Annotated in this window: 62 protein-coding genes and 1 pseudogene (2 of these 63 only partly in view); 28 read left to right on the plus strand and 35 right to left on the minus strand. The window is 64.5% G+C overall.

The window, feature by feature from the left end; all coding sequences use genetic code 11:
- Nucleotides 1-977 carry the 5' portion of a DUF6504 family protein gene (locus JG746_RS04760; RefSeq protein ID WP_244730669.1) on the minus strand. 499 nt of this gene lie to the left of the window's left edge, so only the first 977 of its 1,476 coding nucleotides appear in the window; its start codon is at nucleotides 975-977; its stop codon lies beyond the left edge, outside the window.
- Nucleotides 919-1,956, minus strand: coding sequence for an ImuA family protein (locus tag JG746_RS37085; RefSeq protein ID WP_244730670.1), 1,038 nt, complete (start codon nucleotides 1,954-1,956; stop codon nucleotides 919-921). The genes JG746_RS04760 and JG746_RS37085 overlap by 59 nt, the downstream gene beginning before the upstream one ends.
- Before the next feature lie 182 nt (nucleotides 1,957-2,138).
- Here JG746_RS37085 and JG746_RS04765 point away from each other — a divergent pair, with 182 nt between their 5' ends.
- Entirely contained in the window at nucleotides 2,139-2,561 is a 423-nt protein-coding gene (locus JG746_RS04765; RefSeq protein ID WP_032932314.1) for a metallopeptidase family protein, read from the plus strand.
- Nucleotides 2,562-2,585: 24 nt separating this feature from the next.
- Here JG746_RS04765 and JG746_RS04770 read toward each other — a convergent pair whose 3' ends face one another.
- Together JG746_RS04770 and JG746_RS04775 are read right to left on the minus strand one after the other, a co-directional pair.
- Complete coding sequence (locus JG746_RS04770) at nucleotides 2,586-2,792, minus strand: DUF1737 domain-containing protein (RefSeq protein WP_027145959.1); 207 nt, start codon at nucleotides 2,790-2,792, stop codon at nucleotides 2,586-2,588.
- A gap of 48 nt (nucleotides 2,793-2,840) precedes the next feature.
- Nucleotides 2,841-3,737: an HpcH/HpaI aldolase/citrate lyase family protein gene (locus tag JG746_RS04775; RefSeq protein WP_202357124.1), complete on the minus strand. Its 897-nt coding sequence runs from the start codon at nucleotides 3,735-3,737 to the stop codon at nucleotides 2,841-2,843.
- A gap of 554 nt (nucleotides 3,738-4,291) precedes the next feature.
- Between JG746_RS04775 and JG746_RS04780 the strand changes: the two genes are divergently transcribed.
- From JG746_RS04780 to JG746_RS04795, 4 genes are all read left to right on the plus strand, one after another.
- Entirely contained in the window at nucleotides 4,292-5,836 is a 1,545-nt protein-coding gene (locus JG746_RS04780; protein ID WP_202357125.1) for a DUF4153 domain-containing protein, read from the plus strand.
- A gap of 3 nt (nucleotides 5,837-5,839) precedes the next feature.
- A complete protein-coding gene (locus JG746_RS04785; RefSeq protein ID WP_202357126.1) occupies nucleotides 5,840-6,532 on the plus strand; it encodes a response regulator transcription factor in 693 nt (230 codons plus the stop codon).
- Nucleotides 6,523-8,130: an ATP-binding protein gene (locus tag JG746_RS04790; RefSeq protein WP_202357127.1), complete on the plus strand. Its 1,608-nt coding sequence runs from the start codon at nucleotides 6,523-6,525 to the stop codon at nucleotides 8,128-8,130. Before JG746_RS04785 ends, JG746_RS04790 begins: the two co-directional genes overlap by 10 nt.
- 67 nt (nucleotides 8,131-8,197) lie before the next feature.
- Nucleotides 8,198-9,364: an NAD(P)/FAD-dependent oxidoreductase gene (locus tag JG746_RS04795; protein WP_202357128.1), complete on the plus strand. Its 1,167-nt coding sequence runs from the start codon at nucleotides 8,198-8,200 to the stop codon at nucleotides 9,362-9,364.
- Between the two features lie 160 nt (nucleotides 9,365-9,524).
- On the opposite strand, the gene JG746_RS04800 is transcribed toward JG746_RS04795, so the two are convergent.
- The 5 genes from JG746_RS04800 to JG746_RS04820 all read right to left on the minus strand — a co-directional run bounded on the left by JG746_RS04800 (nucleotide 9,525) and on the right by JG746_RS04820 (nucleotide 12,185).
- Entirely contained in the window at nucleotides 9,525-10,325 is an 801-nt protein-coding gene (locus JG746_RS04800) for a DUF72 domain-containing protein (RefSeq protein WP_202357129.1), read from the minus strand.
- A gap of 49 nt (nucleotides 10,326-10,374) precedes the next feature.
- A complete protein-coding gene (locus JG746_RS04805; RefSeq protein ID WP_202357130.1) occupies nucleotides 10,375-10,866 on the minus strand; it encodes an SRPBCC family protein in 492 nt (163 codons plus the stop codon).
- Between the two features lie 44 nt (nucleotides 10,867-10,910).
- On the minus strand, nucleotides 10,911-11,357 hold the full coding sequence (locus tag JG746_RS04810) for an SRPBCC family protein (RefSeq protein ID WP_202357131.1): 447 nt from the start codon (nucleotides 11,355-11,357) through the stop codon (nucleotides 10,911-10,913).
- Nucleotides 11,357-11,668: an ArsR/SmtB family transcription factor gene (locus JG746_RS04815; protein ID WP_202359260.1), complete on the minus strand. Its 312-nt coding sequence runs from the start codon at nucleotides 11,666-11,668 to the stop codon at nucleotides 11,357-11,359. The genes JG746_RS04810 and JG746_RS04815 overlap by 1 nt, the downstream gene beginning before the upstream one ends.
- A 91-nt stretch (nucleotides 11,669-11,759) precedes the next feature.
- Nucleotides 11,760-12,185: a GNAT family N-acetyltransferase gene (locus JG746_RS04820; RefSeq protein ID WP_202357132.1), complete on the minus strand. Its 426-nt coding sequence runs from the start codon at nucleotides 12,183-12,185 to the stop codon at nucleotides 11,760-11,762.
- A gap of 154 nt (nucleotides 12,186-12,339) precedes the next feature.
- On the opposite strand from JG746_RS04820, the gene leuD reads away from it, so the two are divergent.
- From leuD to JG746_RS04850, 6 genes are all read left to right on the plus strand, one after another.
- Entirely contained in the window at nucleotides 12,340-12,945 is a 606-nt protein-coding gene (gene leuD / locus JG746_RS04825; RefSeq protein WP_096451815.1) for a 3-isopropylmalate dehydratase small subunit, read from the plus strand.
- 70 nt (nucleotides 12,946-13,015) lie between these two features.
- On the plus strand, nucleotides 13,016-13,951 hold the full coding sequence (locus tag JG746_RS04830; protein WP_202357133.1) for a hypothetical protein: 936 nt from the start codon (nucleotides 13,016-13,018) through the stop codon (nucleotides 13,949-13,951).
- A 112-nt stretch (nucleotides 13,952-14,063) separates the two neighbouring features.
- Nucleotides 14,064-14,456: a RidA family protein gene (locus tag JG746_RS04835; protein ID WP_202357134.1), complete on the plus strand. Its 393-nt coding sequence runs from the start codon at nucleotides 14,064-14,066 to the stop codon at nucleotides 14,454-14,456.
- Nucleotides 14,457-14,460: 4 nt separating this feature from the next.
- Nucleotides 14,461-14,811, plus strand: a complete 351-nt coding sequence (locus JG746_RS04840) for a VOC family protein (RefSeq protein ID WP_202357135.1) — start codon at nucleotides 14,461-14,463, stop codon at nucleotides 14,809-14,811.
- An 87-nt stretch (nucleotides 14,812-14,898) separates the two neighbouring features.
- Nucleotides 14,899-16,002: a 3-isopropylmalate dehydrogenase gene (gene leuB / locus JG746_RS04845; RefSeq protein ID WP_202357136.1), complete on the plus strand. Its 1,104-nt coding sequence runs from the start codon at nucleotides 14,899-14,901 to the stop codon at nucleotides 16,000-16,002.
- A gap of 3 nt (nucleotides 16,003-16,005) precedes the next feature.
- Nucleotides 16,006-16,494 (plus strand): GNAT family N-acetyltransferase, encoded by a 489-nt coding sequence (locus JG746_RS04850; protein ID WP_202357137.1) that lies wholly within the window; start codon nucleotides 16,006-16,008, stop codon nucleotides 16,492-16,494.
- Nucleotides 16,495-16,555: 61 nt separating this feature from the next.
- Here JG746_RS04850 and JG746_RS04855 read toward each other — a convergent pair whose 3' ends face one another.
- A complete protein-coding gene (locus JG746_RS04855; protein ID WP_202357138.1) occupies nucleotides 16,556-17,266 on the minus strand; it encodes a DUF805 domain-containing protein in 711 nt (236 codons plus the stop codon).
- A 140-nt stretch (nucleotides 17,267-17,406) separates the two neighbouring features.
- Between JG746_RS04855 and JG746_RS04860 the strand changes: the two genes are divergently transcribed.
- On the plus strand, nucleotides 17,407-18,831 hold the full coding sequence (locus JG746_RS04860; protein WP_202357139.1) for a glycosyltransferase: 1,425 nt from the start codon (nucleotides 17,407-17,409) through the stop codon (nucleotides 18,829-18,831).
- Between the two features lie 3 nt (nucleotides 18,832-18,834).
- Here JG746_RS04860 and JG746_RS04865 read toward each other — a convergent pair whose 3' ends face one another.
- Complete coding sequence (locus JG746_RS04865) at nucleotides 18,835-20,706, minus strand: DEAD/DEAH box helicase (RefSeq protein ID WP_202357140.1); 1,872 nt, start codon at nucleotides 20,704-20,706, stop codon at nucleotides 18,835-18,837.
- Nucleotides 20,707-20,741: 35 nt separating this feature from the next.
- Here JG746_RS04865 and JG746_RS04870 point away from each other — a divergent pair, with 35 nt between their 5' ends.
- The 3 genes from JG746_RS04870 (at nucleotide 20,742) to JG746_RS04880 (ending at nucleotide 22,904) form a co-directional block, all read left to right on the plus strand.
- Nucleotides 20,742-21,044, plus strand: coding sequence for a hypothetical protein (locus JG746_RS04870; RefSeq protein ID WP_202357141.1), 303 nt, complete (start codon nucleotides 20,742-20,744; stop codon nucleotides 21,042-21,044).
- Nucleotides 21,045-21,151: 107 nt separating this feature from the next.
- A complete protein-coding gene (locus tag JG746_RS04875; protein ID WP_056574440.1) occupies nucleotides 21,152-22,186 on the plus strand; it encodes an aspartate-semialdehyde dehydrogenase in 1,035 nt (344 codons plus the stop codon).
- 265 nt (nucleotides 22,187-22,451) lie between these two features.
- A complete protein-coding gene (locus JG746_RS04880) occupies nucleotides 22,452-22,904 on the plus strand; it encodes a GNAT family N-acetyltransferase (protein WP_202357142.1) in 453 nt (150 codons plus the stop codon).
- A 29-nt stretch (nucleotides 22,905-22,933) separates the two neighbouring features.
- Here the strand turns inward: JG746_RS04880 and JG746_RS37090 are convergent, their stop codons facing one another.
- The 4 genes from JG746_RS37090 to JG746_RS04895 form a co-directional block, all read right to left on the minus strand.
- A complete protein-coding gene (locus JG746_RS37090; RefSeq protein ID WP_244730671.1) occupies nucleotides 22,934-23,104 on the minus strand; it encodes a hypothetical protein in 171 nt (56 codons plus the stop codon).
- Nucleotides 23,097-23,363: a type II toxin-antitoxin system PemK/MazF family toxin gene (locus JG746_RS37095; RefSeq protein WP_244730672.1), complete on the minus strand. Its 267-nt coding sequence runs from the start codon at nucleotides 23,361-23,363 to the stop codon at nucleotides 23,097-23,099. Before JG746_RS37095 ends, JG746_RS37090 begins: the two co-directional genes overlap by 8 nt.
- A gap of 3 nt (nucleotides 23,364-23,366) precedes the next feature.
- A complete protein-coding gene (locus JG746_RS04890) occupies nucleotides 23,367-23,636 on the minus strand; it encodes a type II toxin-antitoxin system Phd/YefM family antitoxin (protein ID WP_202357143.1) in 270 nt (89 codons plus the stop codon).
- Nucleotides 23,637-23,708: 72 nt separating this feature from the next.
- Nucleotides 23,709-24,116 carry an ACT domain-containing protein gene (locus JG746_RS04895; RefSeq protein ID WP_202357144.1) on the minus strand — a complete coding sequence of 136 codons (408 nt, stop codon included), beginning with the start codon at nucleotides 24,114-24,116 and terminating at the stop codon, nucleotides 23,709-23,711.
- A gap of 175 nt (nucleotides 24,117-24,291) precedes the next feature.
- On the opposite strand from JG746_RS04895, the gene JG746_RS04900 reads away from it, so the two are divergent.
- From JG746_RS04900 to JG746_RS04915, 4 genes are all read left to right on the plus strand, one after another.
- Nucleotides 24,292-25,197 (plus strand): bestrophin family protein, encoded by a 906-nt coding sequence (locus tag JG746_RS04900; protein WP_202359261.1) that lies wholly within the window; start codon nucleotides 24,292-24,294, stop codon nucleotides 25,195-25,197.
- Between the two features lie 234 nt (nucleotides 25,198-25,431).
- Complete coding sequence (locus JG746_RS04905; protein ID WP_202357145.1) at nucleotides 25,432-25,842, plus strand: DoxX family protein; 411 nt, start codon at nucleotides 25,432-25,434, stop codon at nucleotides 25,840-25,842.
- A gap of 18 nt (nucleotides 25,843-25,860) precedes the next feature.
- Nucleotides 25,861-26,388 (plus strand): SRPBCC family protein, encoded by a 528-nt coding sequence (locus JG746_RS04910; RefSeq protein ID WP_202357146.1) that lies wholly within the window; start codon nucleotides 25,861-25,863, stop codon nucleotides 26,386-26,388.
- A 137-nt stretch (nucleotides 26,389-26,525) separates the two neighbouring features.
- Complete coding sequence (locus tag JG746_RS04915; RefSeq protein WP_019862099.1) at nucleotides 26,526-26,789, plus strand: YMGG-like glycine zipper-containing protein; 264 nt, start codon at nucleotides 26,526-26,528, stop codon at nucleotides 26,787-26,789.
- A 67-nt stretch (nucleotides 26,790-26,856) separates the two neighbouring features.
- On the opposite strand, the pseudogene JG746_RS04920 reads toward JG746_RS04915, so the two are convergent.
- The 7 genes and pseudogenes from JG746_RS04920 to JG746_RS37635 form a co-directional block, all read right to left on the minus strand.
- Nucleotides 26,857-27,652 (minus strand): annotated as a pseudogene (locus tag JG746_RS04920) (acyl-CoA thioester hydrolase/BAAT C-terminal domain-containing protein).
- Nucleotides 27,653-27,745: 93 nt separating this feature from the next.
- Nucleotides 27,746-28,147: a 30S ribosomal protein S16 gene (gene rpsP, locus JG746_RS04925; RefSeq protein WP_202357147.1), complete on the minus strand. Its 402-nt coding sequence runs from the start codon at nucleotides 28,145-28,147 to the stop codon at nucleotides 27,746-27,748.
- A 52-nt stretch (nucleotides 28,148-28,199) separates the two neighbouring features.
- Nucleotides 28,200-28,526: a chorismate mutase gene (locus tag JG746_RS04930; RefSeq protein ID WP_019862096.1), complete on the minus strand. Its 327-nt coding sequence runs from the start codon at nucleotides 28,524-28,526 to the stop codon at nucleotides 28,200-28,202.
- A gap of 8 nt (nucleotides 28,527-28,534) precedes the next feature.
- Nucleotides 28,535-30,136 carry a signal recognition particle protein gene (gene ffh, locus JG746_RS04935; protein WP_202357148.1) on the minus strand — a complete coding sequence of 534 codons (1,602 nt, stop codon included), beginning with the start codon at nucleotides 30,134-30,136 and terminating at the stop codon, nucleotides 28,535-28,537.
- Nucleotides 30,137-30,807: 671 nt separating this feature from the next.
- Nucleotides 30,808-31,413: a DUF1236 domain-containing protein gene (locus tag JG746_RS04940; protein WP_202357149.1), complete on the minus strand. Its 606-nt coding sequence runs from the start codon at nucleotides 31,411-31,413 to the stop codon at nucleotides 30,808-30,810.
- 62 nt (nucleotides 31,414-31,475) lie between these two features.
- A complete protein-coding gene (locus tag JG746_RS04945; protein ID WP_202357150.1) occupies nucleotides 31,476-32,573 on the minus strand; it encodes a zinc-binding metallopeptidase family protein in 1,098 nt (365 codons plus the stop codon).
- Between the two features lie 85 nt (nucleotides 32,574-32,658).
- Nucleotides 32,659-32,787 (minus strand): hypothetical protein, encoded by a 129-nt coding sequence (locus JG746_RS37635; protein WP_274609323.1) that lies wholly within the window; start codon nucleotides 32,785-32,787, stop codon nucleotides 32,659-32,661.
- A 145-nt stretch (nucleotides 32,788-32,932) separates the two neighbouring features.
- On the opposite strand from JG746_RS37635, the gene JG746_RS04950 reads away from it, so the two are divergent.
- Nucleotides 32,933-33,730, plus strand: coding sequence for a lytic murein transglycosylase (locus JG746_RS04950; RefSeq protein WP_202357151.1), 798 nt, complete (start codon nucleotides 32,933-32,935; stop codon nucleotides 33,728-33,730).
- Between the two features lie 86 nt (nucleotides 33,731-33,816).
- On the opposite strand, the gene JG746_RS04955 is transcribed toward JG746_RS04950, so the two are convergent.
- The 4 genes from JG746_RS04955 to JG746_RS04970 all read right to left on the minus strand — a co-directional run bounded on the left by JG746_RS04955 (nucleotide 33,817) and on the right by JG746_RS04970 (nucleotide 36,870).
- The gene (locus tag JG746_RS04955) at nucleotides 33,817-34,359 is read right to left on the minus strand and encodes a hypothetical protein (RefSeq protein ID WP_202357152.1); all 543 of its coding nucleotides are present in this window, start codon (nucleotides 34,357-34,359) and stop codon (nucleotides 33,817-33,819) included.
- A gap of 7 nt (nucleotides 34,360-34,366) precedes the next feature.
- Nucleotides 34,367-34,828: a hypothetical protein gene (locus tag JG746_RS04960; RefSeq protein WP_202357153.1), complete on the minus strand. Its 462-nt coding sequence runs from the start codon at nucleotides 34,826-34,828 to the stop codon at nucleotides 34,367-34,369.
- A gap of 59 nt (nucleotides 34,829-34,887) precedes the next feature.
- Complete coding sequence (locus JG746_RS04965; RefSeq protein ID WP_244730673.1) at nucleotides 34,888-35,472, minus strand: hypothetical protein; 585 nt, start codon at nucleotides 35,470-35,472, stop codon at nucleotides 34,888-34,890.
- A gap of 174 nt (nucleotides 35,473-35,646) precedes the next feature.
- Nucleotides 35,647-36,870, minus strand: a complete 1,224-nt coding sequence (locus JG746_RS04970; RefSeq protein ID WP_202357155.1) for an argininosuccinate synthase — start codon at nucleotides 36,868-36,870, stop codon at nucleotides 35,647-35,649.
- Between the two features lie 385 nt (nucleotides 36,871-37,255).
- On the opposite strand from JG746_RS04970, the gene JG746_RS04975 reads away from it, so the two are divergent.
- Complete coding sequence (locus JG746_RS04975) at nucleotides 37,256-39,334, plus strand: putative bifunctional diguanylate cyclase/phosphodiesterase (protein WP_244730674.1); 2,079 nt, start codon at nucleotides 37,256-37,258, stop codon at nucleotides 39,332-39,334.
- A 140-nt stretch (nucleotides 39,335-39,474) separates the two neighbouring features.
- Nucleotides 39,475-40,116, plus strand: a complete 642-nt coding sequence (locus tag JG746_RS04980) for a LysE family translocator (RefSeq protein WP_010912379.1) — start codon at nucleotides 39,475-39,477, stop codon at nucleotides 40,114-40,116.
- Here JG746_RS04980 and JG746_RS04985 read toward each other — a convergent pair.
- The 4 genes from JG746_RS04985 to rlmN form a co-directional block, all read right to left on the minus strand.
- On the minus strand, nucleotides 40,088-40,570 hold the full coding sequence (locus JG746_RS04985; protein ID WP_202357157.1) for a hypothetical protein: 483 nt from the start codon (nucleotides 40,568-40,570) through the stop codon (nucleotides 40,088-40,090). The genes JG746_RS04980 and JG746_RS04985 overlap by 29 nt on opposite strands.
- 82 nt (nucleotides 40,571-40,652) lie before the next feature.
- Nucleotides 40,653-41,396 carry a sulfotransferase family 2 domain-containing protein gene (locus tag JG746_RS04990; protein ID WP_202357158.1) on the minus strand — a complete coding sequence of 248 codons (744 nt, stop codon included), beginning with the start codon at nucleotides 41,394-41,396 and terminating at the stop codon, nucleotides 40,653-40,655.
- Between the two features lie 85 nt (nucleotides 41,397-41,481).
- Nucleotides 41,482-41,931, minus strand: coding sequence for a hypothetical protein (locus JG746_RS04995; protein WP_202357159.1), 450 nt, complete (start codon nucleotides 41,929-41,931; stop codon nucleotides 41,482-41,484).
- Entirely contained in the window at nucleotides 41,928-43,160 is a 1,233-nt protein-coding gene (gene rlmN / locus JG746_RS05000) for a 23S rRNA (adenine(2503)-C(2))-methyltransferase RlmN (RefSeq protein ID WP_202357160.1), read from the minus strand. The genes JG746_RS04995 and rlmN overlap by 4 nt, the downstream gene beginning before the upstream one ends.
- A gap of 216 nt (nucleotides 43,161-43,376) precedes the next feature.
- On the opposite strand from rlmN, the gene JG746_RS05005 reads away from it, so the two are divergent.
- Nucleotides 43,377-44,732 carry a chloride channel protein gene (locus JG746_RS05005; protein WP_202357161.1) on the plus strand — a complete coding sequence of 452 codons (1,356 nt, stop codon included), beginning with the start codon at nucleotides 43,377-43,379 and terminating at the stop codon, nucleotides 44,730-44,732.
- A gap of 54 nt (nucleotides 44,733-44,786) precedes the next feature.
- Here the strand turns inward: JG746_RS05005 and JG746_RS05010 are convergent, their stop codons facing one another.
- The 3 genes from JG746_RS05010 to JG746_RS05020 all read right to left on the minus strand — a co-directional run bounded on the left by JG746_RS05010 (nucleotide 44,787) and on the right by JG746_RS05020 (nucleotide 46,351).
- Nucleotides 44,787-45,290: an invasion associated locus B family protein gene (locus JG746_RS05010; RefSeq protein ID WP_095774831.1), complete on the minus strand. Its 504-nt coding sequence runs from the start codon at nucleotides 45,288-45,290 to the stop codon at nucleotides 44,787-44,789.
- A gap of 274 nt (nucleotides 45,291-45,564) precedes the next feature.
- Nucleotides 45,565-45,927 (minus strand): YkvA family protein, encoded by a 363-nt coding sequence (locus JG746_RS05015; RefSeq protein ID WP_202357162.1) that lies wholly within the window; start codon nucleotides 45,925-45,927, stop codon nucleotides 45,565-45,567.
- Between the two features lie 127 nt (nucleotides 45,928-46,054).
- A complete protein-coding gene (locus tag JG746_RS05020; protein ID WP_202357163.1) occupies nucleotides 46,055-46,351 on the minus strand; it encodes a 4a-hydroxytetrahydrobiopterin dehydratase in 297 nt (98 codons plus the stop codon).
- A gap of 103 nt (nucleotides 46,352-46,454) precedes the next feature.
- On the opposite strand from JG746_RS05020, the gene JG746_RS05025 reads away from it, so the two are divergent.
- Entirely contained in the window at nucleotides 46,455-46,961 is a 507-nt protein-coding gene (locus JG746_RS05025; protein ID WP_202357164.1) for a low molecular weight protein-tyrosine-phosphatase, read from the plus strand.
- Here JG746_RS05025 and thpR read toward each other — a convergent pair.
- Together thpR and JG746_RS05035 are read right to left on the minus strand one after the other, a co-directional pair.
- Nucleotides 46,865-47,461, minus strand: coding sequence for an RNA 2',3'-cyclic phosphodiesterase (gene thpR, locus JG746_RS05030; protein WP_202357165.1), 597 nt, complete (start codon nucleotides 47,459-47,461; stop codon nucleotides 46,865-46,867). The two genes, JG746_RS05025 and thpR, sit on opposite strands and share 97 nt — an antisense overlap.
- A gap of 128 nt (nucleotides 47,462-47,589) precedes the next feature.
- Complete coding sequence (locus JG746_RS05035; protein WP_202357166.1) at nucleotides 47,590-48,234, minus strand: arylesterase; 645 nt, start codon at nucleotides 48,232-48,234, stop codon at nucleotides 47,590-47,592.
- 88 nt (nucleotides 48,235-48,322) lie between these two features.
- Here JG746_RS05035 and JG746_RS05040 point away from each other — a divergent pair, with 88 nt between their 5' ends.
- From JG746_RS05040 to JG746_RS05055, 4 genes are all read left to right on the plus strand, one after another.
- Nucleotides 48,323-49,021, plus strand: a complete 699-nt coding sequence (locus JG746_RS05040; RefSeq protein ID WP_202357167.1) for an ABC transporter ATP-binding protein — start codon at nucleotides 48,323-48,325, stop codon at nucleotides 49,019-49,021.
- Complete coding sequence (locus tag JG746_RS05045; RefSeq protein WP_202357168.1) at nucleotides 49,021-51,570, plus strand: ABC transporter permease; 2,550 nt, start codon at nucleotides 49,021-49,023, stop codon at nucleotides 51,568-51,570. The genes JG746_RS05040 and JG746_RS05045 overlap by 1 nt, the downstream gene beginning before the upstream one ends.
- A 228-nt stretch (nucleotides 51,571-51,798) precedes the next feature.
- Nucleotides 51,799-52,572, plus strand: a complete 774-nt coding sequence (locus tag JG746_RS05050; protein ID WP_202357169.1) for a Bax inhibitor-1/YccA family protein — start codon at nucleotides 51,799-51,801, stop codon at nucleotides 52,570-52,572.
- Between the two features lie 108 nt (nucleotides 52,573-52,680).
- On the plus strand, nucleotides 52,681-53,013 hold the 5' portion of the coding sequence (locus JG746_RS05055; protein ID WP_202357170.1) for a GNAT family N-acetyltransferase. Its footprint extends 252 nt past the window's final position; 333 of the gene's 585 nt are visible here — the first part of the coding sequence; the start codon lies at nucleotides 52,681-52,683; the stop codon falls past the right edge of the window.

Genomic DNA, 53,013 nt, shown 5'->3' on the forward strand with positions numbered 1-53,013 from the left:
TCATCGGTCACCTCGCCGGTCAGATCGGCCTGCGCCATGTCGAAGGCGGCGGCCGCCAGCACCGAAAGCCGCACCAGGTCGAAGCCGTAGCCGGCGTCGATGTCCTGCTCGAGTGCCGCCAGCCTTTCATGGAACAGCTTCTGGATCAGCCGGGGATCGCGCATCGGCCGCGAAGTGCCCAAGGCGATGCGGCTGACGGCGCCGTCGACGCGGAAGAGCAGCAGCGCCAGCGTCCGGGCGCCCTCGCCGCGGCGCTCGAGATCGCTCTTCAAGGTCGTCGCCAGCAGGCCGACCAGCCGCTCGATGTCCTCGGTGAGCGTAACGGGCTCGGCGAGATGCCGCTCGACCGAAAGCGGCGCGACGGGAAGGCGCGGCGAGACCGCCTCGTCGAGGCGGCCAAGCGCCTGGTCGAGGCGTAGCAGCAAGGTGGCGCCGAAGCGGCGGGCAAGCGGCGCGCGCGGGGCGGCCATGACGGCGCCCGCCGTGCGCAGGCCGACACTTTCCAGGCTGGCGCGGGTCTCCGGCGCGATGCGCAATGCCGCGAGCGGCAAAGGCGCCATCAGCGCTTCCTCCTCACCTGAAACAACGATGCGGTCGCCGCAAAAGCGGGCCGCCGCCCAGGCCGCCCCCGGCGTCGGGGCAAGGCCGGCGCGGACATCGAACCCCTGGTGCAAGAAGCGCCACAGGATATCGTCTAGCATGGCGCGTTCGCCGCCGAACAGATGGGTGCAGCCGGTGACGTCGAGGAACAGGCCGTCCGCCCCGTCCAGCGCCACCAGCGGGGTGTAGCGGTCGCACCAGTCGGCAAGGCCTTCGAGCAGGCGCCGGTCGGCCTCCGGATCGGCCTCGACGATGTCGATCGAGGGATGCATGGCGCGCGCATCGGCAATGCCCATGTCGCGCTTCAGGTGCAGCGCCTCAGCCCGCTCGTCGAGGGCTGAGATGCGCTGGGCGTTGCCCTGGCGGTGGCTGATCACCAGTGGCGGGTGCGATGGCGCCGGGTGATCCGACGGCCGGGAACGCCAGGATCGCCCCAGACGCTGCCGCAGGATCCTTTCGGCCGCCAGATAGGGAAACCACAGGGACAGGATTCTCTGTCCGTTGGCCCCTTCTTTCGTAGAATACGCGTTCATCGGGGTTCCACTCCAGTGTGAATTGTCCAGGCAGGGCCGTGCGGCTCTTGCCGATGGTGATGGTGAAGGCCGGGCGGCCGATCGATTCGGCGAGCGGCCCGGCAACCGTGGCGCGCGGCACGGCCGGCGCCGAGGAGACGATGAGGCGGACGGGCGCCGCCGTCGGTTCGGGTTCGGCCGCCTGTCGCAGCAGGAATACCGGGCGGCCGGCACTTTGCGCCCTCGCATGCAGCCGGCGCGTCGCGGTCAGGTCCAGCCGCTGCGGGTTGCCGCGAATTTCCAGGATGACGGCGGCGAGCGCCGTGATCCGTGCCGCTTCCTCAGTGACCCACAACGCGTCGACGAGCTTTGGCGCCTCGGAAAACAACAATTGCTCCGGCTCGATGCCGAAGGAGGCTTGCAGTCCCCTTGCATAGGGAAAGCCCGCCTCGCGGAAGATTTCCGTGGTGCCGATCCATAGGATGGGCAGCCCTTGCGCCTGTTTGAGGATCAGGCTGGTGAGCGAAAGGGCGAAGCCGGCGACGGCTCCGGCATCTCGGGTTTCCAGGCCATGGATTTCGCTGAGCGCGGCTTTCGGCAGGCCGCCGCTCAGGGCGTCATCGAGCCGTTCGATGCCGATCGGCAGGAAGGCATCCGGCAAGGCCGCGGCAAGGCCGCGCCGCACGATCGTGAGATCGGCGCCGGGTGTGGCATCGGCGCTGGCGTCGGCTTCAAGCGGCGCGCCAGCCGGCGCCTGCAGGCGCTCTGGCAGCGTTCCCTCGATCTTCGCGATCTGGCGGCGCAGGGCAAAAACAGTCTCCCGCGCCACGGCTGATATCGCCATGACGGTCAGTGTCCACTCACAATTGTTCCTGTTATGTTCCTATAGATTCCAGAGGCAACCTGAAGAGTCAAGCAGAGTCACAAGGAATTTATTCCTGCAGGCCCTGTGCGGCATGGGCGTATGGGCCGCTTCATTTGCCTCGACCGGTGCGAAAGCCTATATGCCGGGTCAAAGGACAAAGCATGGCCCGCATCTACAAAACCCGCACCTGGCATGGCGAACTCGCGCCCTCGATGGAGGAGATGGAGTTCCTGGCGCTGGAGGCCTACGCCCATCTGCCGGAGGACTTTCGCAAGCTGACCGGCGAGATCGTCATCCAGATCGCCGAGTTCCCGACCGACGAGATCATGGACGACCTGTCGCTGGAGACGCCGTTCGACCTGCTCGGCCTGTTCGAGGGGCGCGGCATCGCCGAGCGCTGGAACCCGCAGACCGGCGAAGGCCCGAACCGCATCACGCTCTACCGCCGCGCCATGCTCGACTACTGGGCCGAGAACGAGGAGACGCTGGGCGACATCGTCACCCATGTGCTGATCCACGAGATCGGCCACCATTTCGGCCTGTCGGACGATGATATGGAGAAGATCGAAGAGGCGGCGGAATGACGAAGAGAGGAAGGCAGCTAGCCTCTACCAGTCGCTGAGCTTCGTATCCGGCCCGTATTCCTGGCCATCGACATCCTTCACCACGGCCTGGCCACAGCGCATGGTCTTGGCTTTCTTGTCATAGGCGTAGGTCGGCGAGCCGAACAGGTGCCAGCCCTTGTTCAGCGCCGCCGTCACCTTGTGGCAGAAGCTGGCGTCGTCGGGGGCGGTCAGAAAGCGGTAGAGTTTCATGTCTCAAGTCCTGTCGTAAGTGCCATAGCCCGCGAGCATGGGCCGATATCATGCGCCGATGGCGGCCGCCTTCGCCAGCAATTTTTCAGCCTGCGCCAGATGCAGCCGCTCGACCATCTTGCCGTTCAGCGAAATCACGCCTTTTTCGACATTCTCGGCACGTGAAAAAGCGTCCTTTATCAGCCGCGCCTCGGTCAGCGCCTCCGGCGACGGCGCGAAGGTGCGGTTCGCCGCGTCGATCTGGGCCGGATGGATGAGGGTCTTGCCGTCGAAGCCCATGGCGGCCGCCTCCGTGCATTCGCGGGCAAAGGCGTCGAGGTCGCGGAAATCGTTGGCGACGCCATCGAGCATGTCGAGGCCGCCGGCGCGCGCGGCCAGCACCATCTGCATCAGCCACGGCACGAGATAGCGCCGGTCGGGGGTCGCCAGCACACCGGTGTCCTTGGCCAGGTCATTCGTTCCGGCCACGAAACAATTGAGGCGCGAGGCCGGATCGCGGCCCAGTTCGGCAATGGCGCCGATGTTGAGCAGAGCCTTGGGCGTCTCGATCATCGCCCAGAGTTTCACGCTGTCGGGGGCAAAATTGTCGTCGAGCACGTCGCCGACTTCAAGGATATCGCGCGGCGTGGCGACCTTGGACAACAGGATGCCGTCGGGCTCGACCTTCGCCACGGCGATGAGGTCGTCGGCGCCCCATTCGCTGGCCAGCGCGTTGACGCGCACGACCATCTCGCAGCGGCGGCCAGGAGTGCCGGCAGCCGGGCGGCTGGCAAAGATCGCGGGCAGCTTTTCGCGAGCGGCGATCTTGTCGGCCGGTGCGACGGCGTCCTCTAGATCGATGATGATTGCATCGCAGGACAGCTGCGCGATCTTGGCCAGCGCCTTGTCGTTGGAGGCCGGGACGTAGAGCACCGAGCGGCGCGGGCGATAGGGTTCGTTTGTCATGCTGGATCTATGCCGCCTGTGGGGGGTCGAGGCAAGCGTTGGGGTAATGGCTTTAGAAGTTTGCGTGACGTCGGCTAATCATCAAGATCAGCGCCGCCCCTCATCTGCCTGCCGGCATCTTCTCCCCGTATAGTGACGGGGAGAAGGACGCCCTCATCGCCGATTTCGCCAATCGCCAACGTTGCGGAAAGGGCGCCAGCGTTGCGGCCAGCTCCCTTCTCCCCGTTCACGGGGAGAAGATTGCCGGCAGGCAGATGAGGGGCGGCGGCAGCGTTCGCAGGATGGCGCGCTGCCTGCACGAAAACTGCACGCACCTGCCGAAAAGCTCCTCGGATCCGCCCTGCCATCTCCCTGCCGGTCTGCCAAACAGGCGGCATGCACAAGCGAGCAAAACCCCGTTGGTCCCTGCCCCGGCGCCTGCGCAGCGAAGGCTGGTGGCTGGTCGATCCGCCGCGCGCCAACCCCGCGGCGATCCTCATTCCCTTTGTCCGCAAGAGCCCGCCGCCATGGCGGCCGGGCACGATCAGGCCAGATGCCATCAGGAAGGTCAGTTCATGACATCGTTTTTCACCGCCGCACCAGGCTACTGCAGCCGCTTCGGCGTTGCCGTGCTGCTGGTCGTGCTGGCGGATTTCCTGTTCTACGGTCAGCCCGCCGACATCACGGTTTTCCTGTTCGCCATCCTGATCGCCGCCGCGGTCGTGGCCGTGCACCCCGCGGCCTTCAGCGACATCAGGGTCTGGCTCAAGCCCGCCGCCTTGCTTGTCGCGCTGCTGCCGCTGGCCGAAAATGTCAGCCCTCTGTCCGTCTCGATCGCGCTTGCGGCGCTGATCATCTTCGCGCTTTCGCTGAGCGGCCGGCTGCGGCACAGCCTGGCCCGCATTGCCGGCCAGATCGTGTTGTTCGGGCTGGCGGCGCCGTTCCGCTTCGTCAGTGATTTCATCCGCTGGCGCAAGACGGCGCGCCGGTTCGGCGGGCGGCGCGTGCGGCTGGCGGCGGTCGCCGTCTGGCTGATGCCGCTGACGCTGGGCGCCGTCTTCCTGGCGCTGTTCGGCGCCGCCAATCCGGTCATTGAATACTGGCTGTCGCTGATCGATCTTCTGAAACTGCTCGATCTGATCCAGCTGGCGCGGATCGCCTTCTGGCTGTTCGTGCTCGCCGGCGTCTGGGCTTTCCTGCGGCCGCGCCTGCCGCGTTTTTCGTGGGGCATCCGCCGGCCAAACCATGCCCTTGCCGCTGCTCAACCGGCGACCAATCCCCAACGACACGTGATCGAGGACATCGTCGGCAAGGCCGCCATCCTGCGCGCATTGATCGTCTTCAACGTGCTGTTTGCGCTGCAGACCGGGCTCGACGCCACCTATCTCTGGGGCGGGGTCGCCCTTCCCGATGGCTTGAGCTACGCCGCCTATGCGCATCGCGGCGCCTATCCCTTGATCGTCACCGCGCTGCTTGCCGCCGGTTTCGTGCTGGCGGCGCTCAGGCCGGGAAGCGAGACCTCGGGCGATCCGCTCATCCGCCGGCTGGTCTATGCCTGGGTGGCGCAGAACATCGTGCTGGTCATCTCGTCGATCCTGCGGCTCGACCTCTATATCGGCATCTACGCGCTGACCTATTGGCGCATCGCGGCTTTCGTCTGGATGGGGCTGGTGGCATCAGAGCTTGCGCTGATCATCGCCCGCATCGCGCTCGAAAAATCCAATGAATGGCTCTCCTCCGCCAATCTTCTGACGTTATCCCTGACGCTCTATGCCTGCTGCTTCATCAACTTTGCCGCGCTGATCGCCAACTATAATGTCGACCACTCCCTTGAAATGACCGGCCAGGGCATCCCCCTCGACGCCTGGTATGTGCGCTCGCTCGGGCCGGGCGCGTTTCCGGCGCTCGATCGTTTCTTCGATCATCAGGACCGGACGGCTGCCGCCGGCGCCGTCCGCGAGCTCGAAGGATTGCGAGCCAGCGACGAAGACTGGTACCGCACCGTTCAGCGGAACTGGCGGGCCTGGAGCTTTCGCGACTGGCGCCTGCTTGCCTATCTCGACAGCAAGGGGTCGCTCGTGCTTCCTCAGCCTACGCAACCTTCCTTGCCGGGCCGCTGACCGATGCCGCATCACATCCTCGTCGCCGACGATGACCCGCATATCCGCGAGGTGATCTGCTTCGCGCTGGAAAAGGCCGGCATGAAAACGCTTGGTGTGGCGGATGGTGCGGCCGCCTTGCAGGAGATCGGACGCCAGGCGCCGGATCTGGTCGTTCTCGACATCGGCATGCCGGAAATGGACGGGCTGGAGGTCTGTCGGCGGCTGCGCCACACCTCTGATGTGCCGGTGCTGTTCCTGTCCGCGCGCGACGAGGAGATCGACCGCATCCTCGGGCTCGAAATGGGCGGCGACGACTATGTGACGAAGCCGTTCAGCCCGCGCGAGCTGGTCGCCCGCGTCAACGTCATCCTGCGCCGTGCCCGCCCGGCGGCGTCCGAACCGGCCGACGACCGGCAGTTTTCGCATGGCAAGCTCACTTTGGCGCCGGCCAGCCACGGGGCATCCTTCGACGGCCAGCCGCTTGCCCTGACGGGGATCGAATTTTCTATCCTGAAAGGTTTCCTGGCGCGGCCGGCGCATGTGCTCGACCGCGACGCGGTGATGGCCAGCGCCTATGCCGGCAAGATCCATGTCGCCGACCGCACCGTCGACAGCCACATAAGAAACATCCGCGCCAAGCTGGCGGCGGTGGGTTGCCTGGACGCCATCGAGACCGTGCATGGCGTCGGCTTCCGGCTCGGCCGATGCGGCTGACGACGTCAAGCAAATGGATCGGCCGCAAATGGCGGCCACGGCTCGCCACGGTCGTCGTCGCCATCCTGATCATGGTGATGGCGCTGCCTTTGGTCGGGCTGTTCTTCTTCCGCCTCTACGAGAACCAGCTGATCCGCCAGACCGAGGCGGAACTGATCGCGCAAGGGGCGGCCATCGCCGCCATCTATGCGCAGCAGGTGCGCGACGCCGGCATTTCCCCGGAAAAACTCGGCGCGCCGATGCCGCAGGCCAATGGCAGCGCCAGCCGGGCCGACAATCCTGACGGACCATACCGGCCGATCGAGCCGCGCCTCGATCTGGCTTCGGACTATGTACTACCGACCCGGCCGGCGGCCATGCCCGTTACCGCCGCCGATCCGGCCTTCGCCGCGATCGGCACGCGCCTATCCGGCATTCTCGACGCGACGCAGAAAACCACGCTCGCCGGCTTCCGGCTGCTCGATCCCCAAGGCGTCGTCATTGCCGGGCGCAACGAGGTCGGGCAGTCGCTCGCCGGGGTCGATGAGGTGCGCACGGCACTTGGCGGCCACTATGCCAGCGCGCTTCGGCTGCGCATCCCCGACCAGCCGACGCCGCCGCTCTATTCGGTCAGCCGCGGCACCAAGGTGCGGGTCTTCGTCGCTCTGCCGGTGGCCGTCGACGGCCATGTCGCCGGCGTGGTCTATGTCTCGCGGACACCCAACAACATCATCAAGCATCTCTATGGCGAACGCGGCAAGGTGACACTGGCGGCGATCGCCATCCTTGGCGGCACGCTGCTCATCGGCCTCGTCTTCCTGCGTACCGTCAGCCGGCCGATCTATGCGCTGATCGACCGCACCCAGCGTATCGCCGCCGGCGAGCGCGACGCGATCCGGCCGCTCGACCATCACGGCACCTACGAAATGGCCGAGCTGTCCGCCGCCTTCCTCGACATGGCGGAAAAGCTGCAGGCGCGATCGGATTCGATCCAGACCTTCGCCACCCATGTCTCGCACGAGCTCAAATCACCGCTGACGGCGATCCAGGGCGCGGCCGAATTGCTGCGCGATTCCGGTAGTGCGATGGACGATGAGGAGCGTCGGCGCTTCTCAGACAATATCGTCACCGATGCCGGGCGGCTCAATCTGCTGGTGCGCAGGCTGCTCGATCTGGCGAAGGCCGAAAATCTTGCACCCAGCGGCGAAACCACCTCGATCGCTGCCTCGCTGGCGCTGCTGCCCGTCGACACCAGGCTGGCGGTCCGCGTCGAGGCGGGCGGTGATCTCGCTTTGCGCATCTCGGCTGAGAACGCCGCGATCGTGCTTGCCAATCTCATCGACAATTCCGCCAGGCACGGCGCGACGCTGGTTTCGATCACCGCGACCAGCGCCGGCGGCAAGGCGACGGTGCTGGTCAGCGACGACGGCGCCGGTATTTCGCCGAGCAACCGGGCGCGCATCTTCGAGCCGTTCTTCACCACGCGCCGCGCCACCGGCGGCACCGGCATGGGCCTCGGCATCGTGCTGGCCCTCCTGAAAGCGCATGATGGTATGATCCGGCTGGTTGACTCCGAGCGCGGCACGCGCTTCGAGATCACTTTGCCTTTATCAAGCTGAGCATGATCTTATCCGAAAAACCGGTACCCACTTTTCGGGATCATGCTCTGGAAGCCGGAGCTGAAAAATGCGCTACGACATCGTCATCATCGGCGGGGCCATCGTTGGGTCCTCCATTGCCTACTATCTGCGCGAGGAAGGCTTTTCCGGCTCCATCGCGCTGATCGAGCGCGATCCGCAATTCGCCCATGCGGCAACGACGCTGTCCATGGCCTCGATCCGCCAGCAATTCTCCATTCCGGAAAACATCCGCCTGTCGCAGTTCACGCTGAAGCTGTTCCGGCGGCTGAAGGAGACGTTCGGCACCGATGCCGATATCGGTTTTCGCGAGGGCGGCTATCTCATCCTGGCCGGCGAGAATGGCTTGCCCGTTCTCAAGGCCAACCATGAAGCGCAGGTCGCCGAGGGCGCCGACATCGTGCTCGAGGATCCAGAGCAGCTGACCCGGCGCTTCGCCTGGCTGTCGACCGAGGGCATTTCCGCCGGCGCCTATGGCCGGAGCGGCGAGGGCTGGTTCGACGCGCATGCGATGCTGACGCTTTTCCGCAAGGCGCTGCGCGACAAGAAGATCGATTTCATCGCCGCCTCCGTCACCGGCATCGCGCGGGACGGCAATCGCGTCACCGGCGTCTCCCTCGACAATGGCCAGACGCTGGAAGCCGGCATCGTCGTCAACGCCGCCGGACCGAATGCCGGCAAGGTCGCCGCCCTTGCCGGGCTGGCGCTGCCGGTCGAGCCGCGCAAGCGCAACGTCTTCGTCTTCGAGGCGCGCGAGAAATATGCCGACATGCCGCTGCTGGTCGACCCCTCCGGCATTTATGTGCGCCCGGAAGGCTCGGTCTACCTCACCGGCGGCGCCGAGCCGGAAGAGGGCGACGGTCCGGCCGATCCCGCCGATTTCGACGTCGACTGGCCGCTGTTCGAAGAGGTGATCTGGCCGGTGCTGGCGACCCGGATCCCCGCCTTCGAAGCCATCAAGCCGACCCGTGCCTGGGCCGGGCATTATGACTACAACACGCTGGACCAGAACGCGGTGATCGGCCCGCATCCAGAGGTCGGCAATTTCCTGTTCGCCAACGGCTTTTCGGGCCACGGCCTGCAGCAGGCGCCGGCGGTCGGCAAGGCGCTGGCGGAGCTTCTGGTGCATGGCGGGTACCGGACGATCGATTGCTCGGCGTTTGGGTACGAACGCGTGGCCGAGGGACGGGCGTTCCGGGAATTGAACGTGATTTGAGCGGTTTGGGACGGCCCTCAGAATTCGCAAAGCGCTATCAGTTTCTTCGTCATTCCAGGGCGGAGCAGGAGCGAAGGTCCGTCGCGGAGACCCTGGAATCCATGCCGTTACCGCTGCCGAAGGGCGTCAGCGCTGCAGAATGAAACGCCCGTGCGTTGTCCTAACAGTTCTGATCCGTCGCGACACATCGCCGCCGCCGCATGGATTCTAGGGTCCGCGCCGCGTCGCTTCGGGGTATCACCGCATCGACCTTGAGCGCATTGCCAAGCGCATGCCCGGCAGCCGTGTTGTCGAAAATCCCCCAGACTTCCGCCCCTGACGCGGCCGCAGCTTGCACGTGCCGGCTGATGCGGTCGAGCGCTTCGGCGTCGTAGTCCGAGTAATAGACACGCGGCATGCCATGCCAGCGAAAATAGGCGAGGCCGGCCCAGCCGCCCGGCACGGCTGCCGCAGGCACCGGAGCCGGGTCGGCGGCAACGCGTGTGATCTGCCGATCTGCCAGAAGCGCCTCCGCCTCCGCTCGGAACCAACTCGGATGGCGCGGTTCGCATACGAGCCTGGCCTTTGTCCGCTTGCTCAGCATGTCGAAGAAACCGCCGGCGACGTCCGGCTCGAAGGCCAAGCTCGGCGGCAGCTGCACCAGAAGCACGCTCAGTTTTTCGCCAAGACCATCGACCTGCTGCAGAAATATTTCGGCCAGCGCATCGCAATCCGCGAGACGATGCTCATGGGTTATTGCCTTGGGCGTCTTGACGGCAAAGCGGAAGGGCTCCGGCACGGAGCTTGCCCAGCGTTCATAGGTCTCACGGCGATGCGGCTTGTAGAAAGACGTGTCGATCTCGACGATCGGGAAGCGCTGGGCATAGCGTTCGAGATGTGAGCCGGGCTGCGGGAAATCTTGCTGGTATCGGGTTGGAATTCCCCAACCGGCCGTGCCTATGAAACATCCCTGTTTTTCCATGCATGGGATGTGGACCAGATGAGGTGCGGGTCAAGGCGGCACCCGCCGCCTAAGCCGCCACCCGCTTCCCAGCCTCGACATAGGCCTGCAGCCAGGCCAGCACCCGGCCCCAACCCTCGGCATGTTCAGCCGCCGCATCGCTGAGCCCAGCAAAACCGCCATGGCAGATGGTGAGACGCGTACCCCCGGTGATCGGCTGCAGCAGCCAGGCAAGTGTGGTTTGCCGCCGGCCAAGCGTCGCGTGATCCCAGCCATAGGCCCGCGTCTGCACGATCCGGCGCGGTGCCTCGATCTCGAGGAATTCGCCGCCGGCCGGCAGGTCGTTGCCGTCAGCTGTGCGGACAGTGACGGTCCAACGGCCGCCGACACGAAAGTCGGCGGACCAGTCGGCCATGCGGTAGGTGTCGGCCGACCCCCACCATTGCTCTATCTCGCTCGTGACCAGTGCGCGAAAAATGCGCTCAGCGGGCGCTTCGATCTCGGCGGATGCCATGATCGTGTCGCCGTTGGTCATGCTTTGCACCCTGGGAAAGTGCATCATGGACGCCTCCGGACAGAGTTTGTTTCGATATCGAAACGAGCCTTTTACCCTTTTGATGGCGGGCGCTCGAAACCCTTGCCGGTCTCAAGCAGGCTCTTGAGGCTGGCCAGCACCAGCGGCCAGCCCTTGCTGACATTGGGGATCAGCCGGTGCGGACCGTCGGCCTCGTGGGTGACGGCAAGCTTCATCAGCTCGCCGTCCTGTTCCATGGCGAAGGTGCAGCGCGTGTAGCCGTCTTCCCTGATCTCCGGCATCCATTCATTGCGCCATTTGATGACCAGGCGTCGCGGCGGGTCGATCTCGAGGATCTCGCCCGAGTCGGCGACGCGGCCGTCGGGGAAGACCAGTTTCCAGCTGGAGCCGACCTTCCACTCGCTCTCCTGGTAGGAGCAGAGGAAGAACTGCCGGTTGAACTCCGGGTCGGTCAGCGCCTCCCAGAGCTTTTCGGGCGTGGTGCGGATGTAGGTCACGTAGACGAAGCTGTTGCTCATCAGTCTTCCCTTTCGAGGCGTTTCTTCAGATCACTCAAGGCATTCAGCCGATGGCGCTCGAACTTGCCGATCCAGCGCTCGGCGATCTCGTTGATCGGAACCGGGTTGAGGTAGTGCTCCTTTTCGCGCCCCTTGCGGAGCGTGGTGACGAGGTTGGCTTCCTCCAGGATCGCCAGGTGCTTGGTCACCGCCTGGCGCGTCATGTCCATCTCCGCGCACAGCGCGTTCAGCGTCTGCCCGTTCCGGGCATGGAGACTGTCCAGCAATTGCCGGCGTGTCGGGTCCGCCAAGGCGCGAAAGACTGCATCCATGCTCATGGCTTTAATATGCAACCATTTGGTTGCATGTCAAGCGGCAAGATCGCACGCCATCGGCAAACGGATGCCGTCACAGGAGAAAGAATCAGCCCTTGCGGGAGAACCAGAAGGCGTCGGCCATGCGTTTCATGCCGATGCGTTCGTAAAAGCCGACGGCGTCCGGCATGGAGATCAGGCTGATGGCGACCGAGGGTCCGAGCTGCCGCCGGGCCTCGTCCATCAGGCCCTTGCCGATGCCGAGCCCTTGCGCCGATCGGGACACGGCGAGCTCGGAGACGTAGCAGACCCAGGCAAAGTCGGTGACCGCACGGGCCACGCCGACCAGCGGCTTGCCTTCGATGTCGAGGCGCGCGGTCAGCACCAGATTGGCACCGGACAGCATGGCCTGCAGCCTGGCGGGATCATCGACGGGCCGTGTCTCGCCGAGGCCGGATTCCAACAGCACCTTGCGGAATTCTGCGACATCGAGCGCGGGTTCGCTTGCGTAGAGGACATGGGAATTTTCAGCCATGCCGGCAGACTGCACCATCGGCCAGCGAATTCGAAGCCGCTTTGTGGGGTGGCTGTTGTGCCAATGCGCACGAACAGTTGCCTTTTATTTGCCCTCGGCTTTGTGTAAACGGAGCTTCAGCAAATCCCCCGCAACGAAAACACGGGCCAAAGCCATGGAAAAATTCACCAAGCTCACCGGCGTCGCCGCTCCGATGCCGATCGTCAATGTCGACACCGACATGATCATCCCGAAGGATTATCTCAAGACGATCAAGCGCACCGGCCTCGGCACCGGCCTGTTCGCCGAAATGCGCTACAATGACGACGGTTCGGAAAACCCGGATTTCGTGCTCAACAAGCCGGCCTACCGCAAGGCGCAGATCCTGGTCGCCGGCGACAATTTCGGCTGCGGCTCGAGCCGCGAGCACGCGCCGTGGGCGCTGCTCGATTTCGGCATACGCTGCGTCATCTCGACCTCGTTCGCCGACATTTTCTACAACAACTGCTTCAAGAACGGCGTGCTGCCGATCACCGTCAGCCCCGAGGACCTCGAGAAGCTGATGGATGACGCCTCGCGCGGCTCCAACGCCACTTTGTCGATCGACCTCGAAGCCAAGGAAATCCGTGGCCCCGATGGCGGCGTGGTCAAGTTCGACCTCGACGATTTCAAGCGGCACTGCATGCTCAACGGCCTCGACGATATCGGCCTGACCATGGAAAAGGCCGGCGCCATCGCCTCGTTCGAGAAGCGCAACGCCGAACAGCGCCCCTGGGCCTGAACGGCACCATCCGAATATAGGCCCGGCCCTTTCAGGCCGGGTTTGGCGGCGACTGAAGGGAGGGACAGTCATGGCACGTTCGCTTCTTGCCGGCGTTTGCGGGCTGGCCTTGTTGCTGGTGCCCATAGCCAGTGCCTTTGCGCAGACACAGACACCCGCAGCAGCCCAGAAGCCGGCCGACCAGCCAGCGACCGAACAGGGAGAGTCGAGCACCAGCGACGCGGCGCCCGCCGACGATGACAAGCAGGCGCCGATAGCGTTCGAGGGCGGCCAATTGACCATCACCCAGCCGGAGCAGGATGGCGAGAAGGTGCTTGCCTATGACGGCAAGCAGCTGGCCAGCAACTACGATGTGTTCTTCGACAAGGTGGTCAAGATCGGCGACGTCAATGTCGCGCTGGTCGATGTCGGCGACGGCGGCAATCAATGCGGCCCGGCCAAGGTCATCGTCTGGAAGCCGAAGGACGGCGAGATCAAGACCACGACGGTCGAGCAGGACGAATGCGGCGCGCCGCCGGCGGCGATCTCCGACAGCGCCATTTATTTCGTGCCCTATCTGCTGCCTGGCGAGATAAAGGCGGCGCTGCAATGGTCGCCGACCGAAGGCCTGACGACTTCAGGCAACCTCGCCTATACGCCGGAGCCCGGCACCGACTGGAAGGACATCGATCCGTCGAAATACGACAACATCATCGACGCCTTCCACAACGAGGCTGTCTACAAGGCGGCCAAGGCGCTGCTCGGCGACACCATGCCCGACATGGCGACCAGCCTGCTGGTCGGCGGCGGCACGGAGAAGACGGCGTCCGGCGCCTTCTACGCCACCGGCTGCGTGCCGCATGACTGCGGCGGCAATGACGGCTTCATGGCGGTCGACCCGGCCAAGCACACGGTCTATTTTTCGCGGCGCGGCGACGATGGCCAGCCAGCGGCCTGGCCGCCGCTGAAGGACTGGCCGGACGATATCAAAAAGGCGCTCGACGCCGCGCAGGGGTCGGGGAATTAGGGTTCTCCGCGCCCGCGCGCTTCGCTTCCGTGACAATGGTCCGCTCGGCTTGGCCCACGACCGGCGCCGCCTCGCCTGCTAAACGCAGGCCGACAACCCAACGAGGCCTGCCATGCGCAAACTGATCTCCACCGGCTCGCCCTTCGAAAAGACTGCCGGCTATTCGCGCGCGGTGGTGCAGGGCGACTGGTGTTTCGTCTCCGGGACAACCGGCTATGACTACGCGACGATGACGATGCCGGAGACGGTCGAGGCGCAGACGCGCAATTGCCTGGCGACGATCGGCAAGGCGCTGACCGACGGCGGCTTCGAGATGGCCGATGTGGTGCGGGCGCATTACTACATCACCGACCAGGCCTTCGTGGACGTGGTCTTCCCGATCCTCGGCGAGACATTCGGCGACATCAGGCCGGCGGCGACGATGATCGTCTGCCAGCTCAACAAGCCGGAAATGAAGATCGAGATCGAAGTCACGGCGCTGCGGCGCTCGGCTCCGGGGCGTTGAGAGCATGAAGGTCCGGCGCATCGTGGCCAATATCGAGACGCAGGATGCGGCGGCGGCGAAACGCTTCTACCAGGACGTGCTTGGCCTCGACGTGCTGATGGATCAGGGGTGGATCGCCACCTACGGTTCCGACGAACAGATGCAGGTGCAGGTCTCCTTCATGGCGCAAGGCGGCTCCGGCACGCCGGTGCCGGATCTGTCGATCGAGGTCGACGATGTCGAGGCGGCGCTGGAAGGCATGAAGGCCGCCGGCTTCGCCATAGAATACGGACCGGCCGACGAACCCTGGGGCGTGCGGCGCTTCTATGTGCGCGATCCCCTGGGCCGGCTGGTCAACATTCTCTCACATCGGTGATCGTGGTCCTGAACCGCAGGCTTGCGCTGCAAGCGCTTGGCGTTTAGCAAAGCGCCGGTTCAAATTCTTTTCTGGGACGGTTTTTCCATGGCAACGAAGCATCTTTTCCTGCTCCCCGGCGACGGCATCGGCCCCGAGGCCATGGCCGAGGTCAAGAAGCTGATATCGGCCATGAACGAGAAGCTCTCCAGCGGTTTCGTCACCGACGAGGGCCTGGTTGGCGGTTGCGCCTACGACGCGCATGGCGCGGCGATCTCCGATGCCGACATGGCAAAGGCGATGGCGGCGGACGCGGTGCTGTTCGGCGCGGTCGGCGGGCCGAGATGGGATGCCGTGCCTTACGAGGTGCGCCCCGAGGCCGGCCTGCTGCGGCTGCGCAAGGACATGGAGCTGTTCGCCAATCTGCGCCCGGCCATCTGCTACCCGGCGCTGGCGGCATCGTCCTCATTGAAACAGGAGGTGGTCGAAGGCCTCGACATCCTGATCGTGCGCGAATTGACCGGCGGCGTCTATTTCGGCGAGCCCAAGCAGATCATCGATCTCGGCAACGGCCAGAAGCGCGGCATCGACACGCAGGTCTACGACACGTTCGAGATCGAACGCATTTCGGGCGTCGCCTTCGAGCTGGCGCGGACCCGCAAGAACCACGTCACCTCCATGGAAAAGCGCAACGTCATGAAGTCGGGCGTCCTGTGGAACGAGGTCGTCACCCAGACCCACAAGGCGCGCTATTCCGACGTCAAGCTCGACCATATGCTGGCCGATGCCGGCGGCATGCAACTGGTGCGCTGGCCCAAGCAGTTCGACGTCATCGTCACCGACAATCTGTTCGGCGACATGCTGTCCGACATCGCCGCCATGCTGACCGGCTCGATCGGCATGCTGCCGTCGGCCTCGCTCGGCGCGCCCGATGTCAAGACCAAGAAGCGCAAGGCGCTCTACGAGCCGGTGCACGGCTCGGCGCCCGATATTGCCGGCAAGGGCATCGCCAACCCGATCGCCATGATCGCCTCCTTCGCCATGTGCCTGCGCTATTCCTTCGGCATGGTCGATGAAGCCGACAGGCTCGAAGGCGCGATCGCCGCCGTGCTCGACCAGGGCCTGCGCACCAAGGACATCTTCTCGCCTGGGATGACCGAGGTCGGCACGGTCGAGATGGGCGACGCGATCATCGCCAGGTTCCTGGCCTGATCCATGCCGGTCGACGTCCGCTGGGCAACGGACGCGGATGCTCCCGCACTCGCGGTCATGCTGTGCGCCATGGCGGCACATTACCGGCAGCCACCGCTCGACCATGATCGGGCCTTGTCCGCCGCTCGGAAATGGCTTGGCGAGGAAAGCCCGGCCTATCCACATTTCGCGCTCGCCTTCGTTGAGGAAGAGGTCAGCGGATTGGCGTCGGTGGCGATCGCGCATCCGGGCATCGACCTCGAGCGGCTGCTGTTCCTCAAGGATCTGTTCGTGCGTGACAAGGTCCGCGGCGCCGGCGTCGGCCGGGCGCTGATCGATTTTCTCGCCGATCATTGCCGCAGCCACGGCATCGGCCGCATCGATCTGACCACCGAGGACTGGAACGAGGGTGCGCTGCGCTTCTACGCGCGGCTCGGCGCCGAACGCCATGCCCAGAAGATTTTTCTCAGGCTTTCGGGCGATGCGCTGAAGGTGTTGAAACCCGACGCCTGACGGCATGGATAGCCAGCCAGTAGACAACTCATTGTTTTCTTAGGGTCTTTAGCGGGTATCCTTAAATTCGGACTCCCGCCGGCACCGGCCCCCACTGGTTTTCGCGGCCCTGAGTCGGGATGAGCGCGAAGACCAGGATGATCAGGCTGCCGAAGGTCGGGATCAGGATCAGCAGGCAGAGCCAGCCGGTCAGGCCGAGGTCGTGCAGGCGGCGCACGATCATGCCGAGGCTGGGCAGGAAGGTGGCCAGCAGGAACATGCCGAAAAGCCCGACCGTCATCGCCGGCAGCTCGGCGCTGTCGAAATTGCCTGTCTCGACATCGGCGAAAACGCCGATGCCCATGACGACCAGCAACGCGATCGTCCAGAACAGACAATAGCCCCAATATTCCTTGCGCCGGGCGCGGCCGGCGAAATTGAAATAGTTCTGGGTCACCCCACGCCAGAAATAGGACCAGAGATCGGTGGGCTCGGTCGGCTCGGCGGCCCGGCCGAAATGCTGCGCCTGCGGTGCGACGGCCGCCGGTGCGGGGGCGGCTTGCGCCGGTGCGGCGCTGGTGCCGGCGTCGGCAGCCGGGCCTGCCGCCTGTGCGGCGATCGCGAAAACATCACGCGCCTGGCCGCCGCCCGGCTGGAACTCGACCGCCGTGCCCTTTGTCATCGCGGTTTGCCGGCGAAGGTTCTCGCGGGTGAATGTGTAGCGGTTGCCGTCGGCCCCGGTGATGAAGCCGAAACCCTGGTCCTCGTCATAGTGAAGCACTTCGCCACGCATCGCCAACCCCCCTTGTCGCCGCGTCCCTGCCAAGGTGACACAGGGCCGAGCCCGCCGGCAAGGCCGTGCGACATGGCTACCATCTTAGCGGCAAATCGAGCATAACGCTTCACGTGCAGCCGTCTTCGCCAAAGCAGACCATGACAGTCGAGCAATCCGATGCAAGCGCCGCGACCGCGGATGGGCAGGTCGCATGGCCGCCGAGGCTGGCCCCTGCAGTGGCCGTCGATGCCACAGGGCTGATGTTCTGGCCGCCCGGCAAGGGCCTGGCGGGTATTCCGCGGGTGGAGAGCTTTCTCGTCAACGCGGCCTTGGCGGATCCCGACCCCGACGTGGAGGTGGTGGCGTTCAGGCCCGGGGAAGGCCGGTTCCGGCCGCTTGCGCCTTTCGAACAGGACCATGTCGCGGCGGGCGGGATTTCACCGCATCGTGCCAAGCGGTGGCCGGGGAGACGCGCGGCGCTGTCGCGGGCTTTCGAGGCGGTGCGGCAACAGCCCTGGGACAAGCGTGACGCGGACCGCCATCTGGCCAGGACGGTGACCAATGGCGGCAAGGGGATCGCCTGGCAGGCGACGCGGCTGTTGATCCGCGCCTATCGCCTTTACCAGCGGGCGCGGATCCGCGTTGGCTTGCGAGAAGATGCCCCAGCCCGGCCGGTCGAGACGGAGCCAGGCCTTGTGCTGATCAGCCATCACATCCTGACCCAGGAAGACCGGTCCGCCGTTTCGGGCAGCGCCGGCAAGCTTGCCTTCCTGTGCCACGATATCATCCCGGCATTGCGCCCTGACCTGCTCGGCTCGAGCGCCGGCGAGCGCCGTTTCGGCTCCGATCTCGAGCAGCTTGTGCGCGCCGGTGCGCCGGCATTCTGCGCCTCCGACGAGGTCGGCGCGACGCTGAGCGAATATATGCGCAAGGCCGGCATCGGCGCGCCGGTGGTGTACCGCTTTCCGATGCCGTCGATCCTGCATGAGACGGCATCGCGCATGGGCGCTACCGCGCGCATCGAGGCCGGCGAGCCGTTCGTGCTCTACTGCTCGACCATCGAAGTGCGCAAGAACCACATATTGCTGGCGCGGATCTGGCAGCAGGCGCGGGAAGAGGGCGTCAAGCTGCCAAGGCTGGTCTGCGCCGGGCGCTGGGGCTGGATGATCGAGCCGCTGCGCGCCTATCTCAAGGCGCATCCCGAGCTGCTCCAGTCGGTCACTTTCACCGGGCTGGTCAGCGACGAGCAGCTCATCCAATATTATCGCAGCGCCACCTTCGGCGTCTTTCCCTCGCATATAGAGGGCTGGGGCTACGGCGCCTCGGAATGCCTCGATTTCGGCGTTCCGGTCATCGTGTCGACGGCGCCGTCGCTGATCGAGGCGAGCGGCGGGCTGATGCCGGCAATCGATTCCGAAGACCAGGCCGGCTGGTACGCGGCGATCCGCAGGATGGCGGAGGATCACGCCTGGCGCTCCTCATTGGCGGAGCGCATCGCCCAAAACCATCGGCCGACGCCGGCGGCCACAAGCTGGGCGGTCATCAAGGCCGGACTGCGGGACAGCGCTGCCCGGCGTCTATAAGGGTTACGAAGGCCGCTTCTTCGGCTTCTTGTGCTTCGGCGGGCCGGCATTGTCGAATTTCGGCTTGCCCGGCTTTTTTGCCCACGGCTTTGCCTCATGCGCGGCTGCCGGCCGCTGGTCGGCGGCCGCAGCCGGCGGCCGCTTCTCGAACTTCCGCTTCGGCGCGTTCGGGTCGAATGGCGCCTTGCCGCGATGCGGCTTCTTGTCGGGGCTCGGCGGCTGATAGCCGGCGCGCGACAGGTCCGGCGTGCCGTCGAGCCGCTTCACGACGATGTTGCCCTGCAATTTGCGGTCTGGCCCGATGGCGGCGAGAAAGCGGTCGGCCCAGTCCTCGGCGATCTGCACGAAGGTCTCCTCCGGCTGCATCTTGATGGCGCCGATCTCGCGCTTCGAGATGCTGCCGGTGCGGCACAGCATCGGGATCAGCCAGCGCGGCTCGGCATTCTGCCTCCGTCCGACCGACAGCGAGAACCAGACGCTGGCGCCGAAATCGTCGCGGCGGCTCGGCGCTTCGTCGCGCTGCGCGAACTTTTCGTCCGCCGGTCTTTCACGGGAAGGCGTGAACGGCGCGACGTCCATGAGATCCTCGGGCGCCGAGCGGCTGGCGCGGCACTGGCGCACGAAGGCGGCCGCCACCTGTTCGGCGCCATGTCGGCTGAGAAGCGCGTCGATGAAGGCGCGTTCGTCATCCTTCACCGGCTCGTCGAAAGCCGGATCGGCCAGGATGCGCTCGTCGTCACGGCGGATCACGTCGTCGGCCGAGGGCGGGCTTGCCCATGTCGCCTTGAGGCCGGCGTTCTGCAGCAGCCGCTCGGTGCGCCGGCGGGCGCTGCCCGGCACGATCAGCGCGCTGACGCCCTTGCGCCCGGCGCGGCCGGTGCGGCCGCTGCGGTGCAGCAACGTTTCGGGATTGGTCGGCAGGTCGGCGTGGATCACCAGTTCGAGGTTGGGCAGGTCGATGCCGCGCGCCGCGACATCGGTGGCGATGCAGACCTTGGCGCGGCCGTCGCGCATTGCCTGCAGCGCATGGCTGCGCTCGTTCTGGCTGAGCTCGCCCGAAAGGGCGACGACCGAGAAATTGCGGTTGTTGAAGCGCGCGGTCAGATGATTGACGGCGGCGCGCGTGTTGCAGAACACCAGCGCATTCTTCGCCTCATAGAAACGCAGCACGTTGATGATGGCGTTCTCGCGGTCGGCCTGGGCGACGTTGAGCGCCCGGTATTCGATGTCGAGATGCTGCTTTTCCTCGCCGGCGGCGGAAATGCGCACGGCATCGCGCTGGTAGCCCTGGGCGAGCGTGGCGATGGAGCGCGGCACGGTGGCCGAGAACATCAGCGTGCGGCGCTCGGCCGGGGCGGCGTCGAGGATGAATTCGAGGTCTTCGCGAAAACCGAGATCGAGCATCTCGTCGGCCTCGTCGAGCACCACGGCCTTCAGCGCCGACATGTCGAGCGAGTTCCGGGTGATGTGGTCGCGCAGGCGGCCGGGCGTGCCGACGACGATATGGGCGCCGCGTTCCAGCGCGCGCCGCTCGGTGCGCATGTCCATGCCGCCGACGCAGGACGCCACCGTGGCGCCGGTCGGCTCGTAGAGCCATTCCAGTTCGCGCGTCACCTGCAGCGCCAGTTCGCGTGTCGGTGCCACCGCCAGCGCCAGCGGCGCTGTCGCTTGGCCGAAACGCTCCGCGCCGTCGAGCAGCGTCGGCGCCATGGCAAGCCCGAAGGCCACGGTCTTGCCGGAGCCGGTCTGCGCCGAGACCAATGCATCGGCCTGGCCGAGTTCCAGCACCGCCTTCTGCACCGGCGTCAGTTCGGAATAGCCGCGTTTTTCCAGCGCCTGTGCCAGCGCCGGGACGATACCTTCAAAGTTGGACATCTCGCTCTTTCGGAATTCAGGGGTCTGCGCTCATCATGGAGCACGAGCCGGGGCCGGCGCCGTGCCAGCCAAACAATCTTGGCCGTTCGTACTTCCTGCCGCTGCTCTTGTACAGGGCGCGCCATGAAGGCCATGCGATGCGCCGCCAATTGACTCCTGCCGCAAACCGCGTAAAAGCCCGCTTCGAACGGGATCGTTTTTCGATGCGCGGCCTTTTGATGGCTCTTCTTGCATTCGATGCCCCCAGCCTCAATGCGAACCATTGGGCCGGGCGTGTCGGCGCGTCCCCTCGTTCCAGCAAAACCATGGCCAAAAAAACCACCACCAAAACGGTGTGATTCCCTTGGCCTAACCACCCTCTCCCGGGTCCGGCCCGGGGGACGGAACCCGCATTGGCCGGCGGGTTTTCTCCAACAAACCAAGCGGAGAGGGACAGGAGATCTTTATGAGTTTCAAGGTTGCAGTCGTCGGCGCCACGGGCAATGTGGGCCGGGAAATGCTGAACATACTGGAAGAGCGCGGCTTTCCGGTAAGCGAAGTGGTGGCGCTGGCGTCGCGGCGCAGCCAGGGCACGGAAGTGTCGTTCGGCGACCGCACGCTGAAGGTCCGTACGCTGGACCAGTACGATTTTTCCGACACCGACATCTGCATCATGTCGGCCGGCGGCAATGTCTCCAAGGAATGGTCGCCGAAGATCGGCAAGCAAGGCTGCGTCGTCATCGATAATTCGTCGGCCTTCCGCTACGACCAGGATGTGCCGCTGATCGTGCCGGAAGTGAACCCGGACGCGATCTCGCTGTTCACGCGCAAGAACATCATCGCCAACCCGAACTGCTCGACGGCGCAGCTGGTCGTGGCGCTGAAGCCGCTGCACGATTTCGCCACCATCAAGCGCGTCGTCGTCGCCACCTACCAGTCGGTATCGGGCGCCGGCAAGGAAGGCATGGACGAGCTGTTCACGCAGACCCGCGCGGTGTTCGTCGCCGACCAGGTCGACGTCAAGAAGTTCACCAAGCGCATCGCCTTCAACGTCATTCCGCATATCGACGTCTTCCTCGACGACGGCTTCACCAAGGAAGAGTGGAAGATGGTCGCCGAGACCAAGAAGATGCTCGATCCCAAGATCAAGCTGACGGCGACCTGCGTGCGCGTGCCGGTGTTCATCGGCCATTCGGAAGCGGTCAACATCGAGTTCGAGAAGCCGATCACCGCCGACGAGGCACGCGACATCCTGCGTGACGCTCCCGGTTGCCAGGTCCTGGACAAGCGCGAGGACGGTGGCTACATCACGCCGCTGGAATCGGCCGGCGAGGACGCCACCTTCATCTCGCGCATCCGCGAGGATTCGACCGTCGACAACGGCCTGTCGATGTGGGTCGTCTCCGACAATCTGCGCAAGGGCGCGGCGCTGAACGCCGTGCAGATCGCCGAGCTCTTGGTCGAGCGCGGCCTGATCCAGCCGAAGAAGAAGGCGGCCTGACGGCTGTTATTTTTACGCTCACGGGCCGTATCGCCGCTGCCGCGGCGGGCCCTCCGCGAGGGCGCCGGGGCAGCCCGCCGTCGCGGGCTCGGCCTTCGGCCGTTAGCTCACTTCTCCCCGTTCACGGGGGTGAGAAGTGGTCCGCGAAGCGGACGGAAAGCCAATTGCTTGGCTTTCCGAACGACGAGCGCCCGGAGCGATAGCGAAGGGCCGGCATGCCGGCGGGGGGATGAGGGGCAGCGCCGGCCTGCGTTGAGAAACGTCTATGAGCGATCCCGCCAAAGTCACGCTGCGCCCAGCCATCGATTCTGACGCCGCTGCCATCGCAAAGCTCATGCGGGCAGCACTTGGCACGTTCGCCTGGATGCCGGTCATCCACACGCCGGCCGAGGATCTCGCCTTCATCCGCGACATCGTGCTGCCTCGGCAGCAGGTGACGGTCGCCGAAACCGGCAAGGAGATAGTCGGCTTCATTGCCGTCAGCGGCGATTGGGTGGACCAGCTCTATCTCGACCCGGCCTGGACAGGACAAGGCATCGGCGGCTGCTTGTTGAGCGACGCGATCGCTGCGCTGCCGGTCGTAAAACTCCATTGCTTCCAATCCAACACCGGTGCGCGGCGCTTCTATGAGCGCCACGGCTTCCGCGCAGAGTCGTTTGGCGACGGCACCACCAACGAGGAAGGCCTGCCGGATATTCTGTATGTCCGGCGGCGTTAGTCTGGCGCTGGCCTGGCTGTCGAAACTGCTCAGTCACGCGGTATCCGACGGCTTTGCCCGGCTTCCCAAATGATCTTGAAGCGCTCCACCATCGATGAGAACAGCCGTGGAGGTAGCATGCCGTAGTCGTAGCGATCGGTATGCGGCACCGGGCGGAGATCGTAGCCCGGCCATGCAAAGCGAATGCCATCGTCAAGCATCACCCCACGAGCGCTCGCCGTCCAGACCGAGATGGCGTTTGACGGCTGGAGGCAACTCGATCGCCAGAGACGGGTCCGCCGGCGGCAGATGTGTGATCGGCACGACTGTCACGATCACACCGTCGGCGTCTCGTTCGGAGGCGAGCACGATCACGCAAGGACGGTCCTTGCGCCCCTCTTCCCGTCCGGCTTGATGCTCATGATGCCACAGATAGGCATAGGAGATCACAAGGCCGAGCTGTGGATCGGGAAGAGGCATGCCTTATTTGGCGTCCATCAAGGCATTGAGATGGTCGTGTTCCGAGGACATGCGGCCACTGGCGATAGCCTCGATTTCCTCGCGTTGGAGATCCTTGGTCGCAAATGATTTCTGGGCCAGATTCTTGTAGCGCTGCAGATCTTCATACTCGACGGCCGAAACGAAATAACCGGTCGGCCGCCCGTGACTCATGACAGCGACAGGCTCGCGTTGCACGATTTCACGGTAGCGGCCGAAGTTGCGAGTGAATTCTGTGGTGGGAACTTCACGCATGGTGTTTCATCCTAAATTGCGCGATTTACGCGTTAAACGTAATTTACGCAATTTGAAGCGCGCTGTCAAAGGTCAGTCAACACTCTCCTTGGCCAACTCCATCAGCAATTCCATCGCCTCCTCCGCCCGCTCCGCGGGCACGAACAGATGGTCGTGATAAAACGCCGAGACCGGATTGACGCCCATGCCGGCGCCAGCCAGCCGTGTGGTGATGGCGGCGAGGAAGCCGACGGCTTCCAGCGATGAGTGGATGTTCAGCGTGATCATCCGGCAGCGGAACGAGGCGGCCAGCCCCGCTGCCTTTGCCGCGTCCTCCGTCACGATCAGCGTCGTGCCCTCGCGCTCGCGAAACAGCATCACGGGGTCGAGGCCATCGGGTTGGGGAACCCCAGGCGCCAGCGTGGCGAAGACATATGTGTCATCGAGCAATTCCGGCCTCATCGACGCCAGCAATGTCTTCAGATCGGTTTCGCCGGTCATTTCTCTCGCCTGAACTGGGATGGGCAACAGGGCTTCTTGATATCCGCAACCCGCACATGCCGATAGTCCGCGCCGCGCACGACATGGCGATGTCGCTGGCGGCCAGGCTTGCGGATCTGTCGCATCGCACAATAGAGGAGCTGAGGGCCGATGCCGGTCCATGAAAGGTCCGACCATGATCGTTCGCCCGCGCCCCAACTTCCTGCAGCTGTTCTTCATCATGCGCGGTTCGGTGGTGCCGCGCATCCTGCCGCAGATTTTTGGGTTCGCCATCTATTCGGCGGTCATCCTGGTCCTGGCGCGATGGTTCGCGCTCGATCTCGGCGTCTTCAACATCACGCCCTTCGGCCTGGTCGGCGTGACACTGTCGATCTATCTGTCGTTCCGCAACAACGCCGCCTATGACCGCTGGTGGGAAGCGCGCAAGCTGTGGGGCACGCTGGTCTTCGAAATTCGCAACCTGGCACGCGCCACGACCAGTCTCATTCCGGACCCAGCCGAACAGCGCGCCTTGCTGATGGAGGCGCTGGCCTTCTGCCATTTCCTGCGCGGCCAGTTGCGCAGGATCGACAGCATCAAGGACGCCCGCGCCTTCATCGACGCCGAAGCGGAGGCGGTCGCAGCCTTCGCCAATCCGGCCGACGAGATGGTCAGGCGCATGGGGCGGCGTGCCAATGGACAGCGGCGGTCGGGTGAAGTCGATCCGATCGGCTTCCGCATCCTCGATGAGAGGCTGGCGTCGATCACGGCCATCCAGGCCGGCTGCGAGCGGATCGCCGGCACGCCCCTGCCCTTCGCCTATACACTGCTCGTGCACCGCACGGCCTATATCGTCTGCCTGCTGCTGCCGATCGGGCTGATCTCGACCACCGGCTGGGCGACGCCGCTGTTCACCGCGCTGATCGCCTACACCTTCTTCGGTCTCGACGCGCTTTCGGAAGAACTGGAGGATCCGTTCGGCACCGAAGCCAACGACCTCGCGCTCGACGGCCTGTGCCGCGTCTGCGAGATCTCGGTGTTCGAGGCGCTGGGCGAGGCGCCGCCGAAGATGCTGCCGGCGGAGAAGTTTTATTTCTCCTAGAGCGTTTCACCGTTTCATGGAAACGGCGAACCACTCTAACTTTTTGTTTTGACGCAATTCCGGACGGAAAACCGCTCACACTTTTCCTGGAATTGCTCCTAGACCGTGGCCCAGCCGGCTTGCCATCCGAGGGACGGCTCAAAAAGAATGCGACCCCTGTAGGATTGCCGGCCGATGCCGCGTCCTTGGTTCGACCCCGGCGAAAGGGGCTCGAACCAGCAGGAGGGAACACCGATGAGCATTTCCGAAACCGCGCCAATCTCGTCCGGCGCCTTGTGGACCGGCCGTGCGCTCAGCGGCCTCATCATCCTGTTCATGATCTTCGACGGCGCCATCAAGCTGCCGCCGCTCGATGTCGTCACCCAGACGATGGTGCCGCTCGGCTGGCCGGCCGACGCCAATGTCGCGCGCATGCTCGGCGTCATCGGCCTGATCGCGACCGCGCTCTACGCGTTGCCGCGCACCTCGGTGCTCGGCGCCATCCTGCTCACCGCCTATATGGGCGGGGCGATCGCCACCAACGCGCGGATCGGCAATCCGCTGTTCTCGCACACGTTGTTCGGCGTCTACCTCGGCATCATCCTGTGGGGCGGCCTGTATCTGCGCAATCCAAGGATACGTGCGCTGTTGCCGTTCACCCTGTAGGCGCGAAAGGAGAGAAAAATGTTCAGCACCATCCTCATCATCCTGCTCGTCATCATCGCCGCGATCCTCGTCTACGCCGCGACGCGGCCCAATGATTTCGTCACCACCCGCACGGCCACCATCAAGGCGCCGCCGGAAGCGATCTTCCCGCTGATCAACGATTTCAGCCGCTGGCCGACATGGTCGCCTTACGAAAAGCTCGACCCCGACATGAAGCGCACGCTTTCCGGCGCGCAGAGCGGCAAGGGCGCCGCCTATGCCTGGGAAGGCAATGGCAAGGCCGGCAAGGGGCGCATGGAGATCGTCAGTTCGGTGCCGTCCTCGCTGGTCGCGCTCAAGCTCGACTTCGAAAAGCCGTTCCGCGCCAGCAACAGCGTCGACTTCACCTTGACGCCATCGGGCGACACCACCGCCGTCTCCTGGGCGATGCGTGGCAGCCGGCCCTTCATCGCCAAGCTGATGGGCCTGTTCATGAATTTCGACACGCTGATCGGCCGGGATTTCGAGATCGGCCTCGCCAATCTGAAGCGCAACACCGAGGCCTGAGCCGACTGACTCAGCCGCTCGCCGGAAGTCGCCTGAACGAGCGGAGCCACGATTTCATCCTCTCTTGGATCAAATTGGCCGTTTGCGAGTTTAGCCCTTGGCGGAGCGATGGCGATCCCCCTGTGAGAGGAACAAAAATGAAGAAAATCATGACCATTCTGGTGCTGACGATGGCGCTGGGCGCGTGTTCGCAGACTGAAAAAGGCGCGGCTATCGGCGGATTGGGTGGCGCGGCGGTTGGCGCCGCTGTCGCCGGCGATCCGGTGCAAGGCGCTGTCGTCGGAGGCGCTGTCGGTGCGGTGGCCGGGGCGCTGATCGGCCATGCCAGCGAAAGTGGCCAGTGCCGCTACCGCGACCGTCACGGCCGTGTCTATGTAGACCGCTGCCCGAGCGGTTATTGAGCGGCGACCAGCAGCAAAAACAGCAAGACGGCGGGCGTCAGACCCGCCGTCTTCGCCTGAAAACGCCCTACAGCAGGTCTCGGATCAATTCCCAGGCGTCGCGGCCGAGACGCGCATCGGCATGATCATTGCCGCCATGGGCGTGCGATCCCGATCGCGGCGTGGTTTCACCTGGCAAAAGAATGCGGTGGCCGGCATCGGGGCTCGAAACGAGGCACGTGGCTTTGCCGGCGTCTTCTCGACGTCGGACAATCGACCGGGCAAAATCGAGGGATGGCCACAGCGCATCGTCGCCGCCCGCGACGAGCACAATCCTTGCCGAGATAGTCTCGACGGGAATGGCGGCGCGGTCCGCCTCCTGTTTGAAGCTTGCCAGGCAGTGTTCGAAAAGCCCCTGTAGGACACAAGGCCGTCCACGTAGCGTGGATTCCAATTGGGCTCGGTCGGAACAAACGGGAGCGGGACCCCCTTCAGCGTCCATGACGATCGCTCCGGCCAGTTGATGCCGTCGCGGCGGCGTCGATGCGCGGGTCGTGCGTGGCCGCAAGCAGTGACGCCTCGGCGCCTTTCGACGTTCCGACATAGATGATGCGCCGGCATCCCAGTCCGACAAGATGGTCGGTCGCGGCGAAAAACGTCTCGAGCGGGATTTCGCAGATGCCGGGAACCTGGCCTTCGCCGCCGAACCACCGCAGCGCCAGCGCGGACACGCCCTCCCCGGCAAAAAGACCTGCGCGGGCGACGTCGACGCGGCCGCTGGATCCGCTCAGCACCACCACGCCCGTTTTGGCGTCAGCGCATCGCAGCAGCGTTCCGGCAACGCCGCCGGACAGGATTTCTTCGGTGACTGCTCGTTCGCCCATCTGCTTGGTCAGCCTGATGCCGTCATGGCACCGGCGCACAATAGCAAAACGGCGGGCACTGGCCCGCCGTTTCGTCGATGCGATGAAGCGATATTATTCGGCGCTGGCGGCTTCCGCCTCGGCGGGAGCTGCGGCAGCGGCCGCAACGGCGGCGGCTGCGTCTTCCTGCGCCTTCTTCAGCAGGGCGGCGCGTTCCTGCGCCTTCTTGCCCGGCTCGGCCTTCTTCGGGTTGGAGCGGGCGTCGCGCTTGGCGAGGCCGGCCTCGTCGAGGAAGCGCAGCACGCGGTCGGTCGGCTGGGCGCCATGCGACAGCCAATGCTTGACGCGGTCGGCGTCGACCTTGACGCGCTCGCCGTCCTTCGGCAGCAGCGGGTTCCACGAGCCGAGCGACTCGATGAACCGGCCGTCGCGCGGCGAACGGGCGTCGGCGACGACGACGTGGTAGTAAGGACGCTTCTTCGAGCCCGCACGGGCCAGTCTGATCTTCAGTGCCATTTCTATCTCCTAAAAGCTCTGATTTCGTTTGATTGCGTTGAGGCTGGTTGGTTCAGCCGGTTTTCGTCACGCCGTTGGCAGCGGCAATCTGTTCGTGGTGCCGGATCACTTCGCGGACGACGAAGTTGAGGAATTTTTCCGCGAAATCGGGGTCGAGATGCGCGTCCTTGGCCAGCTGGCGAAGACGGGCGATCTGCTGCTGCTCGCGCGCCGGGTCGGCCGGCGGCAGGCCATGTTCGGCCTTGAGCACGCCCACTGCCTTGGTGCAGCGGAAGCGCTCGGCCAACATATGGATAAGGGCGGCGTCGATGTTGTCGATCGAGGCGCGGTAGCCAGCCAGGATGGTGCGGGCGTCGGCCATGTCCTTTTCTTCATTCATGCATATTCTCACTTCTTCTTGCCGAGGCCGGGCAGTCCGCCGCCACCCAGGCCGGGAAGCCCCGGAAGTTTCATGCCGCCGGGCAGGCCAGGCAGGCCACCGCCACCGGGAAGTCCGCCTGGCAGACCCTTCATGCCGCCCAGGCCGGCTGCCTGCGCCTGCTTCTGCAAGGCTTCGAGCTGCTTGGGATCCATCTTGGAGAGATCGGGCATGCCGCCCATCCCCCCCATCCCGCCAGGCATCATGCCGCCGAGGCCCATCTTGGAGGCAAGGCCGCCCATCATGCCGCGCATCAGGCCGCCGCCTTTGCCCTTGCCGCCCATCGCCTTCATCATGTCGGCCATGCCGCGATGCATCTTGAGCAGCTTGTTGATCTCGGCGGCGTCGGTGCCGGAGCCGGCGGCTATACGCTTCTTGCGGGAATGCTTGAGAATATCGGGATTGGCGCGCTCGGCCTTGGTCATCGAGGAGATGATGGCGAGCTGGCGGCCGAACATCTTGTCGTCGAGGCCGGCAGCGGCCATCTGATCCTTCATCTTGCCCATGCCGGGCATCATGCCCATGATGCCGCCCATGCCGCCCATTTTCGACATCTGCTGAAGCTGCTGGGCGAGGTCGTTCAGGTCGAACTTGCCCGACTGCATCTTCTTGGCCATCGCCGCCGCCTGCTCGGCGTCGATGTTCTCGGCGGCCTTCTCGACCAGCGAGACGATGTCGCCCATGCCGAGGATGCGGTCGGCGATGCGCTTGGGGTGGAATTCCTCCAGCCCGTCCATCTTTTCGCCGGTGCCGATCAGCTTGATCGGCTTGCCGGTGACGGCGCGCATCGAAAGCGCCGCACCGCCACGGCCATCGCCGTCCATGCGGGTCAGCACAAGGCCGGTGATGCCGACGCGCTCGTCGAAGCTCTTGGCCAGGTTGACGGCGTCCTGGCCGGTCAGCGAATCCGCGACCAGCAGAATCTCGTGCGGGCTCGACACCTTCTTGATGTCGGCCATTTCGACCATCAGCGGCTCGTCGATATGGGTGCGGCCGGCGGTGTCGAGGATGACGACGTCATGGCCGCCGAGCTTGGCCGCCTGCACGGCGCGCTTGGCGATGTCGACCGGGTTCTGGCCGGCAATGATCGGCAGCGTCGCGACCTTGGTCTGCTCGCCGAGCTGGCGCAACTGCTCCTGCGCGGCGGGCCGCCGCGTGTCGAGCGAGGCCATCAGAACCTTCTTGTTCTGGCGCTCGGTCAGCCGCTTGGCGATCTTGGCCGAAGTGGTCGTCTTGCCGGAGCCCTGCAGGCCGACCATCATGATAACGACGGGGGCCGGCGCGTTGAGGTCGATGGCGACGCCTTCGGCGCCCAGCATGTCGACCAGCTCGTCATGGACGATCTTGACGACCATCTGTCCTGGCTTGATCGACTTCAGCACCGCGGCGCCGACGGCCTTCTCGCGCACCTTGTCGGTGAAGGAGCGCACCACTTCCAGCGCCACGTCGGCTTCGAGCAGCGCACGGCGCACCTCACGCAGCGCGGCCGAGACATCAGCCTCCGACAGCGCGCCGCGGCCGGTGAGGCCGTTCAGGATCGAACCAAGGCGCTCTTGTAGGGACTCAAACATTGGTCAACCCGCCGTGCGAGAGCGCCTTGGATTCATAGCGCTCCCTGTCGGGCCGATGGCCCTCCACGCCTCTTGTACGCTCCTGCAGCGATTCAAACATTCGTTTTCCTTTTCCCTGGCACCCGGATGGTGCCCGAGAGGTAATGCGTTCGCGCCAACTGTCCAATCAAAAGCAAAGCCCAAAACCAAAAAGCACCCGGGGGCGCATTGCGCTGCCGGGTGTTGGCCTCCAGGATCTTTTTACAGCACCCGCCTCAAAGAGGCTTCGGCGTCCTGGTCGGCTTGCTCGGAGGGATACTCGTCGCGGAATTCGAGGCGTGTAGACAGGAAATCGGCCGCAGAGTCAAGACAAGGCCACACGGCAAGGCCTGCCGCAGCTATCTCAGTGGTTTGCCGCCTGCCGGTTTTGCAGACAAGCGAGCGGCCACCTTGTGGCTATTCCCTCAGCTGGCCGGCTCGGCTGTGATCTTCACCCCGAGCGCCTTGGTGACGCCCAGCAACGTGGACAGGAACCCGTGGCAATCAAGCCTCGAGGCTGATCACTCACGCCAATCACAGAAGATGGTGTGCATAGCATAGCGATCGACGGGAAGAGGAAGGCGCCGACTTTGGTGATCGGCGCCTTCCAATCCGCTATTGTCGCCGCGCTTCGCGACGGCATCCGCCTTCCATCAACGCACCACGTACATGATGCGCCGCGTCTGCGGGTCGATCAGCGCCGGCTGACCGTTCACATAGACATAGCGGTAGTTGTAATCGGGAATTTCGCGCAGCTCGACCGTGTCCGGCAGGGTCGCGCCGGTCACCACCTCGCCGTCGAGATAGACGGGGTCGAGGCGATGCGTATCGACATAGGTGCGCACTTGGGCCGGAGGCGGCGGAAAGGCGTCCTCGGCCGGCTCGCCGGCGACGATCGCCCCGGTATAGTCGGTCGAATAATTGCCGATGTCTTCCGGCGGTGAGACGATCGCCACGCTGGAGCCGTGCGGGCGCTGCGTCAGGATCACGCGGCTGCCGCTGAAATCGGCCGTCACATAGTCGGAATAGACCCAGCCCTGGCCGCCGGCTTCGGCGATCGTGCACCATTTGCTGTTTTCGATGCAGCCGTTGAGCGTTGCCGACTGACCGGCGGCGAGCACGCCGATGACAGGATATTGCGGACCGGGCCCGGCGCGCACGTTGAGATCGGTGACGGCCGAGACGGCGGTGTCGGCAAAGGCGGCGCCCGACATCACGGTCATCATCCCGGCGATTGCGGGAAACAATAGGGATTTCATGGTTCTCTCCGTTTTCATGGTCCCTCGGCGGTGAAAACGGGGCAACGGCGCATGCGTTCCGGCTAAAACGCCCGCGCTAACTCACGATTTATTCCGGCGTCTTTCGGCAGGCCGGTCAAAAGCTCGTGAACGAAGGTCAGTTTTCGCGCCGTCACGTCCGAAATGACGAAGGGATAGAGGTCGGGCAGGCCCATGCAGCGGTTGATCGAATTGGAGGCTTCCGACAGCACCAGCCAGCGGGCAAGGATCTTTTCGAAGGGTTCGGGCGTGTTGGCTGGTTCCGACGGGGCCGCCTGCGGTTCGCCGCCTGTGTCGCCTCGCGGCAAATCGTTGGCCTCCACCGTCTCCAGCCGGCCGAGCGGGAAGTTCAGTGCGTGGACCATCTCCAGCGTGTCGGTGATGTGCAGATGGTGGGCCCAGGTCTCGGCCCAGTCCTCCCAGGGATGCGAGGTGGCATAGGCCGAGATATGGTTTTGCTGCCAGTCGGGCGCCGCACCATTGGCGTAATAGGCCCTCAGCGCCTGTTCGTAATCGGCGCGATCGTCGCCGAACAGAGCGCGGAAGGCATCGAGCCTCTGCGCATCGTCGCGGATCAGGCGGTCCCAGTAATAATGGCCGAGCTCGTGGCGGAAATGGCCGAGCAGCGTTCGGTAATTCTCACCCATCTCGACGCGGCGCTTCTCGCGCTCGGCTGAATCGGCCTCGGCGACGTTGAGCGTGATCAGGCCATTGTCATGGCCGGTCAGGATGCGTTCGCCGCCCGGGCCGACGCCGATCGGATCGGCCAGGAAGTCGAAAGCGAGGCCCACTTCGTCCGTCGGCGCCTGCTTGGGCGCCACCGGCAGGCTGAAGGCGAGCAGCGAATAAATGGCGCGCTTCTTGGCCGCCTCGACCCGGATCCAGCGGCGGCGGTTGCCGTCGACGGAGAGATCGGGGATCAGCTGGTTCAGCCCGCAGGCCCGGCAAAAACCGTGCCCCGGCTCGGCCATCCAGTTGCAGGCGCATTCATCGGCATTGGTGCACTGGAAGATGCCGTCGGCGCCTGACAAAGCGAAGCGGGCATGTTCGGGATCGTAGAGCACGAGGCTGGAGCAGTTCAGGCATTGCGCGTTCTCGAAGTAGAGACGGTGGCCGCAATGCGGGCAGTCGAACAGTTTCATGTCGGTCTCAATTCACCAGAAGAGGCACGGTGGCGGCCCGTGCCCAAACGCGAGCCGCCGGCCGGCGTTCCCCGCCTCATCGAGACTATTTCGCCGCAAGCTGGGCGGCGACCTGCCTGGCCACCGCCTCGCCCGACAGGCGCGCGCCGCAGGTCTGGATCAGCGGGCCGGTGACGTGTTCGGCGCCGACGATCACGACATCAACGTCTTCCATGGCTATTTCGACCCCGCCACAATTACCACTTGATCGTAGGCAAATTCCCCGGCATTCGCCAGCATCGTGCCGCGGACGGTGACAAATGCTCGTTTCGCTGGCAAATTCGCAGACGGGACGTGAATCAGGCAACCAGGAGAACAACATGGCATTTCTTGCCAAGGGTAGGATTTTAGCGGCCGCGGCGGTGGCTGTGCTTGGGCTGGCGACGGGCGCACAGGCGGCGGCCAGCTGTGGCAGCACCGGTGCGGGCTTCGATGCCTGGAAACCGGGCTTTGCCGCAGAGGCCAAGTCCGAAGGTGTCGGCGCCAAGGGTCTGGCCGCTTTGGCTGGCGCCACTTATGCGACCAAGACAATCTCCGTCGACCGCGGCATTCACAAGGCGTTCAGCGGCTCGGTGGACGCCTTCATGAAGCGCCGTGGCGGCGCGGCGATCATTTCCAAGGGCCGTTCGCTGAAAAAGTCGAACGCGGCGTTGTTCGGCCAGATCGAAAGCAATTACGGCGTGTCGCCCGGCGTCTTGCTGGCCATCTGGGGCATGGAGACCGGCTTCGGTTCGTCCATGGGCAACCAGAACACGGTCTCCGCCATTTTGACGCTTGCCTATGATTGCCGCCGCCCGGAATTCTTTCACCCGCATGCCATCGCGGCGCTGAAGCTGGTCGATCGCGGCGCCTTGAGCTCCTCGTCGGTGGGCGCCGCGCATGGCGAGATCGGCCATACGCAGTTCCTGCCCGGGAATGTCCTGAAATATGGCGTGGGCAGCGGCAACCTGCGCGACAAGGCCACGGCACTGGCATCCACCGCCAACTTCCTCAAGGCCCATGGTTGGCGGCGAGGCGCGAGCGCTTCGGACAATATCGGCGCCATTGCCGGCTGGAATTCCGCCAGCGTCTATCAGCAGGCCATCGCCCGCATCGCCGACGCGATCGACAACGACTGATTGCAATCTCCATTCGACAAGAGCCCGGCCATGCGCCGGGCTTTTTTGTTGGTGAACGAGATATCCAGCCGCCGAACCCGGATTTTCTATTTCACATCAAGCACGTAGGAGCAGCCGGCCAGCGTCTTGCCGGGATGGGACATGACGGTCGAGACGTTGAGTGTGATGCGCGTGGAAAGGCTGACGCCGCTGGAGTCGTCGGTGCTTTCGGCCACGACCTTCTCGCCAAGGAATTTATCCGGCGACGAGACCGTTGCCGGGACGCCGAGCTGCCGGGCGAGGTCAGGAGCGGCAATGCCGTCAAGCACCGCCATCGGCCCTGACGCGGTAAAGACGATTGTCCCGGTCTCGCGGCCGAAGACATGGGCCGGCGCCGGCAGTTGATACTGCCGCAGGAAGGCATTGCCTGACGGCACCTCTTTCCAGCCAAGCGTGCTGGCCGCGCCGGGATCCCCGGCCAGCCAAAGGGCATAGCCGGTATAAGCCGACAGATCGGCCCTGCACTCGATCAGCGCGGCAAGGTCGAGCGAGGCGGGATCATAGTCGTCGGCTTTGGCGACAGCCAAGCTCGCCAGGACAGCCAACGCCGGCAGGAAACCGGTTCCAAGAGTGGCAAAGCGCCTGATCACATCACTCTCAATGATTCGCGTAACCGCTCAACGGGCATTTCTGCGAAATGGGGACCTGGAAGGTGCCGTCAATACCGTTGCAGTTACGGAATCTGGGGTTCTGCGGCGGGGTAACCGCCTTTCGCTTGCCCTCGATGACCGTCGGGACTCCAGAACCCTGCGCGTAGCCGCTCAGCGGGCATTGTTGGGAAACGGGAATCTGGAAGGGACCGTCAAAACTTTTGCAGGTGCGGAACTTGGAGTTCCGCGTCGGAGGAGCCGCCTTGGGCTTGCCCTCGATGACCGTGGGGACTCCGGAACCCTGCGCATAACCGCTTAACGGGCATTGCTGGGAAGCGGGAATCTGGAAGGGGCCGTCAAAACTCTTGCAGGTACGGAACTTGGATGTCTGCGCCGCCAGGGCCTGCGTCGATTGGCACCCGGTAAAGACAGCGACCACGCCGAGCAGAAGAAAAATGCTATTTTTCACTGTAAAGCTCCCCTAACCCTTAAGAAAAGTAAGGCGCCGAGCGCCTGATCACATCACTCTCAATGATTCGCGTAACCGCTCAACGGGCATTTCTGGGAAATGGGAACCTGGAAAGTGCCATCAATACCGCTGCAATTACGGAATCTGGGGTTTTGCGGCGCCGGGCTAACCGCCTCTCGCTTGCCTTCGATGACCACTGGGATTCCGGAATTTTGCGCGTAGCCGCTCGCCGGGCATTTTTGGGAAGCGGGAACCTGGAAGGCGCCGGCAATGCCGCTGCAATTACGGAAGTTGGGTGACCGCGGCGCTTGGGATTGCGTGGGCGCAGCCGCCTTTGCCTTGCCCTTGAGCACCATCCAGATTTCCGTCGGCTGGTCGAGCTGCAGATTGTTTATGTCGGAATAGCTGATGCGACCGCTGCGTACCCCATCGGCGAGGCGCTGGCAAAACAGGGCCGGCATGCGTTCCTGCGAGACGCCCATGAACGAAGCCATCTCACGCTTGAACGTAAGGCTCGATGTTCGGGCGGCGGCGACGCATTCGTCCAGATCCGCCTTTGGCTCGCGCTTGGCGCCTGCCTGCGAGGACTGGCATACTGCCAAGACGACGACCGCGCCAAGCAGAAGAGAAATGCTATTTTTCACTGTCAAAACCCCCAAACCCGCAAATGAACTTAAATGAAGCCGCTAGAAGGTCAAACAGGAACCGACTACAGGTGGCTTCATTTTGCTTATATTAGTGGGACAAAATAAAAACCCGGCGTCTCCCGCCGGGTTTCTTGAATACGGGTTGGCAAAACGCAGACCGCTGCGTGAAAATCAGCCCTTGCGGTTGCGTGCGGCCAGCGTGCGTAGCCTGAGCGCATTGAGGCGGATGAAGCCGGCGGCGTCCTTCTGGTCGTAGGCGCCGCGGTCGTCCTCGAAGGTGACCAGCGCGTCGGAATAGAGCGTCTTGTTCGACTTGCGGCCGGTGACCATGACGTTGCCCTTGTAGAGCTTCAGCCGCACCGTGCCTTCGACGTCTTCCTGGCTCTTGTCGATCATCGCCTGCAGCATCAGGCGCTCGGGCGAGAACCAGAAGCCGTTGTAGATGAGCTCGGCATAGCGCGGCATGAACTCGTCCTTGAGGTGCGCAGCACCCCGGTCGAGCGTGATCGATTCGATGGCGCGGTGGGCCACGATCAGGATGGCGCCGCCGGGCGTTTCGTAGACGCCGCGCGATTTCATGCCGACGAAGCGGTTCTCCACCAGGTCGAGCCGGCCGATGCCATTGTCGCGGCCGAGATCGTTGAGGGCGGCCAGCATGGTCGCCGGCGACAGCTTCTTGCCGTTGAGCGCGATCGGGTCACCCTTCAGGAATTCGATCTCGATTTCGGTGACCTTGTCCGGCGCATCCATCGGCGAGACGGTGCGCTGATGGACGAATTCCGGCGGCTCGCTCCAAGGGTCTTCCAGCACCTTGCCCTCGGAAGAGGAGTGCAGGAGGTTGGCGTCGACGGAGAACGGCGCCTCGCCGCGCTTGTCCTTGGCCACCGGGATCTGGTGCTGCTCGGCGAAGTTGATCAGGTCGGTGCGCGACTTGAACGACCAGTCGCGCCAGGGCGCGATGACCTTGATGTCGGGGTTCAGCGCATAGGCCGACAGCTCGAAGCGCACCTGGTCGTTGCCCTTGCCGGTGGCGCCGTGCGCGATCGCGTCGGCGCCGGTCTCCCTGGCGATCTCGACGAGGTGCTTGGAGATCAGCGGCCGCGCGATCGAGGTGCCGAGCAGATAGGTGCCTTCATAGACGGTGTTGGCGCGGAACATCGGGAAGACGAAATCGGCGACGAATTCCTCGCGCACGTCGACGATGCGGATGTCCTTGATACCCATCATCTCGGCCTTCTGGCGCGCCGGCTCCAGCTCGCCGCCCTGGCCGAGATCGGCGGTGAAGGTGACGACTTCGGCGCCGAGTTCGGTCTGCAGCCATTTCAGGATGATGGATGTGTCGAGGCCGCCGGAATAGGCGAGCACGACTTTCTTGACGTCTTTGGTCTTGGACATTTCCGCTCCGTCGGTGGCGGACGCCCGGGCACGGGCGTCACGCATTGTCGGAGCGCCTTTTAGCAGGAACGGCAAAGCGAGCAAGCGCGTGCAGCGCCGGACCGCTGATCCAGCGCGCGGCGTGCGGCGATGCGCCAGACCAGGACGACGTCGCGTCGGATCGCCATCCTGGCGCTCTTTTTCGAAAAACCGGCTCCCGCTTTTTCGCGATCACGAGCGGGGAAAACAACCTGCTGCAATCGTGGGCTGCATTTATGGCCAGGATTTAAGCAAGTTTTCATGTCCTGCCGCTAAACCGGCGACACAGAATTGCCTTGGCCACGAAACCGTGGCGAAGCGGCGTTTGCCTGCTCATTGCGGGTGTCTCGGGCTTGGACCATTCCTGATGCGCGTCATATCATGCATCGTCACGGAGCATAATCTGTGGCTCGTCCTGCTGGCGGCGCTGATGTGCGTCACCGGCTGCTGGGTGACGATCGGTCTCCTCGACCGCGCCCGGAAAACCGTCGGCGTGCAGATGCGGGGATGGCTGTTCCTGACCGCGGTCGCGGCCGGTTCCTCGATCTGGTGCACGCATTTCATCGCCATGCTGGCCTATCAGCCCGGCGCGCCGATCACCTTCGATCCGGCGCTCACCATGATTTCCCTGGTCATCGCCATGGTCGGAACCGGGGCGGGCTTCGGCCTCGCGCTCGACAAAGGCCGCCGCCTGGCGCCGGAATGGGGCGGCTGTGCCGTCGGCCTGGCGATCTCGGCCATGCATTATACCGGCATGATGGCCTATCACGTGGCCGGCATCGTCGAATGGGACGCCGTCTATGTCGTCGCTTCGGTGATGATCGCGATGGCATTCGCCGCCGTGGCGATCGGCCAGGCGGTGCGCCGGCCGCACCGCTGGTCGCACTATCTCGGCATCGGGATTCTGGTGCTGGCGATCGTCGGCCTGCATTTCACGGCGATGGCGGCGGTGGCGGTGACGCCGCTCTCCTTCATCACCACCGGCACCAACCCCGACATCCTCGAAGCGATGGCCGTGGCGGTCGCCGTGGTCGGCCTGATCGTCGCCGCCACCGGTTTCGCCAGCTACCTGATCGACGAACGCGGCCGGCTCGAGAGCTTTGAGCGGCTGCAGCATCTTGCCCTCAACGACGCGCTCACCGGCCTTGCCAACCGGGTCTCCTTCAGCGACCGGCTCGACCATGAGATCGAGCGGGCGCGCGAGGATCAGGACACGATGACCGCCGTCATCGTCATCGACCTCGACCGTTTCAAGGAAATCAACGACCTCAGGGGACATGCCGCCGGCGATCAGGCGCTCAAGATCATCGCGCGCAGGCTGGCGAAGCTGGCCGGTGACGGCGAGTTCGTCGCCCGGCTCGGCGGCGACGAATTTGCCGCCATCAAGCGCTTCAAGGACCAGAACGACCTGCTCGGCCTGGTGTCGCGGCTGGAGAAATCATTGTTCGAGCCGTTGCGGATCGACGATTTCGAGACCGTCACCGGCGCCAGCATCGGCGTTGCCGTCTATCCGCGCGACGGGGCCGACCGGGAGAGGCTGGTCAGCAATGCGGACCTGGCCATGTACCGGGCCAAGAACGACGTGACGCGGGCCGTCTGCTTCTACGAGTCAACCATGGACGAGACGGCGCGGGCGCGCCGGGCGCTCGCCACGGACCTTCGCCTGGCGATCGAGCGCGGCGAGCTTTCGCTGCACTATCAGGTGCAGACCTCGGTTCAGACCGGCGCCACGTGCGGCTACGAGGCGTTGCTGCGCTGGACGCACCCCGTGCACGGCATGGTCCCGCCCGCAGAATTCATTCCGATCGCCGAGGAAAACGGATCCATCCTGGCGATCGGCGAATGGGTGCTGCGCACCGCATGCCGCCAGGCGGCCTCCTGGGACAATGTCCACAAGATCGCAGTCAATCTGTCGCCGGTGCAGTTCGCCCATGCCGATCTCGCCACGCTCGTCCATCAGATCCTGATAGAGACCGGCCTGTCGCCGAAGCGTCTCGAGCTCGAACTTACCGAATCGACGATCGTCGCCGACAAGGTGCGCACGCTGCACGTGCTGCGCCAGATCAAGGCGCTGGGCGTGACGATCGCGATCGACGATTTCGGAACCGGCTATTCCTCGCTCGACACGCTGCGCTCGTTCCCGTTCGACAAGATCAAGCTCGACCGTTCCTTCATGGCCGATGTCGAACGTAGCCCGCAGGCCAAGGCGATCATCCGCGCCGTGCTGACACTGGGGCGCAGCCTCGACATTCCCGTGCTCGCCGAAGGCGTCGAGACCCATGTCCAGCTCACCATCCTGCAGGTCGAAGGCTGCAACGAGGCGCAAGGCTATTTCCTCGGCCGGCCCAAGCCGATCGATCAGATCGTGCTCATCGCCGGGCCCGACGCCCAGGATGGCCGGCCCGCCTTCAAGGAACCTGTCAGGGTGCGGGCTGCCGCCGGCTGATACTCTCATTCCCTTCGCAACGGCTTGGCCATAGGCTGGAAAACTGCAACCGCTGAGGCGATTGCCTCGCTGGATCAACGCTTTATCTGGCGCCGCCGCCGCGCATCCTGTATAGGCCTAGGCGTTTCCAGGGGCCCGCCATGTCCTTCATTCCCGACACCGCCACGCTGATCCAGTTCGCCATCGCCACGGTCATCCTGGCGATCACGCCTGGTCCCGACATGACCTTGTTCGTCTCGCGCACGCTGAGCCAGGGGCGCGCCACCGGCTTTGCCTCGATGGCCGGCGCGCTGTGCGGCACGCTGATCCACACCACGCTGGTGGTGGTCGGCGTCTCAGCGCTGATCGTTGCCTCGCCGATGGCCTTCTTCGTGCTGAAGATCTTTGGCGCCGGCTATCTCGTCTTCCTGGCCTGGCAGGCGATCGCCAAGGGCTCGGCGTTCTCGCCGGAGAAGAAGACAGGCCCGCAGATCTCGCTGCTGCGCAGCTGGGCGGCGGGGCTCGGCGTCAATCTGCTCAACCCGAAGATCATCCTGTTTTTCATGACCTTCCTGCCGCAGTTCGTCTCCGCCCATGATCCGCACGCGCCGGGAAAGCTGTTCTTCCTGGGCTTGATGTTCATCGTGCTGTCGATCCCGGTGACGGCACCGATGGTGCTGGCGGCGGAGAAATTCTCGGCGGCGATGAAGGCCAGCCCGCGTGTCACGCGCGTGGTGGACTATCTCTTCGCCGGTGTGTTCTCGGCCTTCGCGCTCAAGATCCTGACGGCCCAGGCGAAGTAGGCGCGTTCGCCTCCTTCCACCAGCTTCCGGCCCAGCGCCCGGCGCTCAGCCAGTAGAAGATGCCGCCGACCATGCCGCCGCCGATCACCGCCATGATGGCGCTGGTGTCGGTGACCGCGAAGGTGGAATCGGGCGCGTGATCGACCAGGCCGAGGAAAACGGCCGCCACCACCGCACCCGCCAGCGCGTAGTACAGCCAGTCGCGCCGGCCGAGGATTTCGGCAAGCAGGATGACGATCACCGCCGGCAGGAAGGCGAAATAGGCGACGAACAAGGCGACGAGGGGAATCGAGAAATACAGCGAAGCCGTCGCCGTCGCATGCGTGTGGTCGGGCGTATAGCCGAGCGAGGCCAGGAACAGGACGTTGAGGAAGGCGCTCGCCGCCAGCGAGGCGACGGCGTAACCGAACAGGATCATGGCAAAGCGCACGAGGTAGGAAACGAAGCGGGTCATGCCAGGCCGTGTCCTTCAATCTTGCCGGACCTGCGTCCGGCGAGAAACCCTTCTCTTGCCAACGATCTTCGGTCCTGACGCATCATCGTGAGCCAGGGCGAATTCGCCAGATCAGCAGAGCGACCGCAAAGACATAGATCGCAAAGTCCACGCTATTTCTTCTGATCAGATAAATCACGTCCTTGCCGGACGGACTGTCCTGAGACTGCTTGTCCCTCGATTCGTTCGTGACCGGAATATTCGAAAACCCGGCCTCGGGAAATGCCCGCCTCAGGGCGACCTGGGACAGCCCGGAGAACTCGGTGACAAAGAACCACTTCATGCCGATGATCCGCTTGAGCACCTTCGTGAAATCCGACCAGGTGGGGGCGCGGTCGACGTACCACGTGTCCAGTATCTGGCGATAATGCGCGTTGTCCATGTATAGGCGCAGATTCGGGTTCTCGCTCCGGATAAACTCTGAAAAAGACTTGGTTCTGGCCTCTCTTACAGGTGCGGCGTCGACCTCGAGCATCTGCTCGAGATAGCTTTCGGGAACATTCTTTCTCCAGAAATTGTAGAGCGAGAAGATGCGGGACACCGGATTTCTGAAGTTCGTGACCAGGGCATGCCCGTCGTTCACCTCTTCGAAGACGCAATACCCATAGTGCCCGGCATAGTATTCATACCCCTTGAAGCGGGAATAATTTCTGCCGAGGTCGCGATATTGCTGAGGCGTATTCTCTATTTGCGGGGCAATAGCGTCGGGAGGGTACACGGATTCGAGCATCTGTTTGATCGATGAACCGCCGGCCTTCGGATTGTGGAGAAAGAAAAGTGGGAGCAACGCGTAACTTCATCAGCTGGATGGTCGGGAATGCGGAATCGAGGGTTGTTTTGTTCAGCGCCCCCGAAGGCGGCGCAAAGGCGATCTACTCCAGATGGCGGCGTGTGAGACGGCCGGATTTGTGCCCGGCCAAGAGCCAGTAGACCGAACCGGCGGCGGTGCCGGCCGTGGCGAGAAAGCCGAGAAAGCCCGGATTGAACACAAAGCCTCCGGCCGAGCCCGGGACGAGAACGCCAAAGGCGATGGAGGTGATCGCGCCCGTGACCGCGAAATAAAACCATCCCCGCAGCGAAAACCATTCGGCGACCAGGATCGCCGGTCCGACGATCACCAGCGCGCAGACCGCCACGGTCAGCACGGCGAGCGGGAAGGACCCCAGCCAATCGAAGGTGAAGACCAGGGACCAGTTGCCGTACTCGATCCCTTCCAGAAGCGTGATCAGCAGCACCGGCACCAGGATAGAGGTCAGCACGCCGGCGATGTAACCGACGGCTATCACGATGAAACGCTTGAACCCGGCGACGAGACGGCTCACGCCTCGCCGTGCCCCGCGATCATCATGGCTTCCAGCGCCAGCCGGTCCACTTTTCGCATGCGCTCGGATTCCGACTTCAGCTGGCCGCAGGCGGCGAGGATGTCGCGGCCGCGCGGCGTGCGGATCGGCGAGGCATAGCCGGCATTGTTGATGTAATCGGCGAATTTCTCGATGGTCTCCCAGTCCGAGCATTGGTAGTTGGTGCCCGGCCACGGGTTGAACGGGATCAGGTTGATCTTGGCCGGAATGCCCTTGAGCAGCTTGATCAGGCCCTTGGCGTCCTCGATGGAATCGTTGACGTCCTTCAGCATCACATATTCGAAGGTGATGCGCTTGGCGTTCGACAGGCCGGGATAGGCGCGGCAGGCGGCGATCAGTTCCTTCAGCGGATACTTCTTGTTGATCGGCACCAGCAAGTCGCGCAGATCGTCATTGGTGGCATGCAGCGAGATCGCCAGCATGACGCCGATCTCCTCGCCGGTGCGGAAAATCTCCGGCACGACGCCGGAGGTCGACAGCGTGATGCGCCGCTTCGACAGGGAAAGCCCGTCGCCGTCGGAAGCGATCAGCAGCGCCTTCTTCACCGCCTCGAAATTGTAGAGCGGCTCGCCCATGCCCATCATGACGATGTTGGACACCTTGCGGCCCTCGGCCGGGACAATGGCGCCGTCCGGCGTGTCGCGGTCGGGGAAGTCGCCGAGCCGGTCGCGGGCGGTGAGCAATTGCGCCAGGATCTCTTCCGCCGTCAGGTTGCGCACCAGCTTCTGCGTGCCGGTATGGCAGAACGAGCAGGTCAGCGTGCAGCCGACCTGCGAGGAGATGCAGAGCGTGCCGCGGCCTTCCTCGGGGATATAGACGGTCTCGATCTCGACCGGCCGGCCGGCGCCGCGCGGCGGGAAGCGGAACAGCCATTTGCGGGTGCCGTCGGAAGAGATCTGCTCCTCGACGATCTCGGGCCGCGCGACGGTGAAATGCTTGTCGAGCTCGGCGCGCAGGTCCTTGGAGATGTTGAACATGCCGGCGAAGTCGGAGACGCCGCGCACATACATCCAGTGCCAGAGCTGCTGGGCGCGCATCTTGGCCTGGCGCTCCGGCACGATGCCGGACGCGACGAGCGCCTCCGCGAGCTCGGCGCGCGTCAGGCCGATCAGCGACGGCTTCTCGGGCGCGGCTCGGGCGCGCAACGCGTCGCGGGCACCCTCAGTGGTGAGGTCGAAGGAAAGGGTCATGATCGCACTGATATAAGCGGTTTGCGGCCGATGTCATCCATCATGCCGGGAACTGAAGCGCGGCGCATAGCACAGGTTGAGGGCAGAGTCATGCCGGGGTAGGGGAATAGGGCAATAAGGCAGTAAGGCAGTAGGGCAGTAGGGCAGTAGGGCAGTAGGTTGGTCTGACTTCCTTAACTGCCTTACTGTCCTATTTCCCCCATCCCGAGGATCGACATGCCCGCCACATCGCGAAAATATCCCCTGTTTCGGCGCTCACGCGCCATGTGGGGCTCGCGGCGTGTGTGGCAGCCGCGGCTGGTTTTTTGGGCCGGTGCGGTGTCGATCGGCGTCATCAGCGTGCTGTTCGCGGTGCTGGCCGACAAGGCGCAGGCGCTGTTCCATGCTGTGATCGGCGATGGCGGGGGCTGGCGTTCCTATCTGCCGCTCGCGATCACGCCGCTCGGCTTCGTCCTGTGCGCATGGCTCGCCCATGCCTTCTTCCCGGGCTCGCAAGGCAGCGGCATTCCGCAGGCGATCGCCGCCCGCCATCTGCGCGAAGACGACGATCGCAATCATCTTCTGTCGTTGCGGCTGGCGGCGGGCAAGATCGCGCTCACCATCGTCGGCCTGTTCTGCGGCGCTTCGATCGGCCGCGAGGGCCCGACCGTGCAGGTCGGTGCCTCGCTGATGCTGCAGGCGGCGCGCTGGGGCGGCATGGCGCAGGCGCGGGGCCTGATCCTGGCCGGCTCGGCCGCCGGCATCGCCGCCGCCTTCAATACGCCGCTGGCCGGCATCGTCTTCGCGATCGAAGAGATGGGCCGCACCTACGAGGCGCGCACCAACGGGCTGGTGCTGACGGCGGTGATCCTGGCCGGCCTCGCCTCGCTCGGGCTGCTCGGCAATTACACCTATTTCGGCGTCTCGAAGGAGACGATCGCGTTTGGCGCCGAGTGGCCGCTGGTACTTGGCTGCGGCGTCATCGGCGGCGGCTTCGGCGCGCTGTTCTCGCTGCTGGCGCTGAAGATCACGCGGCGGATCCGGCGCTGGCGCACGCAGCAGCCCCTGGCTCGCGCGCTGCTGGTGGCCGCCGCCTGCGGGCTCGGCGTGGCGGTGATCGGCATCGCCTCGGGCGGGCTGACCTTCGGCACCGGCTACGCGCAGGCGCGCGGCGCCGTGGAAGGCACGCCGCTGCCGTGGTTCTTCTTTGCCGAAAAGTTCCTGGCGGGGCTGCTGTCGATGGTCTCGGGCATCCCGGGTGGCATCTTCGCGCCGTCGCTGGCGGTCGGCGCCGGCATCGGCAGTTCGCTCGGGCTGCTGTTCGGGGCCAGCGCGGGGGCCGCCGCGCTGCTCGGCATGGCCGGCTATTTCGCCGGCGTCGTGCAGGCGCCGATGACGGCCTTCGTCATCATCCTGGAGATGACCGGCAATCACGACAATGTCATCGCGCTGATGCTGGCCTCGATGCTGGGCTACGGCACGGCGCGCATGATCTCGCACGAGCCGCTCTATCACGCGCTGTCGCGCGTTTTCATCGCCGAGGCGATCCGGCGCCGGCGGGCGGAGGCGGTACCGGGATCGGGCCACGGCTGAAAGAAAAAGGCCGGGCTTGGTGGCCCGGCCTTTCATTTCAAAACGTGGCTTTGCCTATTTGCACTTGGCGATCGACGTCAGCGCCGCCGAAATGCCCTTCAGCGAGAAGACATAGGAGGTGGGATTGCCGCGGCCGGACTTCGCCGTCACCTTCATGTCGGTGCCGGTCTTCATGGCGGCGATCAGCACAGGTTCCTCGGCGGCGTTCTCGACCCAGGCCGACTTGCCGCGGGTGAACATCGAGAAGGACTTCTTGTCGATGGTGACGGTGGCCTTGGAGCCTTCCTGGAAATTGTAGCCGGCGATGAATTGCGGCTCGTAGGACACCTGCTGGCCGGGACGCTGGCTGACGAAGAAGAACATGTCGCCATGGTCGAGCGTCGGCGGCTGCTTGTCGGTCGGCACGGTGAGCACGTAGCAGACCTTGCCGCCCGATGCCTGGTAGCTGTAGGTGCCCCAGGCATTGTGCTGGCCGATCTTGGTCGCCTGCTGCGCCAGAACAGGCGCTGCCGAGGCCACCAGGACCAGACTTGAAACCAGTGCTATCAATCCGCGCATCGTCTTTCCCGTATTCCAAATGGTGCGGAGGCGGGCCGCATGGCGTCCTGCCGTCGCTTCATTTTGATTTAATCTGGGTTACCAAACGGTGAATTTCCCTCAAGAAAAGGACGCTCACCCCAGGAAACCGCCGCCATTCCCGCGCCGCCGCCTTGTCAGCAGCCGGCGCGACGTCCCTTGGGCGACTTGGAGGCCACGAAAGCGGCAAGAGTTTGACTTTTCAACCGCGCCGAAAAACGCCTCCATGCACAGGCCTGGCGCCGCGTGCCGACGCTCAGCCCTTGTCGGCGATGGCGTCCTTGGCGGCCTGGCGATGGGCCGGCGTGATGTGGGCGCTGACAGCGGTGATCGCGGCGGTCAGCACGGCGATGTCGTCGGTGAAACCGAGGCCGAAGATGAAGTCGGGGATGAGGTCCACCGGCAGGACGAAATAGCCGAGCGCCGCCACCAATATGCCCTTGGCGCGCAGCGGGGTGTTCTTGTCCATGGCGCAGTAATAAGCGGCGACGACCTCTTCCATGAACGGGATCTGCCGCGCGGCCTTCTTGGCGGTGCGCCAGAATTTCTCGCGCACTTCGCTCTCGCCGCCCAGCCTGTCGCCAAAGCCGAAGAAATCAAAACCGGGTTGTTGCGCCATCAATCACTCCTTGCGGGTCTCATGCGCGTCCTGGCGCATGCCTCGCGAAGGAAAATGTGGTGAAAGCCGGACCCGGCTGCAAGATGCCGGCGCCGATTTGGCGTCCCGTAGACGGCCAAGCGTACACTCAGCCGCCGAAATAGCGGTTCATCTTCTTCGCCAGTTCGATGTCGAGCGCCGTGACGCCGCCGGCGTCATGGGTGTTCAGCGTGACGTCCACGGTCTTGTAGACATTTGACCAGTCGGGGTGGTGGTCCATCTTCTCGGCGGCCAGCGCGACGCGGGTCATGAAGGCGAAGGCTTCGGAAAAATTCTTGAAGACGAAACTGCGCTTGATCGAGGCGCCGTCCGTGGCCAGCGACCAGCCGCCGAGTTCGGCAAGGGCTGCGGTGATGGCGTCCTTGCTGAGTTTTTCTCTCGTCATGATGAGTTCCCGTGCTATTTCGAATTTGACCCTCACCATAGTGCAAGTCGCCCAGAAGTGCTTTGCGTTTTGGGGTTCCAAATGCACAAACGGCGCATATCGAATGAGCATGAAGCCCATAAATTCCATTCTGTTCGTCTGCCTCGGCAACATCTGCCGGTCGCCGCTGGCCGAGGGCGTCTTTCGCGCCGTCCTGGCCGAGCGGGGCCGGGATATGCTGCTCGATTCGGCCGCGACCAGCGGCTGGGAGGTCGGCTCGGCGCCCGATCCACGCTCGATCGCGGTGGCCTTGCGTCACGGCATCGACATTTCCGGGCAGAGGGCACGCAAGGTCACGCCGCAGGATTTCTCCCGTTTCGACCTGATCCTCGGCATGGATCGCTCGAATGTCGCCGATCTCAAGGCGCTGGCGCCCGCGCGGGACCGGGTGCACCTGTTTCTGGAGTTCGCGCATGGACAGGCGCGTGACGTGCCCGATCCCTATTATGACGGGCCGGAGGCCTTCGCCGAGGTCTACCGCATGATCCGTGAAGCGTCGGAGGCGCTGGCGACACGGCTGGCGGCGCGGGCATCGTTGCCCGACAGCGGCCAGGCTTCCTCGACGATATAGGGGCCGCCGCCGACCGAATCGCGCGACGACATCAGGACGAAGCGGCCGATGCGGAAGGGCAGCGTCGAGAAATTGCCGCGCGCCGACAGATATTGCGCGACATCCAGCGGGCTCGAGTTGCGCAGCCGCGCCAGCGTGACATGCGGCATGAACTTGCGCGGATCGGCAGGGATGCCGAGCCGCTGGCAGATGCGCTCGATCTCGCCCTGAAGTGCTGCCAGATCGGGCGAGGCGGAGGCGCCGGCCCACACGGCATGCGGCTTTTTCTGGCCGAAAGCGCCGACACCGGACAAGGTCAGCGAGAAAGAGGGCCGGTGGACCCGGTCGAGCGCGTTGGCGATCTCATCGGCTACGTGACCGGGGACATCGCCGATGAAGCGCAGCGTCAGATGGTAGTTTTCGACATCGATCCAGCGGGCCCCGGGCAGGCCGCCCCGGAGCAGGGACAGCGAAAGGGCAGCATCACGCGGAATTTCGAGGGCGGTGAAAAGACGCGGCATGAAGAGCCTCCCTTCCTCGAATCGAACTGTCACCTATAGCGAATCATCGATAGCCTGACGGAGCAAGAGGTTTATTGGTCACAGGCCTTGCTAAAAACTTCCCTAACGGAAAGCGGTTCCGGCCGACCTCAGGTGCCTCCGGGCACCGCCGCAATGGCCCTCTCGACCGTCGGCAGGATGCGCTCGACCATCACGTCGACCCCTTTGGCGCTCGGATGCAGGCCATCCTCGAGTTGCATGCCGGGCTCGCCGACGACGCCATCGAGGAAGAACGGGTAGAGCGCGATATCGTATTTTTTCGCCAGCTGTGGAAAGATGGCGTCGAAGGCGGTCTGGTAGTCGGCACCGAGATTGGGGGCGGCGCGCATGCCGGCCAGCAGCACGGCGATCTTGCGTTGCTTGAGCTTGCCCAGCATCTCGTCGAGATTCTTCCTGGCGATATCGGGCAAGACGCCGCGCAGCATGTCGTTGGCGCCGAGTTCGAGGATGACCAGCTGCGTTCCGTCCGGCACCGACCAGTCGAGCCGCGCCAGGCCGCCGCTGGTGGTGTCGCCGGAGACACCGGCATTGGCGACGGTCACGTCACGGCCCTTGGCGCGCAGGGCGGCCTGGAGCTTGTCGGTAAAACCCTCGCCGGGCCCGAGACCGTAGCCCGCCATCAGGCTGTCACCGAAGCCGACGATCTTGAAGGGCTCGGCCCGCGCCGACGAAATGGCGCCGCAAAGGGCGAGGAAAAGGATCAAGCCTGCGGCTATCTGGCGTTTGAAAGACATGCGGCAGGCCCCATATGACCAAAAGATACTTCCGGGCGACCGCTTCCGGCAAGCAGAGCCTTCACGTTCCATATAGGACACTTTCATTTTGACAGAAGCCGTCATCGCGCTGAAAGACGTATCCCTGACGCTCGGCGAAGGCGCTTCGTCGGTCCATGTGCTGAAGGGCGTCAGCCTCGAAGTGGCGCGCGGCGAGGCGACCGGCATTGTCGGTCCGTCGGGGTCCGGCAAGTCGACATTGCTGATGGTGCTGGCAGGCCTGGAACGGGTCGATTCGGGTACGGTACGAATCGCTGGCGAGCTGCTCAACGGCAAAAGCGAGGACCAGATTGCTTCGTTTCGTGGCCGAAACATTGGCATCGTCTTCCAGTCCTTCCACCTCATCCCCAACATGACGGCGCTTGAAAATGTCGCCGTGCCGCTGGAACTGGCCGGCCATGCCGATCCGTTTTCGGTGGCGGCGCGCGAACTGGCGGCGGTCGGCCTCTCCGACCGCGTCACCCACTATCCCGGCGAACTCTCCGGCGGCGAGCAGCAACGGGTGGCGATCGCCCGGGCGCTGGCGCCGTCGCCGCGCATCCTCATCGCCGACGAGCCGACCGGCAATCTCGACCAAGCGACCGGGCGGCAGGTCGCCGACCTCCTGTTCGCCAAGGCGGCCGAACGCGGCATGACGCTGGTGCTGGTCACCCACGATCCGGCGCTCGCGGCGCGCTGTTCGCGGCAGGTGTCGATGCGATCGGGACGGATCGAAGCGCCGGCGCCGTCCTTGAAGGTCACCGCCTGATGCCGCTGGCGCAGACGCTGAAACTCGCGGTCCGCTTCTCGCTCAGGGAAATGCGCGGCGGCCTATCCGGCTTCCTGATCTTCCTCGCCTGCATCGCGCTCGGCGTCGCGGCGATCGGCGGCGTCAATTCCGTTGCCCGTTCGATCAGCGCCGGCGTCGCCGATCAGGGCCAGACGCTGCTTGGCGGCGATCTGCGCTTCCAGATCAACCAGCGCGACGCCAGCGAGGCCGAGCGCGGCTTCCTCGATGGGCTCGGCAGCGTTTCGCGCACCGCCAGCATGCGCTCGATGGCGCGCCTCGCCGACGGTTCGGACCAGGCGCTGGTCGAGGCCAAGGCGGTCGACGACGCCTATCCGCTCTATGGCGCGCTGGAAACCGAACCGAAGCTGTCGAAGCAGGAACTGTTCGGCGAAGAATCCGGCGTCTTCGGCGCGGCCGCCCCCGATCTGTTGTTCGAACGGCTGCATCTCAAGCCCGGCGACCGGCTGAAGCTCGGCACCGCGACCTTCGAATTGCGCGCCAGGCTGGTCACCGAGCCGGATGCCGTGTCCGACGGGTTCGGCTTCGCGCCAAGGCTGATGATCTCGACCGAAGGCCTGGCGGCCACCGGGCTGGTGCAGCCGGGCAGCCTGGTCGAAAACGCCTACAAGATCCGGCTGCCCGCCGATGCCGACGAAGCGCGGCTCAAGGCCATCCAGGATCAGGCGGCGAAGGATTTTCCCGAGGCCGGCTGGTCGATCCGCACGCGCAGCAATGCGGCGCCCGCGCTGTCGTCCAACATCGAACGCTTCTCGCAATTCCTGACACTGGTCGGGCTGACGGCGCTGGTGGTCGGCGGCGTCGGCGTCGCCAATGCGGTGCGCGCCTATCTCGACGGCAAGCGCGGCGTCATCGCCACCTTCAAGAGCCTGGGCGCTTCCGGCGGCTTCGTCTTTGCCGTCTATCTCGTGCAGATCCTGATCATCGCAGCCCTTGGCATTGTGCTCGGTCTCGTGCTCGGCGCGCTGATGCCGTTCGTGGCGAGTGCCGCGCTCCAATCCGTCATCCCGGTGCCGGCGGAGGGCGGCTTCTATCCCGGCGCGCTCGCCATGGCGGCGCTGTTCGGCCTGCTGGTGACGCTGGCCTTCGCGCTGCTGCCGCTCGGCCGCGCCCGCGACGTGCCGGCGACAGCACTGTTCCGCGAGATGGGCCTGGAAGGCCGCGGCCAGCCGCGCCCCGTCTATTTCGCGTCGGCGCTCGGCATCGCGCTGCTCTTGGCGGCGCTCGCCATCCTGTTCTCGGGCGATCAGCGCATCGCCTCGATCTTCGTCGGCGCCACCATCTTCGCTTTCCTGGTGTTGCGCCTGGTCGGCGCGCTGGTGCAATGGGCGGCAAGAAAAAGCCCGCGCGTGCGCTTCGTGGCGCTCAGGCTCGCCGTCGGAAACATCCACCGGCCGGGTGCCTTGACGCCGTCGGTGGTGCTGTCGCTGGGGCTCGGGCTGACGCTTCTGGTGACGCTGGCGCTGATCGACGGGAATCTCAGACAACAGATCTCGGGCAGCCTGCCGGAGCGGGCGCCGAACTTCTTCTTCGTCGACATCCAGGGCAGCGATGTCGACGCGTTCTCGGCGCTGATCGGCAAGGAAGCGCCAAAGGGGACGCTGGCCAAGGTGCCGATGCTGCGCGGCCGGGTGATGGCGCTCAACGGCGTCGATGTCGACAAGGTCAAGGTGCCGGCGGAAGGCGCCTGGGTGCTGAAAGGCGACCGCGGCCTGACCTATGACGCCAGGCAGCCGGAAAACGCGACGCTGACCGAGGGTAAATGGTGGCCGGACAATTATGCCGGCGAGCCGCTGGTTTCCTTCTCGGCGCATGAAGGCCAGGAGATCGGGCTGAAGCTCGGCGACACCGTCACCGTCAATGTGCTCGGCCGCAATGTGACGGCCAGGATCGCCAATTTCCGCCAGGTCCAATGGGAAACCATGGGCATCAATTTCGTCATGGTGTTCTCGCCCAACACATTCGCCGGCGCGCCGCATGGCTGGATGGCGACGCTGACTGAAAAGAGCGCCACCACGGCCGACGATGCGCGCATCCTCAATGCCGTCACCCGCGCCTTTCCGGCGGTGACGACGGTGCGGGTCAAGGATGCGCTCGATGTCGTCAACCGGCTGGTCGGCCAACTCGGCACGGCGATCCGCGCGGCGGCCGGCGTCGCGCTGATCGCTTCGGTTCTGGTGCTGGCCGGTGCGCTTGCCGCCGGCAACCGCGCACGCATCCATGACGCTGTGGTGCTGAAGACGCTAGGCGCCACCAGGCGAACGCTGATCACGGCATTTTCCCTCGAATACATGCTGATCGGATTGGCGACGGCCATCTTCGCGCTTGCCGCCGGCGGCATCGCGGCCTGGTACATTGTCGCGCGCATCATGACCCTGCCGTCGCATTTCATGCCGGAGGTGGCGGTGGCGACCATCGTCTTTGCGCTGGTGATCACGGTCGGCATCGGTCTCGCCGGCACCTGGCGGGTGCTCGGCCACAAGGCGGCGCCGGTGCTGCGCGATCTGTAATCTAAGGGCCGGAGCGGCCATTCCCGATTAAATCTTGGTAAGGATCCCGGTTGCAAAGCCCGGGAATCGGCCTTTCGGCCTCTCACGAACCGTTACATCCGGTTACGGTCTTGTTCTTGACGCGAATAACCATCATATTTCGCCATAGGCATGCTGGAGCCCCGCCAGCGGCGCCTGGGTCCGCAAGAGGCCCGACACCGGACGGGGCAGAAGCAATAGAGGATTCCAATGGCTGATCCCATTCGCAACTATCAGACGTCGGCGGTGCCCGGCGTCCGCGCCGACATCGATCAGGGTCTGCGCGCCTATATGATCAAGGTCTACAATCTGATGGGGCTTGGCCTCCTCATCACCGGCCTTGCCGCCGTCGGCACGATCATGCTGGCCACCACCACCGATCCGGCCTCGGCTGTCGCAACGCTGCCGACTGGCGAGATGTTGACCTCTTTTGGCGTTGCGATCTTCGGTTCGCCGTTGAAGTGGGTGGTGATCTTTGCCCCGCTGGCTGCTGTGATGTTCCTATCGTTCCGCGTCCAGTCGATGAGCGTTGCTGCGGCGCAGACGACGTTCTGGGTCTATGCCGGCCTCGTCGGCCTGTCGCTGTCGTCGATCTTCCTGATCTACACGCCAGCCAGCATCTCGCAGACCTTCTTCGCCACCGCCGCCGCCTTCGGTGCGCTGTCGCTGTTCGGCTACACGACCAAGCGCGACCTGACGGCGATGGGCTCGTTCCTGATCATGGGCGTGTTCGGCATCATCATCGCGTCGGTCATCAACATCTTCCTGCAGTCGTCGGCTCTGTCCTTCGCCGTCTCGGCAATCGGCGTGCTGGTCTTCGCCGGCCTCACCGCCTACGACACGCAGAAGATCAAGGAGATGTATTTCGACGGTGATGCTTCGGATGTCGCCGGCCGCAATGCCATCATGGGCGCGCTGAGGCTCTATCTCGACTTCATCAACCTGTTCATGTTCCTGCTGCAGTTCATGGGCGACCGCCGCTAAGGGGTCTGACTGGACCATCGGGTTTGGAAAGGGCGGCCCAACGGCCGCCCTTTTCTTTTGCGTCGGTCTTTGCTGTTATCGCAGGCACATGGAAGGCTTGCATAAAGAATGAGCAATATCGTGATTCGGGCGGCCAGCGCCGCCGACCTCGACACAATCAGCGAAATCTACGCCGACGCGGTGAGGCACGGCACGGCGAGCTACGAGCTGGAGCCGCCAAGCCGCGCCGAGATGGGCGCGCGATTCGCCACGCTCACGGACGGCGGCTTTCCCTATCTGGTGGCGGAGAAGGACGGCGCCGTGCTCGGCTATGCCTATGCCGGCGCCTTCCGGCCGCGCCCGGCCTATCGCTTCGTCGTCGAGGATTCGGTCTATGTCGCGCCTGAAGCCAAGGGCCAGGGTGTGGGACTCATGCTGATGCAGGCCTTGATCGCGACGGCC

It is taken from the genome of Mesorhizobium sp. 113-3-3 (assembly GCF_016756495.1).
Lineage (GTDB): Bacteria > Pseudomonadota > Alphaproteobacteria > Rhizobiales > Rhizobiaceae > Mesorhizobium.

Excerpts from the sequence above, each read along its gene's own strand:
- JG746_RS37085 (WP_244730670.1), bottom strand. The coding sequence starts at position 1,956 with ATGGCGATATCAGCCGTGGCGCGGGAGACTGTTTTTGCCCTGCGCCGC.
- JG746_RS04765 (WP_032932314.1), top strand. The coding sequence starts at position 2,139 with ATGGCCCGCATCTACAAAACCCGCACCTGGCATGGCGAACTCGCGCCC.
- JG746_RS04770 (WP_027145959.1), bottom strand. The coding sequence starts at position 2,792 with ATGAAACTCTACCGCTTTCTGACCGCCCCCGACGACGCCAGCTTCTGC.
- JG746_RS04775 (WP_202357124.1), bottom strand. The coding sequence starts at position 3,737 with ATGACAAACGAACCCTATCGCCCGCGCCGCTCGGTGCTCTACGTCCCG.
- JG746_RS04780 (WP_202357125.1), top strand. The coding sequence starts at position 4,292 with ATGACATCGTTTTTCACCGCCGCACCAGGCTACTGCAGCCGCTTCGGC.
- JG746_RS04785 (WP_202357126.1), top strand. The coding sequence starts at position 5,840 with ATGCCGCATCACATCCTCGTCGCCGACGATGACCCGCATATCCGCGAG.
- JG746_RS04790 (WP_202357127.1), top strand. The coding sequence starts at position 6,523 with ATGCGGCTGACGACGTCAAGCAAATGGATCGGCCGCAAATGGCGGCCA.
- JG746_RS04795 (WP_202357128.1), top strand. The coding sequence starts at position 8,198 with ATGCGCTACGACATCGTCATCATCGGCGGGGCCATCGTTGGGTCCTCC.
- JG746_RS04800 (WP_202357129.1), bottom strand. The coding sequence starts at position 10,325 with ATGGAAAAACAGGGATGTTTCATAGGCACGGCCGGTTGGGGAATTCCA.
- JG746_RS04805 (WP_202357130.1), bottom strand. The coding sequence starts at position 10,866 with ATGATGCACTTTCCCAGGGTGCAAAGCATGACCAACGGCGACACGATC.
- JG746_RS04810 (WP_202357131.1), bottom strand. The coding sequence starts at position 11,357 with ATGAGCAACAGCTTCGTCTACGTGACCTACATCCGCACCACGCCCGAA.
- JG746_RS04815 (WP_202359260.1), bottom strand. The coding sequence starts at position 11,668 with ATGGATGCAGTCTTTCGCGCCTTGGCGGACCCGACACGCCGGCAATTG.
- JG746_RS04820 (WP_202357132.1), bottom strand. The coding sequence starts at position 12,185 with ATGGCTGAAAATTCCCATGTCCTCTACGCAAGCGAACCCGCGCTCGAT.
- leuD (WP_096451815.1), top strand. The coding sequence starts at position 12,340 with ATGGAAAAATTCACCAAGCTCACCGGCGTCGCCGCTCCGATGCCGATC.
- JG746_RS04830 (WP_202357133.1), top strand. The coding sequence starts at position 13,016 with ATGGCACGTTCGCTTCTTGCCGGCGTTTGCGGGCTGGCCTTGTTGCTG.
- JG746_RS04835 (WP_202357134.1), top strand. The coding sequence starts at position 14,064 with ATGCGCAAACTGATCTCCACCGGCTCGCCCTTCGAAAAGACTGCCGGC.
- JG746_RS04840 (WP_202357135.1), top strand. The coding sequence starts at position 14,461 with ATGAAGGTCCGGCGCATCGTGGCCAATATCGAGACGCAGGATGCGGCG.
- leuB (WP_202357136.1), top strand. The coding sequence starts at position 14,899 with ATGGCAACGAAGCATCTTTTCCTGCTCCCCGGCGACGGCATCGGCCCC.
- JG746_RS04850 (WP_202357137.1), top strand. The coding sequence starts at position 16,006 with ATGCCGGTCGACGTCCGCTGGGCAACGGACGCGGATGCTCCCGCACTC.
- JG746_RS04855 (WP_202357138.1), bottom strand. The coding sequence starts at position 17,266 with ATGCGTGGCGAAGTGCTTCACTATGACGAGGACCAGGGTTTCGGCTTC.
- JG746_RS04860 (WP_202357139.1), top strand. The coding sequence starts at position 17,407 with ATGACAGTCGAGCAATCCGATGCAAGCGCCGCGACCGCGGATGGGCAG.
- JG746_RS04865 (WP_202357140.1), bottom strand. The coding sequence starts at position 20,706 with ATGTCCAACTTTGAAGGTATCGTCCCGGCGCTGGCACAGGCGCTGGAA.
- JG746_RS04870 (WP_202357141.1), top strand. The coding sequence starts at position 20,742 with ATGGAGCACGAGCCGGGGCCGGCGCCGTGCCAGCCAAACAATCTTGGC.
- JG746_RS04875 (WP_056574440.1), top strand. The coding sequence starts at position 21,152 with ATGAGTTTCAAGGTTGCAGTCGTCGGCGCCACGGGCAATGTGGGCCGG.
- JG746_RS04880 (WP_202357142.1), top strand. The coding sequence starts at position 22,452 with ATGAGCGATCCCGCCAAAGTCACGCTGCGCCCAGCCATCGATTCTGAC.
- JG746_RS37090 (WP_244730671.1), bottom strand. The coding sequence starts at position 23,104 with ATGCTTGACGATGGCATTCGCTTTGCATGGCCGGGCTACGATCTCCGC.
- JG746_RS37095 (WP_244730672.1), bottom strand. The coding sequence starts at position 23,363 with ATGCCTCTTCCCGATCCACAGCTCGGCCTTGTGATCTCCTATGCCTAT.
- JG746_RS04890 (WP_202357143.1), bottom strand. The coding sequence starts at position 23,636 with ATGCGTGAAGTTCCCACCACAGAATTCACTCGCAACTTCGGCCGCTAC.
- JG746_RS04895 (WP_202357144.1), bottom strand. The coding sequence starts at position 24,116 with ATGACCGGCGAAACCGATCTGAAGACATTGCTGGCGTCGATGAGGCCG.
- JG746_RS04900 (WP_202359261.1), top strand. The coding sequence starts at position 24,292 with ATGATCGTTCGCCCGCGCCCCAACTTCCTGCAGCTGTTCTTCATCATG.
- JG746_RS04905 (WP_202357145.1), top strand. The coding sequence starts at position 25,432 with ATGAGCATTTCCGAAACCGCGCCAATCTCGTCCGGCGCCTTGTGGACC.
- JG746_RS04910 (WP_202357146.1), top strand. The coding sequence starts at position 25,861 with ATGTTCAGCACCATCCTCATCATCCTGCTCGTCATCATCGCCGCGATC.
- JG746_RS04915 (WP_019862099.1), top strand. The coding sequence starts at position 26,526 with ATGAAGAAAATCATGACCATTCTGGTGCTGACGATGGCGCTGGGCGCG.
- rpsP (WP_202357147.1), bottom strand. The coding sequence starts at position 28,147 with ATGGCACTGAAGATCAGACTGGCCCGTGCGGGCTCGAAGAAGCGTCCT.
- JG746_RS04930 (WP_019862096.1), bottom strand. The coding sequence starts at position 28,526 with ATGAATGAAGAAAAGGACATGGCCGACGCCCGCACCATCCTGGCTGGC.
- ffh (WP_202357148.1), bottom strand. The coding sequence starts at position 30,136 with ATGTTTGAGTCCCTACAAGAGCGCCTTGGTTCGATCCTGAACGGCCTC.
- JG746_RS04940 (WP_202357149.1), bottom strand. The coding sequence starts at position 31,413 with ATGAAATCCCTATTGTTTCCCGCAATCGCCGGGATGATGACCGTGATG.
- JG746_RS04945 (WP_202357150.1), bottom strand. The coding sequence starts at position 32,573 with ATGAAACTGTTCGACTGCCCGCATTGCGGCCACCGTCTCTACTTCGAG.
- JG746_RS37635 (WP_274609323.1), bottom strand. The coding sequence starts at position 32,787 with ATGGAAGACGTTGATGTCGTGATCGTCGGCGCCGAACACGTCACCGGC.
- JG746_RS04950 (WP_202357151.1), top strand. The coding sequence starts at position 32,933 with ATGGCATTTCTTGCCAAGGGTAGGATTTTAGCGGCCGCGGCGGTGGCT.
- JG746_RS04970 (WP_202357155.1), bottom strand. The coding sequence starts at position 36,870 with ATGTCCAAGACCAAAGACGTCAAGAAAGTCGTGCTCGCCTATTCCGGC.
- JG746_RS04975 (WP_244730674.1), top strand. The coding sequence starts at position 37,256 with ATGCGCGTCATATCATGCATCGTCACGGAGCATAATCTGTGGCTCGTC.
- JG746_RS04980 (WP_010912379.1), top strand. The coding sequence starts at position 39,475 with ATGTCCTTCATTCCCGACACCGCCACGCTGATCCAGTTCGCCATCGCC.
- JG746_RS04985 (WP_202357157.1), bottom strand. The coding sequence starts at position 40,570 with ATGACCCGCTTCGTTTCCTACCTCGTGCGCTTTGCCATGATCCTGTTC.
- rlmN (WP_202357160.1), bottom strand. The coding sequence starts at position 43,160 with ATGACCCTTTCCTTCGACCTCACCACTGAGGGTGCCCGCGACGCGTTG.
- JG746_RS05005 (WP_202357161.1), top strand. The coding sequence starts at position 43,377 with ATGCCCGCCACATCGCGAAAATATCCCCTGTTTCGGCGCTCACGCGCC.
- JG746_RS05010 (WP_095774831.1), bottom strand. The coding sequence starts at position 45,290 with ATGCGCGGATTGATAGCACTGGTTTCAAGTCTGGTCCTGGTGGCCTCG.
- JG746_RS05015 (WP_202357162.1), bottom strand. The coding sequence starts at position 45,927 with ATGGCGCAACAACCCGGTTTTGATTTCTTCGGCTTTGGCGACAGGCTG.
- JG746_RS05020 (WP_202357163.1), bottom strand. The coding sequence starts at position 46,351 with ATGACGAGAGAAAAACTCAGCAAGGACGCCATCACCGCAGCCCTTGCC.
- JG746_RS05025 (WP_202357164.1), top strand. The coding sequence starts at position 46,455 with ATGAGCATGAAGCCCATAAATTCCATTCTGTTCGTCTGCCTCGGCAAC.
- thpR (WP_202357165.1), bottom strand. The coding sequence starts at position 47,461 with ATGCCGCGTCTTTTCACCGCCCTCGAAATTCCGCGTGATGCTGCCCTT.
- JG746_RS05035 (WP_202357166.1), bottom strand. The coding sequence starts at position 48,234 with ATGTCTTTCAAACGCCAGATAGCCGCAGGCTTGATCCTTTTCCTCGCC.
- JG746_RS05045 (WP_202357168.1), top strand. The coding sequence starts at position 49,021 with ATGCCGCTGGCGCAGACGCTGAAACTCGCGGTCCGCTTCTCGCTCAGG.
- JG746_RS05050 (WP_202357169.1), top strand. The coding sequence starts at position 51,799 with ATGGCTGATCCCATTCGCAACTATCAGACGTCGGCGGTGCCCGGCGTC.